At 72.7% G+C, this 57671-nt stretch carries 42 protein-coding genes (1 of these 42 cut by a window edge); 21 read left to right on the forward strand and 21 right to left on the reverse strand.

The genetic code is table 11. The features are described 5' to 3' along the window. Both IAG44_RS06480 and IAG44_RS06485 read left to right on the forward strand, forming a co-directional pair. Window positions 1-318: the 3' portion of a DMT family transporter gene (locus IAG44_RS06480; RefSeq protein WP_187746161.1), read on the forward strand. It extends 807 nt beyond the left edge of the window; only the last 318 of its 1125 coding nucleotides appear in the window; its start codon lies beyond the left edge, outside the window; it ends in the stop codon at window positions 316-318. A 169-nt stretch (window positions 319-487) separates the two neighbouring features. After that, window positions 488-2185 (forward strand): eCIS core domain-containing protein, encoded by a 1698-nt coding sequence (locus tag IAG44_RS06485; protein ID WP_425508425.1) that lies wholly within the window; start codon window positions 488-490, stop codon window positions 2183-2185. A 30-nt stretch (window positions 2186-2215) separates the two neighbouring features. Here IAG44_RS06485 and IAG44_RS06490 read toward each other — a convergent pair whose 3' ends face one another. From IAG44_RS06490 to IAG44_RS06535, 10 genes are all read right to left on the reverse strand, one after another. Beyond that, window positions 2216-4237 carry a phosphocholine-specific phospholipase C gene (locus tag IAG44_RS06490; protein ID WP_187746162.1) on the reverse strand — a complete coding sequence of 674 codons (2022 nt, stop codon included), beginning with the start codon at window positions 4235-4237 and terminating at the stop codon, window positions 2216-2218. A gap of 197 nt (window positions 4238-4434) precedes the next feature. Beyond that, entirely contained in the window at window positions 4435-6528 is a 2094-nt protein-coding gene (locus IAG44_RS44220; protein ID WP_187746163.1) for a hypothetical protein, read from the reverse strand. Beyond that, a complete protein-coding gene (locus tag IAG44_RS06500) occupies window positions 6512-7600 on the reverse strand; it encodes a hypothetical protein (RefSeq protein ID WP_187746164.1) in 1089 nt (362 codons plus the stop codon). The genes IAG44_RS44220 and IAG44_RS06500 overlap by 17 nt, the downstream gene beginning before the upstream one ends. Next, window positions 7600-8580, reverse strand: a complete 981-nt coding sequence (locus IAG44_RS06505) for a protein kinase family protein (RefSeq protein ID WP_187746165.1) — start codon at window positions 8578-8580, stop codon at window positions 7600-7602. The genes IAG44_RS06500 and IAG44_RS06505 overlap by 1 nt, the downstream gene beginning before the upstream one ends. Continuing rightward, a complete protein-coding gene (locus IAG44_RS06510; RefSeq protein WP_187746166.1) occupies window positions 8577-10808 on the reverse strand; it encodes a hypothetical protein in 2232 nt (743 codons plus the stop codon). Before IAG44_RS06510 ends, IAG44_RS06505 begins: the two co-directional genes overlap by 4 nt. Then, window positions 10805-14182: a tubulin-like doman-containing protein gene (locus IAG44_RS06515; RefSeq protein ID WP_187746167.1), complete on the reverse strand. Its 3378-nt coding sequence runs from the start codon at window positions 14180-14182 to the stop codon at window positions 10805-10807. Before IAG44_RS06515 ends, IAG44_RS06510 begins: the two co-directional genes overlap by 4 nt. Before the next feature lie 63 nt (window positions 14183-14245). Continuing rightward, a complete protein-coding gene (locus IAG44_RS06520) occupies window positions 14246-16438 on the reverse strand; it encodes a vWA domain-containing protein (protein WP_187746168.1) in 2193 nt (730 codons plus the stop codon). Window positions 16439-16646: 208 nt separating this feature from the next. Next, the gene (locus IAG44_RS06525) at window positions 16647-17744 is read right to left on the reverse strand and encodes a hypothetical protein (RefSeq protein ID WP_187746169.1); all 1098 of its coding nucleotides are present in this window, start codon (window positions 17742-17744) and stop codon (window positions 16647-16649) included. Continuing rightward, a complete protein-coding gene (locus tag IAG44_RS06530; RefSeq protein WP_187746170.1) occupies window positions 17741-20593 on the reverse strand; it encodes an AAA domain-containing protein in 2853 nt (950 codons plus the stop codon). The genes IAG44_RS06525 and IAG44_RS06530 overlap by 4 nt, the downstream gene beginning before the upstream one ends. After that, the gene (locus IAG44_RS06535) at window positions 20587-22242 is read right to left on the reverse strand and encodes a phosphorylase family protein (protein ID WP_187746171.1); all 1656 of its coding nucleotides are present in this window, start codon (window positions 22240-22242) and stop codon (window positions 20587-20589) included. The genes IAG44_RS06530 and IAG44_RS06535 overlap by 7 nt, the downstream gene beginning before the upstream one ends. A gap of 254 nt (window positions 22243-22496) precedes the next feature. Here IAG44_RS06535 and IAG44_RS06540 point away from each other — a divergent pair, with 254 nt between their 5' ends. Genes IAG44_RS06540 through IAG44_RS06550 form a run of 3 tightly spaced genes read left to right on the forward strand, consistent with a single transcriptional unit; the run spans window position 22497 to window position 24651 of the window. Further along, entirely contained in the window at window positions 22497-23561 is a 1065-nt protein-coding gene (locus IAG44_RS06540) for an aromatic ring-hydroxylating oxygenase subunit alpha (RefSeq protein ID WP_187746172.1), read from the forward strand. After that, a complete protein-coding gene (locus IAG44_RS06545; RefSeq protein WP_187746173.1) occupies window positions 23558-23716 on the forward strand; it encodes a hypothetical protein in 159 nt (52 codons plus the stop codon). Before IAG44_RS06540 ends, IAG44_RS06545 begins: the two co-directional genes overlap by 4 nt. Further along, window positions 23713-24651 (forward strand): PDR/VanB family oxidoreductase, encoded by a 939-nt coding sequence (locus tag IAG44_RS06550; protein WP_187746174.1) that lies wholly within the window; start codon window positions 23713-23715, stop codon window positions 24649-24651. Before IAG44_RS06545 ends, IAG44_RS06550 begins: the two co-directional genes overlap by 4 nt. Window positions 24652-24922: 271 nt before the next feature. Here the strand turns inward: IAG44_RS06550 and IAG44_RS06555 are convergent, their stop codons facing one another. After that, on the reverse strand, window positions 24923-25597 hold the full coding sequence (locus IAG44_RS06555; RefSeq protein WP_187746175.1) for an MmyB family transcriptional regulator: 675 nt from the start codon (window positions 25595-25597) through the stop codon (window positions 24923-24925). Between the two features lie 223 nt (window positions 25598-25820). On the opposite strand from IAG44_RS06555, the gene IAG44_RS06560 reads away from it, so the two are divergent. The 3 genes from IAG44_RS06560 to IAG44_RS06570 all read left to right on the forward strand — a co-directional run bounded on the left by IAG44_RS06560 (window position 25821) and on the right by IAG44_RS06570 (window position 27483). Further along, window positions 25821-26468, forward strand: a complete 648-nt coding sequence (locus IAG44_RS06560; RefSeq protein ID WP_187746176.1) for a helix-turn-helix domain-containing protein — start codon at window positions 25821-25823, stop codon at window positions 26466-26468. Window positions 26469-26500: 32 nt separating this feature from the next. Beyond that, on the forward strand, window positions 26501-27028 hold the full coding sequence (locus IAG44_RS06565) for a toxin-antitoxin system, toxin component (RefSeq protein WP_187752540.1): 528 nt from the start codon (window positions 26501-26503) through the stop codon (window positions 27026-27028). Between the two features lie 245 nt (window positions 27029-27273). Then, window positions 27274-27483 (forward strand): hypothetical protein, encoded by a 210-nt coding sequence (locus tag IAG44_RS06570; protein ID WP_187746177.1) that lies wholly within the window; start codon window positions 27274-27276, stop codon window positions 27481-27483. 25 nt (window positions 27484-27508) lie between these two features. On the opposite strand, the gene IAG44_RS06575 is transcribed toward IAG44_RS06570, so the two are convergent. Then, the gene (locus tag IAG44_RS06575) at window positions 27509-28195 is read right to left on the reverse strand and encodes a 4'-phosphopantetheinyl transferase family protein (RefSeq protein WP_187746178.1); all 687 of its coding nucleotides are present in this window, start codon (window positions 28193-28195) and stop codon (window positions 27509-27511) included. Then, entirely contained in the window at window positions 28192-29070 is an 879-nt protein-coding gene (locus tag IAG44_RS06580; RefSeq protein ID WP_187752541.1) for a metallophosphoesterase family protein, read from the reverse strand. Before IAG44_RS06580 ends, IAG44_RS06575 begins: the two co-directional genes overlap by 4 nt. 279 nt (window positions 29071-29349) lie before the next feature. Here IAG44_RS06580 and IAG44_RS06585 point away from each other — a divergent pair, with 279 nt between their 5' ends. Beyond that, complete coding sequence (locus IAG44_RS06585; protein WP_187746179.1) at window positions 29350-30492, forward strand: ATP-grasp domain-containing protein; 1143 nt, start codon at window positions 29350-29352, stop codon at window positions 30490-30492. Window positions 30493-30814: 322 nt separating this feature from the next. Here IAG44_RS06585 and IAG44_RS06590 read toward each other — a convergent pair whose 3' ends face one another. From IAG44_RS06590 to IAG44_RS06605, 4 genes are all read right to left on the reverse strand, one after another. Then, window positions 30815-32098 carry an alpha-L-fucosidase gene (locus IAG44_RS06590; protein ID WP_343075722.1) on the reverse strand — a complete coding sequence of 428 codons (1284 nt, stop codon included), beginning with the start codon at window positions 32096-32098 and terminating at the stop codon, window positions 30815-30817. A 46-nt stretch (window positions 32099-32144) separates the two neighbouring features. Further along, window positions 32145-35189, reverse strand: coding sequence for an alpha-mannosidase (locus IAG44_RS06595; protein WP_187746181.1), 3045 nt, complete (start codon window positions 35187-35189; stop codon window positions 32145-32147). 69 nt (window positions 35190-35258) lie between these two features. Further along, entirely contained in the window at window positions 35259-36596 is a 1338-nt protein-coding gene (locus IAG44_RS06600; protein WP_187746182.1) for a 6-phospho-beta-glucosidase, read from the reverse strand. Next, on the reverse strand, window positions 36593-37357 hold the full coding sequence (locus IAG44_RS06605) for a DeoR/GlpR family DNA-binding transcription regulator (RefSeq protein WP_187746183.1): 765 nt from the start codon (window positions 37355-37357) through the stop codon (window positions 36593-36595). Before IAG44_RS06605 ends, IAG44_RS06600 begins: the two co-directional genes overlap by 4 nt. 142 nt (window positions 37358-37499) lie before the next feature. Here IAG44_RS06605 and IAG44_RS06610 point away from each other — a divergent pair, with 142 nt between their 5' ends. From IAG44_RS06610 to IAG44_RS06645, 8 genes are all read left to right on the forward strand, one after another. Beyond that, a complete protein-coding gene (locus IAG44_RS06610) occupies window positions 37500-38543 on the forward strand; it encodes a carbohydrate kinase family protein (protein WP_187746184.1) in 1044 nt (347 codons plus the stop codon). Between the two features lie 72 nt (window positions 38544-38615). After that, a complete protein-coding gene (locus tag IAG44_RS06615) occupies window positions 38616-39902 on the forward strand; it encodes an ABC transporter substrate-binding protein (protein WP_187746185.1) in 1287 nt (428 codons plus the stop codon). Beyond that, complete coding sequence (locus IAG44_RS06620) at window positions 39902-40858, forward strand: carbohydrate ABC transporter permease (protein ID WP_187746186.1); 957 nt, start codon at window positions 39902-39904, stop codon at window positions 40856-40858. The genes IAG44_RS06615 and IAG44_RS06620 overlap by 1 nt, the downstream gene beginning before the upstream one ends. 12 nt (window positions 40859-40870) lie before the next feature. Then, the gene (locus IAG44_RS06625) at window positions 40871-41707 is read left to right on the forward strand and encodes a carbohydrate ABC transporter permease (RefSeq protein WP_187746187.1); all 837 of its coding nucleotides are present in this window, start codon (window positions 40871-40873) and stop codon (window positions 41705-41707) included. After that, entirely contained in the window at window positions 41707-44622 is a 2916-nt protein-coding gene (locus IAG44_RS06630) for a glycoside hydrolase family 2 TIM barrel-domain containing protein (protein WP_187746188.1), read from the forward strand. The genes IAG44_RS06625 and IAG44_RS06630 overlap by 1 nt, the downstream gene beginning before the upstream one ends. A 46-nt stretch (window positions 44623-44668) precedes the next feature. Next, entirely contained in the window at window positions 44669-46516 is a 1848-nt protein-coding gene (locus IAG44_RS06635; protein ID WP_187746189.1) for a LamG-like jellyroll fold domain-containing protein, read from the forward strand. Between the two features lie 31 nt (window positions 46517-46547). Then, window positions 46548-48221 carry a PHP domain-containing protein gene (locus IAG44_RS06640; protein WP_187746190.1) on the forward strand — a complete coding sequence of 558 codons (1674 nt, stop codon included), beginning with the start codon at window positions 46548-46550 and terminating at the stop codon, window positions 48219-48221. 49 nt (window positions 48222-48270) lie between these two features. After that, on the forward strand, window positions 48271-49092 hold the full coding sequence (locus IAG44_RS06645) for a PaaX family transcriptional regulator (protein ID WP_246561551.1): 822 nt from the start codon (window positions 48271-48273) through the stop codon (window positions 49090-49092). A gap of 27 nt (window positions 49093-49119) precedes the next feature. Here IAG44_RS06645 and IAG44_RS06650 read toward each other — a convergent pair whose 3' ends face one another. The 4 genes from IAG44_RS06650 to IAG44_RS06665 are packed head-to-tail and all read right to left on the reverse strand — an operon-like array spanning window position 49120 to window position 52893. Further along, window positions 49120-49572 carry a MaoC family dehydratase gene (locus IAG44_RS06650; RefSeq protein WP_187746191.1) on the reverse strand — a complete coding sequence of 151 codons (453 nt, stop codon included), beginning with the start codon at window positions 49570-49572 and terminating at the stop codon, window positions 49120-49122. Then, complete coding sequence (locus IAG44_RS06655; RefSeq protein WP_187746192.1) at window positions 49569-51083, reverse strand: acyl-CoA synthetase; 1515 nt, start codon at window positions 51081-51083, stop codon at window positions 49569-49571. The genes IAG44_RS06650 and IAG44_RS06655 overlap by 4 nt, the downstream gene beginning before the upstream one ends. Before the next feature lie 11 nt (window positions 51084-51094). Next, the gene (locus tag IAG44_RS06660) at window positions 51095-51961 is read right to left on the reverse strand and encodes an amidohydrolase family protein (RefSeq protein ID WP_187752543.1); all 867 of its coding nucleotides are present in this window, start codon (window positions 51959-51961) and stop codon (window positions 51095-51097) included. A gap of 14 nt (window positions 51962-51975) precedes the next feature. Further along, window positions 51976-52893 (reverse strand): SDR family NAD(P)-dependent oxidoreductase, encoded by a 918-nt coding sequence (locus tag IAG44_RS06665; protein ID WP_187746193.1) that lies wholly within the window; start codon window positions 52891-52893, stop codon window positions 51976-51978. Between the two features lie 241 nt (window positions 52894-53134). On the opposite strand from IAG44_RS06665, the gene IAG44_RS06670 reads away from it, so the two are divergent. From IAG44_RS06670 to IAG44_RS06685, 4 genes are all read left to right on the forward strand, one after another. Next, entirely contained in the window at window positions 53135-53560 is a 426-nt protein-coding gene (locus tag IAG44_RS06670; protein WP_187746194.1) for a MarR family winged helix-turn-helix transcriptional regulator, read from the forward strand. A gap of 101 nt (window positions 53561-53661) precedes the next feature. Further along, window positions 53662-55008 (forward strand): MFS transporter, encoded by a 1347-nt coding sequence (locus IAG44_RS06675; protein WP_187746195.1) that lies wholly within the window; start codon window positions 53662-53664, stop codon window positions 55006-55008. A gap of 16 nt (window positions 55009-55024) precedes the next feature. Then, window positions 55025-55786, forward strand: a complete 762-nt coding sequence (locus IAG44_RS06680; protein ID WP_187746196.1) for an IclR family transcriptional regulator — start codon at window positions 55025-55027, stop codon at window positions 55784-55786. A 481-nt stretch (window positions 55787-56267) separates the two neighbouring features. After that, window positions 56268-57656 carry a glycoside hydrolase family 16 protein gene (locus IAG44_RS06685; RefSeq protein ID WP_187746197.1) on the forward strand — a complete coding sequence of 463 codons (1389 nt, stop codon included), beginning with the start codon at window positions 56268-56270 and terminating at the stop codon, window positions 57654-57656. The last annotated feature ends 15 nt before the right edge of the window (window positions 57657-57671 follow it).

The following is a 57671-nucleotide window of genomic DNA, read 5'->3' on the forward strand; positions in this document are numbered from 1 at the left end:
CCGCAGCCGGCTCCGGTCGTAGTACCGGAGGACGACGCCGTGGCCCTCGTACCGGAGTCGTACGGGTATGACGACGACGGCGCCCGCGCCGGGGACAGGGCCGACGTCCCCGACGTCCCCGACGCCCCCGGCGTCCCTGGCGCCCCCGGCGACATCGTCGTCCCCGACCACATCGTGCTCCCGGAGCCCGCCGGTGTCCCCCACGCCGAGGAGCACCCCGTCGCGGCGGTCCTCGCGCTGCACCCGGACTCGGCCTCCCAGGAACCGGCCCTGCTGCCCCGCCCGACGACGGGCCCCGGACAGCTCACGGCGCTGTAGCCGGCACGGCGCCGTAGCCGACGCCTCGCCCGCCCCCGCGCCGCACTCCGACCGGACCGCCGGACAGTCGGCCGTGCCTCGGGACTGCCCCTTCGGACCTTCACGGGCGACGGGCTCTCCCGTACCAAGGTGAGGCAGCGAAGGCGGTCAGATCTGAGGTGGGGGCAGCGTGCGTGCGAAGAAGGAGCGGCCGGAGGAGTTCGCCGAGGGCCGGCGCGCGGCGGGCGCGGCCCGGGAGCCCGGCGTGGGCGCGCCCCTCGTGCCCGGGGCGCTCTCCCCGCGGGCGCTCGCGCCGATGCAGCGGGCCGTCGGCAACGCGGCCGTCGCGCGGATGATCCAGCGGCAGCGCGACGAGGGCGGACAGGACGAGCGGCCCGTGCAGCGGTCGTCGGTGCCCGACGTGCTGCGCTCGCCCGGCCGGCCGCTGGCGGAGCCGGTGCGGGCGGACATGGAGCGGCGGCTCGGGGCGGACTTCTCCGAGGTGCGGGTGCACGACGGCGCGGCCGCGCAGCGGTCGGCCACGGAGGTCGGGGCGCGGGCGTACACGTCCGGGAACCATGTGGTGATCGGGGCGGGCGGCGGGGACCGGCACACGCTCGCGCACGAGCTGGTGCACGTGGTGCAGCAGCGTTCGGGCCCTGTGTCGGGGACGGACAACGGGGCGGGGCTGAGCGTGTCCGACCCGTCGGACCGGTTCGAGCGGGAGGCGGAGTCGACCGCGCGCCGCGTGATGTCCGGGTCCGCCCCGGCACCGGCTCGGCCGGGCACGGTTCAGCGGGCGGCGGGAACGGCCGTCCAGCGCATGGTGAACGAGGAGGACGCCGCGCCCGCGCAGGCCGTCGACCCGCTGACGGACTTCGCCGCCGCCCGGTACGACCCCGGCGCCGAACAACCCATCACGCCCGGCGCCCGCGCGGACGTGCTCCGGCAGATCGCGTGGGAGGACCACTGGGCGCCCATCTCGGCGGTGTGCGCGAAGTACCACTACACGATCGCCGTGCGCGAGACCGGCGAGTACTCGATCAAGCGCATCGCGGAGGGCGCCAAGCCCAAGCCGCACACCATCCTGGAGAAGTCGATCAAGCCCGGCTCGGTGAAGAAGGAGTACGGCCCGGGGAGCAAGCGGCCGGACCAGGACCTCGGCCAGGTGCTGGCCTGGCTCGACCGGGAGGACCTGTCCGGATTCGTCGGGCACTGGGGAGCGGAAGGGCTGATGGGGGTGCGTATCGACCACCCGTCCCAGGAGGTCCTGGACCTGGGGATCGTGCGGACGGGGGCCCGTGGCGAGCAGTACGTGCCGATGACGGTGCTGGAGCCGGGCGGCGGCCAGGCGCTGACCGCCCTGAAGTCCCTCGGCAACTGGAAGACGTACCTCTACACCGGCGACTACGACCTGCACGAGGCGTACTCCACGATGGGTGCCATGGCCGGCGGCGGCCAGATCGCCGAGGCGTCGACCGAGAAGGTCAACCTGCTCAACCGGCTCAACGCCGGGGTCGCCGCCCACTCCGACACCCCGGTGCGGCGCGAGGGCACGGCCGTCATGGGCGAGCACGGGCTGCACATGGAGAACTCCGCGTACGCCATGTTCCAGCACGGCGACCAGGCCACGTACCGGATGAACCAGTACCTGGAGGCGCAGGCCGCCGAGCTGAAGCCGCTGGTCGCGCCGCTGGTGAAGGCGGTGGCCACGGAGAGCGACGAGCCCATGGGGTGGTGCCGGTGGGGTCAGTGGTACGTCACCCGCAACAAGGCCGAGCACAAGGCGCTACGGGAGAAGTGGGGACTGACCCCACCCAACACATGGAGCGACGACGCGGTGCGGCGCACGGAGCAGGGCGACTACCGGACGGCCAAGTACATCTGACCCGGCCGCCCCGTACCCGTCATACCCGTACTACTCCGTGACGATCGCCGGGTCGCTCACGCCCGGCCGCCCGTTCTCCACGTGTCCGGCGAACCGGCGCAGGAACGTGGACGAGGCGTGCGAGGTGACCGTCAGGTCGTACCAGCGGTGCCCCTTGCCGGTTCCGACCGTGCGCTTGAGGACGGCGTGCGGGCGGAGCTTCACCGTGGTCGTCCGGGAGCGGTAGGCGTCGGTGACGCGGAGTTCGACCGTCTGCCCGGACGTGTTGGTGAAGGTCAGTTCGACGTGGTCGCCGACGTGGCGGGCGACGACCTCAGGGCCGGCGTGCGCGGTCTCCCCCTTGAAGGCGCGCAGGAAACCGGCCGGTCCGTGGACCGTGAGGTCGTAGGAGGCGCCCGTGAAGGTGTCGGAGATCTTCTTGCCGGCCTCGGTCGTGTAGCTCCGGGGAGTGACGCCGGCCGTGGTGACGAGGAACGCGCCCCCGGCGTGCGCCCCTGAGGCGAACGTCAGGGCCAGCGCGCCAGAAGAGACCTTCGCGTCGACGCTGGGCGCGTACCTGAGCGGCCTGGTCGGACGGTGGCCGCGCTCCTGCCGGGGCAGCGCGGGATGGGCCGGCGGGACCGGGACGTAGTCGGGGTGCCGTTCGCGGTCGGCGGGCTCGTACGCGGCCGTCGGCGGCAGCTCGACCGCGCGGACGTCCTTGCGGGAGAAGTCGAACGCGGCCGTCAGGTCGCCGCAGACCGCGCGGCGCCACGGCGAGATGTTCGGCTCGTGGACGCCGAACCGGCGCTCCATGAAGCGGATCACCGAGGTGTGGTCGAAGGTCTCGGAGCAGACGTAACCGCCCTTGCTCCAGGGCGAGACGACGATCATCGGGACGCGCTGGCCGAGCCCGTAGGGGCCGGCGACGTGGCCCGCCGCGTCGCCGGTGAACAGGTCGGGGCCGGTCGGGGCCGTGGAGCGGCCCTGCTCGGGGAAGGGCGGCACGACGTGGTCGAAGAAGCCGTCGTTCTCGTCGTAGGTGATGAACAGGGCCGTCTTCGCCCACACCTCGGGGTTCGCGGTGAGCGCGTCGATGACCTGGGAGATGTACCAGGCGCCGTAGTTCGCGGGCCAGTTGGGGTGCTCGGTGAACGCCTCGGGGGCGGCGATCCAGGAGATCTGCGGCAGCTTGCCCGCCTTGACGTCGGCCTTGAGCTGCGCGAAGTAGCTCTCGCCGGCCTTCGCGTTCGTACCCGTACGGGCCTTCTCGTACAGGGCGTCGCCGGGCTTGGCGTTCTGGTACTGGGTGAAGTACAGGAGGGAGTTGTCGCCGTAGTTGCCCCGGTAGGCGTCCTGGATCCAGCCCCAGCCGCCCGCCTTGTCGAGGCCGTCGCCGGTGTCCTGGTAGATCTTCCAGGAGACGCCCGCCTTCTCCAGGCGCTCCGGGTACGTCGTCCAAGAGTAGCCCGCCTCGTCGTTGCCGAGGACCGGGCCGCCGCCCTTGCCGTCGTTTCCGGTGTAACCCGTCCACAGGTAGTACCGGTTGGGGTCGGTCGAGCCGATGAACGAGCAGTGGTAGGCGTCGCAGATGGTGAACGAGTCGGCGAGCGCGTAGTGGAACGGTATGTCGCCGCGCTCCAGGTACGCCATCGTCGTCGAGCCCTTCGAGGGCACCCACTTGTCGTACTTGCCGCCGTCGAACGCGGCGTGGCCGTCGTTCCAGCCGTGCGGGAGGTCCTGGACGAAGGCGAGGCCCAGGTCGTCGTGGTCGGGGCGGAAGGGCAGGACGTCCTTCTTGCCGTCCGACTGGTACCACACCGGCTTGCCGTCCTGGCGGGTGACGACCGGACGCGGGTCGCCGAAGCCGCGCACGCCGCGCATCCGCCCGAAGTAGTGGTCGAAGGAGCGGTTCTCCTGCATCAGGACGACGATGTGCTCGACGTCCTCGATCGACCCCGTCCGATGGTTCGCGGGCAGCGCCGCCGCCCGCTCGATGCTCCCGGACAGCGCGGTGAACGCCGTGGTGGCACCCGCGAGTTGGAGAAAGCGGCGCCGGTTGACCTCTGACATGGGTGACCTCTCGACCTCGGCTGTTTTCGTTCCGGCCGGTTCGTGTCGGAATGCGTGCGCCTGGAGTGTCGCGAGGGGCGTCGAACGGGCGGGGTGGGGCGGGTGGCGGTGGCGTGAAGGGGGCGGGTACGGGCGGGGACGGGGAGGTCAGGGGGAGGTAAGGGGCTTACTCCGCCAGGAGGCGGCCGGCCGGAGGGTCACCGGCCCAGGAGGAGGATCAGGACGACGAAGAGGGCGAGCAGGCCCAGGCCGAACGTGACGATCTTCGCGGTGTCGTCCGGCGGCGAGGGGGTGTGGCGGGCGGGGTCCGGGAGGGGCGGGCCGGGGTGCGGGAGCGGTGGGCCGGGGTGCGGGGGTGCGGTCGGGACGGCGGGCGGGGGCGCGAACTCGCCCACGGGGCAGGCCGGTTCGCCGTCCGCCTCGGGGAGGATCCCCTCCCACGGCCGGTGCCTCGCCAGGTCACGCCACAGTGGGGCGGGGAGGTCGGGCGCGGGGTCCTGTTCGAACAGGGCGCGGCGCCAGAACTCGCGGACGTCCGGGTGCTGCGGCCGTTCCAGCGTGTCGAGGATCCGGCCCACCGCTCCCGCCAGTTCGGGGCGGCGCAGGTAGGGCAGTACCGCCCAGCGGAACATCCGTACCGCGCCGGCGGCTCCCCCGTGCCGGTCGTTCTTCTCGGCGAGGGCCGTGCGCCAGGCGTGGCGCAGGTACACGCCGTGGCCGATCACCGTCGCCGCGAGGGTGAGGGCCTCGCCGAACGTCCGCCACCGCGTCCGCCGCTCCAGCGCCCACAGGATCGCGCGCGCGGCCTCGGGGGGCAGATCGGTGCGGGCGAGTTCGGCGCAGAGGGTGTGGTCGGGGAGGCGGTCGAGGTGCGTCAGGGCGGCGAGGAGGGGTTTCGGGTCCTGCCGGGTGACGTGCTGCCGCCACCACTCCGGGGAGGAGTACTTGGTGACACGGCCCAGCCTGCGGGTGCGGTAGGGGAGCTGGCGTTCGGGGAGGGAGGGGGGTGCGGAGGGCGCGGGCGGCGGGGCGCCGGTGTCCTCGGCGGGGGTACCGGAGTCGTACGGGTCGTAGGGGTCGTACGGGTCGTAGGACCTGGGGAGGGGAGGGAGGGGCGGCAGGAGAGGGAGGGGGGCGACGGGGTCGTACGCGGCGACGGGGGGCAGGGGGTCGGGCGGGGGTGACAGGGGTTGCACGGGGGCTACGGGTACTACGGGCTCGGCCTCGGGCAAGGACACCGGCTCAGGCACGGACACAGGCACCGGCTCAGGCACCACCGGCGCTACGGGTACTACGGGTACTACGGGTACTACGGGTACTACGGGATCGTCCTCCCCCACAGACACCCGCTCCGACGCCACCACCCCCGCACCCCCACCACCCCCCAACCCCAAAATCAACGCATCCAACCGCTCCCCCACCCCCACCCCCACCCCCGGCTCCCCCGGCCCCGGACACCCCCGCAGCACCTCACCCACCACCCCACCCCGCCCCGGCTCCGCGAGGAACAGCTCCACCAGCCGCGCGGCGACTTCGCGGGCCTCGTCACGGGGCGCGTCGCCGAAGGTGATCCGCTCCACGTCGGACCCTCCGACGGCCGACCGGGGCCACTCGGGCACGCACACGAGCCGCAGCCGCGCGTCGTCCTGGGTGTCGAAGGTGGCGTACGTGAGGAAGGCGTCCCCCAGCCACTCCCCCAACATCGCGCACACCCCCCAGATCAGCAGGGGCGCGTAGTTGACGTTCTCCAGGTCGTGGATGTCGCGCCGCAGGAACGTCAGCCGGCGCTGCGGCGTGCGGATGAGCTGGGCGACGGCCGCTTCGAGCGGCGTCCGGATCGCGGCCACGCCCTCCAGATAGACGGGCAGCGCCTCGTCGAACCGGCGCCGCACGGCGTCCGCGGGGAACGGGTCGAGCGTCCCGGACGCCGTGTCGGGCACGCCCAGCCACTCCCAGTGCCGCATGGCCAGCGTGACGGAGTCGCGCGCGCTGAGCAGCGCGGGGTCGCCGACGAGGGCGCGCGAGACGGTCGACTCCCGCCCGCGCGCGTCCAGCGAGGGCCTGCGGTGGACGACGACGGCGTCCCCGGTCGCGGGGTCGAAGCACCGCACGACGCTGGGCCGGCGGCTCTTCGCGCCCTCGACGCGCAGCAACGGCGCGAGCAGGGCCCGCAGTTCCTCGGCGCGCGCCTCGCCGCAGGAGTGCGCGGCGGCGGCGATGCCGGTGACGTACCGGTCGCGGTTGCCCTCCCAGCGGAACAGCAGCCGGTGGACCTCAGCGGAGTCCGCCACCGCTCACCCCTCCCGCGCCGCTCTCCTTGGTGAACATCCCGCACATGGCGAGGATCGAGACGAGCGGCCCCAGCACCCGCCGGGAGCGCACCCCTTGGGGGAAGTGGCTGTCGCGGGCGCTGCCCCCGGTCGCGGACGCGAAGTGCAGGGTGCAGCGCAGGGCGCTGTCGAAGGGCCGCAGCCAGCCGGGGTCGGCGTGGCGGCGCAGGAAGGCGTAGGCGTCGCGGCTCTCCTCGCGCAGCGCGCGCGGGTCGTGGGCGGAGTCCTGGGCGAGCCAGCGGTCGACGGGCGGTTCGAAGCGCAGCAGGTCGGCCTTGCCGACGACGAGGGCGCAGGGGATGTCGAGGTAGCCGTCGCGCAGCGGGAGCCGGTCGAGGACGGTCTCGAACGCCGGGTCGCTGCCGGTGAGTTCGAGTCCGGCGTCCTTGCGGGGTTCGTCGAGGTGGGGCAGGCGCAGGGCGAGCAGCGGGTCGACGACGAAGACGAGGGCGTCGACGCCGAGGAGGAAGCGCAGCAGGCTGTCGGTGCGGATCAGGTCCTCGCCGCCGAGGTCGAAGAAGGCGACGGGCCGTACCTGCCGGTCGGCGCCGGTGAGCAGCAGCGCTTCGACGAACTCGGCGAACGACGTCTGTCCGGTGCCCTCCAACTGCCGTCCCTGGCGCAGCCGGACGACGCGTTCACGGACGAACGCGGCGTGGTCGGCGGGGTTCACGGACTGCCAGCGCACGTCGTAGGGGTCGAGGCCGCCGCCGATGACCTCGGCGACCATCTGGGTGAGGAGGTGGCTCTTGCCGCTGCCGGAGGCGCCGATCATGGCGATGGTCAGGGGGCGGCCGTGGGTGAGGTAGGGGACGGGGATGAAGTGGGGTGCGCCCGACTCGCCGCCGGCGCACGCCTGGAACGCGGAGCGCAGGATGTCGGCGCGGCGCAGGGGGCTGACGAGGTCGGCGGGGTCGAGGCGTTCGTACTGCTGGGTCTCGGTGCGGCGGTGCAGGCGTGCCTCGTCGTAGTGGACGTGTTCGAGGCAGTAGGGGCACAGGATCCGTTCGTGGGTGCCGGCGGGCGCGGTCATCAGTACGCCCTCCCGCCGAACCAGCCCCGGCGGCGGGGCTGTTGGTCACCGGTCACCGACCCGGCGCCAGAGCCGGAGCCGTGGCCGTGGCCGCTGCCGGGGTCCTGGGGGACGACGCCGGCCGCCCTGCGTTTGCGTTCCATCGCGCGGTCGTACTCCTGCCGGTGGGGTTCGAGGGGGTCGGGGCGGGCCTCGGCGAGCGCGGCCGGGTCGGGTCCGGGCATCAACCGGGCGAGGACGCGGGCGGGTTCGGGGCGGGCCTCGGCGAACGGGGCGAAGGCGTCGCCGAGTTCGAGGGAGCGGTAGGCGGCGAGGTCGGCGGGCGGTCCGTCGGGGTCACCGGGGTGTCCGGCGGCGAGCTGGTAGACGATCTGGGCGGCGCTCCACAGCGCGTCGCGCGCGTCGGTGCGGCCGGTGCCGCGCCGCTGTTCGGGGGCGGCGTAGGGGGGTGTCCCGGTGGGCAGCCGGGGCCGGCCGAGGGGGACGGCGGAGGCGAGGTCCCACACCTGGACGTGTTTGCCGTCCCAGCGCACGGCCGCCGGCACGAGCCCCTGGTGGACGAGGCCGACGCTCTCCAGCAGCCGGACGGCGAGGACGAGGTCGCGTTCCACGGTGCGCTGTTCGGTGGTGGGGATGCCGTAGGAGAGGCGGGCGGCGCCTTCGCCGCGCGGGGCCTCGTAGAGGAGGAACGGCTCGTCGGCGTCCAGGTCGTGGCCGACGATCGCCGGGAACAGGCTGCGGTAGGGGGTGTCGCCGTAGGCGCGGTGGACGGCGAGGGCGGCGCGGGCCTCGGCTTCGAGGCGGGGCGGGCCGGTCTCGGGGTCGGCTGCGGTGAGGCGGACGGCGGGGCGGCCGTCGAGGGCGACGTCGTGGGCGGTGAGCGGGGGCGGGACGGTGCGGCGGCGGGGTCCGCCGAGGGTGGCGGCCTCGGTGCGGCGGGCGCCCTGCGGGGTGAGGAAGGACAGGCGGGTCTCGGTCACCAGGCGTCCTCGGGGTCGGCGGCGGTGCGGCGGACGGTGTGGACGACGCCGCGGCGCAGGGGCAGCAGGCGCAGGGTGCCGCTGTAGCGGCCGGGGAAGAGGACGGGCTGGTCGGCGGCCCAGGCGGGGCGGCGCGCGGTGTGCGGGGCGAAGGAGATCCGGGCGGTGTGGCCGGGGTCCTTGCTGAGGAGCGCGGACTGTTCGGGGGTGACGAGTTCGACGGGGACGGCGCCGTCGTCGTCGAGGTCGTGGGCGGGGATGCCGAGCAGGGCCTCGGTGGCGGGCCGGGGACTGCCCGGGCGGTGCGGGGAGGGGGCGACGATGCCGTGCCGGTTCAGGTGGCGGCGGGCGGCGTCGAAGAGGGCGCGGACGTCGGCGCGGCCGCGTCCGGGGGTCCAGCGCAGGGCGGTGCGGACGGCGGCGTCGAGGTCGTCGCGCAGGGTGTCGACCAGCTCCGGCCCGCCTTCGCCGGCTTCGCGGCCGAGCCAGCGGGGGACGTCCGTGTCGGCGGAGGCGTCGGCGGGTTCCGGGGGGACGAGGCGCAGGCCCTCGCCGAGGCTGTCGTAGGCGCCCTGGCGGGGGCGGGGGATGCCGGCGCACTCGCGGGCGGTGTCGGCGGCGGCGCGCAGGGTCCCGGCGGTGGCGCGGGCGAGGTCGGCGAGGTCGCGGCGCAGTCCGGCGGCCCACCAGCGGCGGTGGGCGCCCTCGGCGAGGAGCGTGTCGAGGGCGGTGAGGATGCGCGCGGCGTCGTCGGCGCCCGAGTCCCGCCACCACGCGTCCCGGGCCGCGCGCCGCGCCCTGCGCGCCAGGTGCCAGGCGGCGAGCAGGCCGCAGGCCAGGGCGGGGACGGGCGTCCAGGCGGGCGGGGTGAGCGCGCGGGCGGCGAGGAGGCCGGCGGCGGCGCCGGGCAGGAACGCGGCGCTCGCGAGGAGGCCGGCCCTGAGGTGGCGCAGGCCCGCCCAGAGCGCGGCGAGCACCAGCGCCGCCGCGAGCGGGACGAGTCCGGCGAAGGCGCCCGCGAGGACGGCGAGCGGGAGGTTCGGGCGGACGGTGAAGGGGTGGTGCGGGCCGAGCCGGTGGACGCGGTCGGGCGGGCACAGCCGGTCGGCGTCGGCGGCGACCTCGGTGCCCGTGGCGGGGACGACCTCCTCGCCGAGGACGACGAGGCGGGCGGCGACCGCGCGCAACGGGGCGCCCTGGTCGAGGAGTTGTTCGGTCGAGTCGCGCAGGGCGCGGCCGAGTTCGTCGAGGGTGACGGTGGCGGGCGCGACCTCCACCTCCCCGGCCGGCGGCTCCTCGTGCCGCAGCGTCTCGACGATCAGGGCCCGGTGGCGTTCCAGCGCCTCGGCGGCCTCGCCCAGCGCGCCGGCCGCCGCCCCGCCCCGGCGGGCCCGGTCGAGGGCGGCGAGGGCGCGGGCGCAGCTCGCGCGGGAGCCCTCCAGCCGGCCGCCGGGGACCATCCGGACGTCGGCCGCGCCCGCCGCGAGGAGGTCGCCGACGTCCAGCCTGCCGCCGGGGAAGGGGTGTTCGGCGTCCCCGGCGAGGCGGTGCAGGGCGTCGGTCCAGGCCCGGTCGCGGGCGGCCGGGGACAGGTCGTGCTCCAGGAAGCGGACGGCGGGGACGGCGGCGGAGTCGGCGAGTCCGGCGAGCTTGCCGAGGACGTCGTCGAAGAGGCCGCACAGGACGTCGACGAGGACGGACAGGGCGCGGGGGTCGTCCGGGGTGACGTCGGGGTCGCCCGCCGTGCGCGCCGCCCTGAGGTCGCCGGCCCACAGCAGGCCGCAGGACTCGCCCCGGAGGGCGGCGGGGCGGGTGAGGCGGGGTCCCTGGTGGGTGGGCCGGGACGGGGCATGGCCCTCGTCGGCGGGGGTTCCCCACGCGTCACCGTCCCCGGCGCCGGTCCCCCAGGTGTCCCACGTCTCCACCGGCCCGGCGAGCGGGTCCCACGTCTCTGCGCGGGCGGCGCGTTCCGCCGGCGGGGTCAGTTCCCCGACGGCCAGGGCGAGGACGGAGGTCCGCTTGCCGTAGGCGATGACGCGTTCGTAGACGGCGTGCCGCAGGTCGAGCCCGGCGGGGGTGTCGACGAGGAGGAACCGGTAGTGGCCGTCGGCGGGTTCGGGCCGGCCTGCCTCGCGCAGGCGTTCCTGGACGGCGGCCCGCAGTCCGTCGCGGCCGGCGAGTTCGGCGGTGCCCCGGCGCAGGTCCAGGACGATGACGGGGCTCGTCATTCGACGTCCTTCCAGGGGTCGCCGGCCTCGCCCGCGCCGGCCCTGCGGGCGGGGTGCTCGGCGCGGGCCGGGGTGGGGGCGGGGGCGGCGGGGGTGTCGGGTTCGTCGCCGGGCCAGCCGTCGGATCCGGCGGCGGGGCCGGCGAAGGGCGGCAGGGGGCGTTCGCGGGGACGCTCGCCGTCAGCCCGTTCGACCCAGGGAAACTCGCCCTGTGCGCGCGGTTCCTGACGGGGTGTCACATCGAGTTCGAGGAGGGCGGCGCGCAGGGAGCGCAGGGTGGGGGCCACGGCGTTCTTGTCGGAGAAGGGGGTGTCGAGGGCGGCGGGCAGGAGCTGGGTCCAGAACTCCAGGAGGGAGTGCGCCCATTCGGTGGAGGTGTGCACGGAGCGCGCCAACCGGTCCTGGATCAGGGCGATCTGACGGGGCGCCAGTTCCTCGACGAGGTGGACGTAGAGCGGGTGCGGGCCCTTGCCGGCGGCGGCGAGGCCGTTCGCGCTGTGTTCCATGAGGGCCTGGCAGTACGTCTCGACGACGGGGTCCTCGGTGAGCAGGGCGATCTGTTCGTAGGCGTGCAGGAGGCGGGCCCAGCCGGAGACGCCGCCCCGGCGGTGGTCGCCGAGGCGCAGTTCGATGCCGGGGAGGTCGGTGGTGACGTCGTCGGGAAGGGTGCTGTGCAGGCGGACGAGGACCTTGCCGGGTTCGTCGTCGGTGCCCTCGACGACCTCGACCTGACCCTTCCACAGGGCGCACAGCAGCCGGTGCAGGATCTCGCGGCGGTCCTCGGCGGTCGCGGCGAGCCATTCGCCGCCGCGGCCCAGGCGCTGGCGCCAGTCGAGGTAGTCGGCGTCGACCTCGGTCTCGCGGGCCGCCGCCCAGCGCTTGAGGACCTTGCGGACCTCGGGCACCTCGGTGAGGCTCATCTCGCGGCGGAACAGCACGACGGTGATCGAGTCCGTCTCGACGCCGTTGAACTCGGTGGAGCCGCGCGGCAGCGACAGGTGCTTGCGCAGGTAGTCCTCGACGGTGTCCTTGGCCGACGAACGCGGGTACACCACCAGGACCTTGAGCGGCCCGCCGCCCTCGGGCACGAAGCCGTGCGGGATCAGCCCGGCGATCTTGAACCGGAACTGGTCGAGGGCGGCCTTGCCGACGGTGTCGGCGGCGGTGGAGACCCCGGCCGCCGCCTCCAGCAGGACGGCCATGGACGGCAGGAGCGGCTTCTCGTCGTGCAACGTGCCGCTCTGCGCGAAGAGTTGCTTGATCCGCTGCTCGATCGCCGCCTTCACGGGCGCGATCGCCGCGTCCAGGTTGCGGCGGGCGATCGTGCGGGCCGCCTGCCACTGGTCGGCGCCGACCAGCGCGCGCACCAGCGCCGCCTCGTCGTCGCTGTCCCGCAGGTTCTCGCGTTTGGTGAGGCGTTCGCACAGGTCGGCGTAGAAATCGGTGAGGTTGTGCTGCGGGGGCAGCAGGTAGGAGACGCCGGTGCGGTCGTCGTACAGCTCCATCACCTGCGCCTTGTAGGCGCGCGGCTCCTCCTCGCGGTGCTTGTGGAACGCCTCGACGAGGGCGGCGATCTCGGCGGTGAGGGCGGTGGCCTTGGGGCGCCAGCGCTGCTCCTCCCTGCGCCACGCCTCGTGCCAGATCGCCTTGGTGCGGGCCACGTACCAGGTGTCCTGCTCGGCCTCGGTCCGCCGCCTCAGCTCCTCGTGCCGGGAGCGGGAGAGGCGGGCGGCGATGCCGTCCTTGAACTTCGGCACGGCCGGCGCCAGCAGGACCCGGTGCTCGCCGCCGCCGGGTTCGCGGCCCCGGTTCTCCAGCATGCCGAGCACACCCTGCCGGGTGACCGGGTCGGGGTCGCCGGGGACGCCCTTGACGACGCGTTCGACCTGGAAGGGGTCCATGGTGCGCAGGGCGCGCTCCAGGGCCGTCTGCGGCGAGAACTGCTCGGCGAGCACGGGGACGCGGCGCGCGACCCGGCGGCGCAGGTCCTCCAGCGTCGCCTGCATCTCCTTGAGCCGGGTGGCGAGGGCGTCCTCGATGCCGGCGCCGCCGCGCTGGGTGGGGCGCGCCTCGGGCGGCGGGAGGGGGTCGCGGTTCCACAGCTCTTCGAGCCCGGCGTCGGCGAACATGCGGCGCACCGTGCCGGCGTACTCGTGGCTGTGCTGCGCGGAGGCGTCCGCGAGCCGGCCCACGCCGTGCGCGAGCAGGCGCGCCGACACCAGGTCGGCGAGGGGTTCCAGGGGGACGGTCATGGCGGCGACGAGACTCGTGGAGACGCCCCGGTGCCCGATGCCGGACTTGGCGCGGATACGACGCTTGGCGTCGGAGTTGATGAAACTGGAGGCGAACGTCTGGTGCTCGTCGTCCCGTTGGGGTGCGTCACCCAGCTCCGCGCCGATCAGCGACATGATGAGCGACACCATCGAGCGGCGCAGGTCGTCCGGGCGGATCCCGGCGGTGCGGCTGAACAGGAACGCCGTCGGCATGACCCCGGTGTCCAGGCGCACCACACGGCCGTGCGGGTAGCGGATCGCGGTGCCGGAGGCGTGGTCGACGTCGCCGATGACGTCGTCCGCGACGGGCGCGTTCTGCTCGTCGACCAGCCGGAACAGGTCCACGACGGCCCGCGCGGCGTTGAGTTCGGCGTCCCGGCCGCCGCCCTTGGCGAGCGGGAACGCGGACGGCATGACGACGAGCGGGTAGATGCGGGCGCCGCTGAAGTTCTTCTCCTTGAACGCCTGCCCGATGAAGTGCAGGTAGTCGAGGAAGATCCCGGTGCCGGTGCCGCCCGCGACGGAGAACGCGACGAACACGTCGCACCCGGAGATCGGGCCGCCGTCGAGCCGGCTCAGCTCGCCACCGGAGCGGCCGATGATGTCGATGGCCTGCTGCAACGGGCCCATCACGGGCGTCAGGTCGTCGCGCAGGAGCGTCCCGAAGAGGGCGGCGCGGCCGACCGTCGGGAGCTGGCCCGCGCCGTTGCGCAGCGGGGTGATCCGGGGTTCGGTGGCCTGCGGGGGCAGCCAGTCGCGGACCTCGCGCGGGATCGCGGCGCGCAGTTCGCGCGTCACGCTCGGGGAGCTGTCGTAGCCCGGCAGCAGGTCGTGGGTGGCGCGGGCGGTGCGCGCGTACGCCGCCTGGAGCGCGGGCTCCACGCTCAGGTGCGGCAGCCGGCCGAGTTCGGCCTCGCTGTAGTCGGCGTACACGAACTGGAGGCATTCGGGCAGCTGGTAGCGCTGGGTGATGCCCACGGAGGCGAGGGCGGTGCCGTCGGGGCCGCACAGCGCGGCCCGCAGGCGGCGCTCCAGCTCGGCGCCGACGAGCCCTCCGGTGCCGCCGAGGCCGACGAAGAGCATCGGCTGGTTGATCTGCATGGGGTGCCTTCCAGCGGTCGGTTCACGGATCGGGGCGGCAAGTGCGCAGGCCGGGCGGCGGGTTCACAGGTCGGGGTGGCCGGCCTCGGACGCGTACGGCGACCAGGTGTCCGGCGGGGGCGTCGCGGCGACGGCGTCGACGACCTTCAGGACCAGGTCGTCGCCCGCGCTCAGCCCCTCGCCGGGCCGTACGGTCACCGGTTCGGCGGTGCCACGCCGCAGTTCGGCGTCCCCGGCGGGCGTGCGGCGCATGGCCCACTCCCCCTGGTCGGCGCGGCGCACGCGCGGACTGTCGCCCTCCTCCACGATGTCGAACCGGTACCAGCGGCCCCGCCCGTCGAGCACCGGGTGCACGGCCAGTTCACGGCCCCACGGGTCCTCCAGGACCAGCGTCCCGCGCGGCCTGACCGCCGCCCTGCGGCGCAGGAAGAGAAGGACGAGAACACCGCCGGCGGCGAGTACGAACACGGCGACTCCCGCGACGATCCAGGGCAGTCGGCTCTTCTCGACGCTGACGGCGACCGGGTCGAGGAGCTGGTCGACGAGGACCGCGCCGCTCTCGTCGGTGACGACGATCTTGCCGCCGAGGGAGGTGGGTTCAGCGCGGACGGGGAAGCCTAGGCGGTCGCCGACGCCGAGGGTGACGGTGAACTCCCGCGCCCCGGCTCCGGGTTGGACGGTGATGTGGCGCGGGGTGAGGGTCAGGCCGGTCGCCTCGGTGCCGGCGAACGCGAGGGTCAGGGTGTGGGGTCTGGTGTCCTTGTTGGAGACGGTCAGCTTCGCGTCGTGCGCCTGCCCCGGGTGCAGGCTCGCGCCGCCGAGCGCGAGGGCCGCCTCCAGGGACTTGCCGGGGGTGAAGACGGCGGCGGGCTGGCTGCGGACGTCCGGCCGCAGCCCGACGGCGGACACGCGGGACGTGAACATGAGGGCGCCGGACGCTTGTTGAGGGACCGTCACCTTGCCGGTGAACCGGCCTCGTCCGTCGCCGGTGAGGCGGATCGGCACCGGCGTGCCGATGCCCTTGCCGGTGAGGGTGCCCGTGACGGTGATGCCGCGCAGGTCGCGCGGGGCCGGCCGGGTCTCCTCGCGGGTCAGGATCGGCACCCGCATCTCGACCTCGCTGCCGGGGGCGGGCGCGTACTCGCTGAGCGAGATCGTGGAGCGCACCGCGCCGTGCCACAGGACGCTCACCGTGGCCGTCCGGTCCCGGTGCCCCTCGGGAGCGGCCAGCTCGACCCGCCAACTCCCGGGCAGCGGGCGGGTGATGCGCAGCGACTCGGTGGCCCGGCCCTGCCCGGTGAACGTGTACGTCGAGTCGTCGTCCCGCGCGCCGGGCTCGATCCGGCGCCCGCGCGGGTCGTAGTAGGCGGCGGTGACCGCCGGGTCGCCCTTCTCGACGACGATGGTGCCCTCGGTGGCCAGCGGCGAGATCCGGACGGCGAGTTCGCCCGGCGGACGCCGCGAGCCGCCCTCGTCGCGGTAGAGGCAGCGGGACGTGGCGAACGCGTCCTGGAGGGCGCCGCCGATCTTCTCGGGGCTGTCCGCCATGTGCGGCCTGGGGCGGGCGTCCGGCAGGTGCGCGTCGCAGCCCGCCTGGTAGCCGGCGCCCGCCATCCGCCCGAGCGCCTTCTCGTCGGCCTCGCCGAAGCCGAGCGGCCAGATCTGCACCTTCGCGGCGGCGGCGTCGGCGAGCACGTCCGCGAGGTCCTTGCGCGCCGCCTCCCGGGCCGAACGCTCGTCCAGGTTCCGGTACTTGAGGCTGCCCCGCACGTCCAGGACGCCGTCCGTCATCAGGAACAGGACGCGCGGGTCGGTGTCGGGGGCGGTGCTCAGGTCGGTGACCGCCTGCCGGATCACCTCGATGAAGTCCGTCCCGGCGCCCTCGTGCTGCTCGCGCCGGCGCAGGCGCTGCGCGCAGTCCGGGGTCTTCTCCCGGCCCAGCGCGTCGAGGGAGCGGGGCGGGCAGACCTTGTCGACGGCCGTCTGGCCCGGCTCGTCGGCGCTCGCGAAGCCCAGCACCTCCAGCGTGGAGCGGCTGGACGGCTCGCTCACCGCGATCGTGCCGACGGCTTCCCGCTCGCGCTCCACGTCACCGGCGCCGAGGCTGGCGGACTGGTCGACGGCGACGACGTAGTGGACGGGCCGGTCGGTGCTCTCGTCCGCTGCGGCCGTCGGTGTGAGGGCGGCCGTGCTCATCACCGCCGCCGTGGCGAACAGGGCCCCCAGCCGGGTGTACCGGCCCCTGGAACTGGTCAAGTCTCGGTGCTCCCCTGAACTCGTCACCTGAAATCGTCACCTCATGAGTCGCCCCTCTCCCCAGGGGCAACTCCGTGTGGTCGTTCACGCTATTCCCGTAGGACAGTCGGCGTGTCTGATTTCCATAAGAGCGTGGCGAATTAGTTGCGGGGGGTTCGATTCGAAATCGAGCAGCGATTAGTTGTGTTCTTTTCTCGATTTCCGGTGACTATTTCTGACCGGGTCGGACGTCCAGGAGCGAGGCGAGCCGGGATTCCTGCGCGCTCAGTGCCTCGGGGGTGCGGGGGCGGGCCGCGCGGAAGGCGTCCATGCGGCGCTCCAGTTCGCGGCGGCGGGCGCCGGGGTCCGCGCACCAGAGCTGGAAGAAGCCGCCGGAGCGCAGGACGACGACGGAGCCGAGGGCGGGGAGGTCGCCGGTGAGGCCGTCCCCGGCGGGGCCGGCGCCCGTGAAGTCGTCCTCCGCGAGGCGCACGCGGTGCATGCCGTCGGGGTCGCGGTGGGGCGGGTGGGCGGCGAGGCCGCGGCGGCTCAGCCAGCGCCCTGCCTCCTCCTCGAACGCCTTGCGGGCCCGGCGGCCCGCGTCGGCGAGGGCGCTCAGGCAGGCGGGCGAGCGGTCCAGGGCCCGGCTGAGGACGGGGTCGGGTTCGCCCCGGCGGGGGCGGGTGCAGACGAGGTGGCGGGCGTCCCCGGTGCGCACGACGTGGGCGAGCAGGTACTCGACGTCCCAGGTCAGGGCCTTCGGGTCGGCGACGCCGGGTTCCGCGAGGGCGTGCGCGGCCTCCGGGCGGAACGGGTCGGGGGCCAGCAGGGGCGGGGGCGACGTCCAGGTGTCGAGGGGCGCGGGTCCCGCCGGGCCCTTCTCGGCGTGGCCCTCGGCCAGCGGGGTGCCGGTCCAGGCGTCGAAGTACACGACGCGGCGGTCGCCGAGCTTCACCGTGTACATCTCGCCGTCCGCCAGGGAGCGCCGGCCCAGGTCGGTGAGGGTCAGCCGGCCCCGGTCCTCGGTGAGATGGCCGACGGCCCTGAGGTAGGCGAGGGCCTGGCGGGTCAGCGCCGGGTCCAGGGCGAGGAACGTGGCCAGCTCGTCGGGCGTGGTGAGGCCGGCCTCCTCGACGCCGCGGCTCAGGTAGCGGTCGACGAGCTGGTAGGGCTCGGCCGTGGTGACCCTCGCCTCGACCTCCACCCGCCATACGGGCAGCAGGAGTTGGTGCACCGACTCGGGGGCGGCGCGCAGCTGGAACGCCGCGTGCTCGACCGCGCGGGCGGGCGGGAAGCCGAGGGGGTTGCTGCGGGGACGGGGGATCATGCCGTGCGGGCTCCCAGACGTGCTTGCAGGTCGCGCGACGGCAGTGACTCGCCGACCGTCGCGGTGTGGTCGCGCAGGGCGCGGGCCAAGGCGCGGAACCCGTCGTCCGTGGCCCGGGTGAGGGTGTCGAAGTCCCCGACGAGGACCAGGCGGCGCCGGGCGCGGGTGAACGCGACGTTGGCGCGCCGCAGTTCGTCCAGGAAGCCGACCGTGCCGGCCGGGTTGCTGCGGGTGAACCCGTAGAGGACCACGTCGCGTTCGCCGCCCTGGAACGAGTCGACGGTCGCGATGTCGCCCCGGCCCGGCGGCAGGTCCCTCAAGTGGTTGCGGATCAGGGCGGCTTGGGCCCGGTAGGGCACGATGACCGCCCACTCCTCGTCGTCCGCCGTGCAGCGGCGGGCCAGCGCGGCGAGCAGCGCGGCCTCGGCCCGGTTGATCCGGCCCTGCGGGGTGCCGCCCTCGGCGCGTTCGGCCGGGGGGAGGTCGCAGGTGTCGACGAGGACGAGGGGGGTGCGGAACAGGGGGTGAGGGGTGGGGAGTTGGGTGACGCGCGGATCCGTGCTCCTGCGCGCGCCGGGGATCTCCGGACTGTCCGGGCCGTTCTCGGTGAGCAACTGCCCGTCGTAGAACGCCTTCGAGCAGAAGTCGGCGATCTCGCGGGGCATGCGGCGCTGGGTGCGCAGGTGGGCGACGGCCGTGTCCGGAAGGTGTTCCTGGAGGAGTTCGAGGACGCTGCGGACGGCCGACTCGGCGGCCTGCGGGCCGTGTTCGGCGCCGATCCGGGCCACCGTCTCCTCGTCGGCGTAGGGCGGGAGCTGGCGGTGGTCGCCGACGAGGACGGCGCGCCGGGCGCGGACCAGCGGGACGAGCGCGTCGGCGGTGGTGATCTGCCCGGCCTCGTCGAGGACGGCGAGGTCGAAGTCGACGCCGGTCAGCAGCGCGGGTCCGGCGGCGCCGCTGCTGGTGGCGCCCACGACATGGGCGTACCGCACGAGTTCGGCGTGCAGTCGGCTCCCGGCCGCGCGGACGTCGTCCCGCCACTCGGCGAGCAGGGCGCGGCGGGCGGCGAGGAGGGGGTGGGCGGTGCGGGCCCAGCGGGCGAAGGCGTACAGGTCGGCGGGGGCGTCGCCGACCGGCGCGAGGAGGGCGCGGCAGGGTGCCTCGACGTACTCGGCCTCCTTGCGGCACCGGGTCACCTCCCGGGCGGCGCGGTCGACGTCCGCGCGGCGTTCACGGACGGCGGGGTGGTCGCGGGTCGCCTCGTCGAGGGCGCCCTCGGCGGCACGCCGGTCCCGTTCGGCCTGCTCGACGGCCTCGCCGTACACCGCCAACGCCTTGTCCGCGCGCCGGAGTCGGCGGTCCCGCCACCAGCCGGGGGGCTGCTCGCTCAGCCGGGCCCGGCGCTCGGCCGTGCGGGCGCTGCGGTCGAGGGTGCGGCGCAGGCGTTCGGCGGTGCGGTCGAGGCGTGTCTGCGCGGGGCCCGCGACTCCGCGGCGGGCCTCCGCGAGGGCGGCCTCGGCGTCCCGGCGGCGCTCCTGGGCCGTCTCCAGGGCGCCGACGGCGTCGTACAGGGCCTTGGGCCGGTGTTCGGCGCCGGGGCCGCACGCGGTGTGGGCGGCGAGGCGGGCGCCGACCCGGTCCAGGACGCCCTGGCGCAGGTCGGCGGCGCGGTGGTCGAGGAGGAGGTGGCGGGCGGCCGGGTCGACGCGGTGCTCGGCGCCGACGCGCAGCACCACGAGGCCGGCGGGGAGGCGAGTGAGGACGTTGTCGACGGCCGTGTTGCTGTGCGCGGTGACCAGGACGCGCTCGCCCGACTTCGCGGCCTCCTGGGCGAGTTGGGTGATGACGGTGGTCTTTCCGGTGCCGGGCGGGCCGATGATCGCCGCGAGGTCGTCGGCGGCGAGGGCGGTGTGCAGGGCGGCGCTCTGCCACCGGTCGAGCGCGGGGGCGTCCGGCTGCCGTCTCGGTGACGTGCGGGGTGTCCGGGTGCCCGTGAGGATCGGCAGGAGGCGGGGGTTGCGGGCGTGGCCGTCGCGCAGGGCGGTGAGGGCGTCGGTGCGGCGGGCGTGCACGACCGTGTTCTCCACGCGCTCCAACTCGCCCTGTTTCGGCAGGCGTTGCCAGTCGACGGGCCGCTCCAGGGCCAGCGTCAGCCGTGCGGCGCGCTGGTCCACCGCCACGACCTGGCCGCGTACGGACGCCTCGCCCCGCACCCTCAGGACCTCGTCCTCGGCGGGCGTCGCGCGACCGTGCAGGACGAACGTGTACGTGGCGTGCCGGTCCGTCGGCTGGACGTCCCGGTAGGTGAACGGCCGTGCCGCCGCGGCCCGTTCGCGCTGCACCTCGTGCTCGGTGTCGACGGCCTTGGTCAGCAGGTCGAGCCGGCGGGCCTCCCGTCCGTCCGGGTCGCGGTGGCCCTTGGTGGCCGACTCCTTGCGCAGCAGCTCCCATTCGGCGCGCAACAGGTCCCAGTGGGTGTGCGTCGAGACGGCGGCGGTGTGGCGGATCGTCCACGCGGTGGGGCGCAGGAGGAGGCAGCCGCGGGCCAGGCGGTGGTGGTCGTCGAAGCGCAGGGCGGTGACCGTGCGGACCTGGTAGGCGCGGGCGTCCGGGGCGGGGACGAGGAGGGCGAGCCAGCCGCGTCCGTACAGGGCCAGCGCCTGCTGGCGGCGGCCGGGTGGGGGGAAGGTCGCGGGGACGGACTCCCGTGCGGACAGGTCGGTTTCGAGTTCTTCGACGCTGCTCGGGAGGTGGGGGTGGTCGCGGCGCAGGCGGGTGAGGACGCCGTCCAGGGAGCGGGCGGGGATCAGGGTGAGGGGGGTGGGCAGGTCGAGGGTGCGGGTCAGCATGGGGTGGGGTTCTCGGTGAGGGTGGCGGATCGGCGGAGGTGGGCGGCCAGGTCGAGGGCGGTGAAGCGGGCTGCGGGGATGGGGTTGAGGGCTGCGCGCAGGATGTCGTCCAGGGGGTCGGGGGCGTGCTGGAGGAAGGTGCGCAGGGGGAGGGGGTAGGGGCGGTCGGGAATTGCGCCGGTGAGCAACTGGTAGGTGAGGGAAGCGAGTTGATAGATGTCGGCGGGCGGGCCGATCAGGTCGGGGCGGTAGGAGGTGCACTCCTGTTCGGGGGCGCGGTGGGCGGGGTGGCCCTCGCCGGGGTGTGGGGCGTGGAAGGCGGATCCGAGGTCGCGCAGCCACAGCCAGGTCCCGTCGTGCAGGACGGTCTGCGGGGAGAGGCAGCGGTGTGCGTGGCCCTCCCGGTGCAGGACGTCGAGGGATTCGGCGAGGGACGCGCAGCCCAGCAGGGTCCGGCTCATCGCGCTGCCGGGCACGGGCCCCGTCCTGCGCACGTCGGCCAGAGCGACCGCCGGCCTCTGCGACGGCTTCGACGCGGGCCACCACAGGGCGAGCAGTGCGGTGTCCGCTCTCAGCTCGTAGGCGTGGCGATGCGGCAGACGCGGGCTCCCCATGGTTCCCGCCAGGAACTCGAACTCCCGCCGCAGCGCCTCCCGTCGTTCTCCCGGGGTGTCGACCCGCCGCACCCACACATGATCCGCCCTCCGCCGGCTCGCCGGAACCGCCAGCAGCGCCCTCCCCCAGTACTCGCCCTCCTCCCCCTGCCCCACCAGCCCGTCCTCCAACAGGAATTCCATGCCGCCGACCTCCACCACGGCCCCGGCCCGCCATCCGCGCGGCGCCTCGGCAGGCACTTCGACGACCTCGGGGGCGTCCGTCTCCTCCTCGTCGTCCCGCAGTTCCCGGACGACCTCCAGTGCGAACGCCGCCGCGTTGCGGGCCGCTGTCTCCCGGCCCCGGTCGGTCCGGTCGGTGATCCCCCGGACCGTCAGTGCGGGCCATCCCCGGTGCATGTGCGCGGCCTGGGCCATGCCCGCGCTCTCGGTCTCTAGGGCCACGGCGTCCTCGTACGTCCGGCGCAGCCGTTCCCGGTAGGCGGACTCCTGGTGGGCGGACCCTTGATGGGCGGCCCCCTCCCCCTCAAGTACCACCTCACCGGCGGCGACCGGCTTGAAGTGGACGGGCGGGGCGCCGGGGACGCGGCGCCAGCGGCGGTGCGCGGCGGCGGCCGTCTGCCGTACCTCGTGGGAGAGTTGCCAGGACTCGGGCCGGGCGTGGAAGCCGCCGCCGGTGTCCTTGCCGCCGTGCACCCCGTACACCTTGGTGGCTACGACGACGTCCCCGACCGCCACGCCTTCCTTGAGCCCGCCCGCGACGCCGACGAACATCACCAGGCGGGGTCTGAACCGTTCGACGGCGTGGGTGGCGACGACCGCCGCGCCCCCGTTGCCGGTGCCGATCTCCGCGAGCGCGATCCGCCAGGGCGTCCCGTCGAGCCAGCCGAGCCGGTACAGGGTGCCGATGCCGTCGCGGGCGCGGCTCGCCCGGTCCCCCGCCAACAGGCTTTCCACCGCGTCGAATTCGAGATCCGAAGCGGTGAGGACGACGGCCGTCGGACCGTCGTCCTCCTTTTCTCGCGCAGCGCTCACGCGTGCCACTTTAGCGACGGGGAACGGGCGGCCCGTGGGGAATTCGGCAATCCTCGGGGCGGGGTGGAATTCGAACGGATTTTTCGGCGCCGGCCGGGCCCCGACTTCGCGTCCCGCCCTTTTCGGCCGCCCGCCGTTTCCCGGCCCGCGGCCTTGGACGTGACAGAAGATCCTTCCGTCTCACGGAAGGACCGTTGCGGGAGAGCACACCGCTGACGACGATGGCGGCAGGACCGAGAGACGGGAAGCCCACGATGCCGCACATCACCGCCTTCGCCAGGAACCAGTGGTATGTCACGGCCTACAGTCACGAGGTCGGCCGCGAACTCCTCGGCCGCACGGTGCTCGGGGAGCCGATCGTGCTGTACCGGAGCGAGGAGGACGGGACGCCGGTCGCGCTGCACGACCGCTGCGTGCACCGCCGCTACCCGCTCTCCGCGAGCGGCCTCGACGGCGACCGGATCGTGTGCGGCTACCACGGCTTCACCTACGACCGGAGCGGGACGTGCGTGTACGTGCCGGGGCAGAAGCGGGTGCCGAGGACCGCGCGCGTCGCGTCGTACCCGGTGGTGGAGCAGGACTCGCTGGTGTGGGTGTGGATCGGGGACCCGGCGCTCGCCGACCCGGCGGTGATCCCGCGCGCCCGCCACCTCGACGCGCCGGGCTGGACGACCATCCGCGGCATGGAGCCGATCGACGCCGACTACGGCCTGCTCGTGGACAACCTCCTCGACCTGTCGCACGAGACGTATCTGCACGGCGGCTACATCGGCACGCCCGAGGTGGCGGAGACGCCGATCACCACGGAGGTCGACGAGGGGGCCGGGATCGTCCGGGTCAGCCGGCACATGGACGACGCCGCGTGCCCGCCGTTCTACTCCCGTTCGACAGGCATCGAGGGCCGCATCATGCGCTGGCAGGACATCGAGTACCACGCGCCGTGCCTCTACCTGCTGCACAGCCGCGTCGCCCCGGTCGGTGTGGTCCCGGAGGCGGACGGCAGCGATCCGCACGGCTTCCACACGGAGATCACGTACGCGATCACCCCGTCCGGGGACGGCAAGGTGTACGACTTCTGGATGGTGTCGCGGGACTGGGCGACGGACGACGAGGAGGTCACCGAGTTCCTGCGCGGCAACAACCACACGGTCGTCCTGCAGGACGTCGACGCCCTCAACCTCCTTCAGCGCACGCTGGGTTCGGAGCGCGACGGCTACCAGGAGCTGAGCATCAACATCGACACCGGGGGCCTGGCCGCGCGCCGGATCCTGGCCCGGCTGGTGGAGGAGGGCGACAAGCCGGTGGAGCGGGCGCTGTGACCGGCGAGGTCTACCGCGTGGACTGGCTCCCGGGCACGGACGTCCTGCACGGCACCTGCCACTGCGGGCGTGAGCACACGGCGCAGGATCCGGTCGAGATGTGGGAGTGGATGCTGTCGCATCCGCGCGGACACGAGAAGGAGAACGGCACGTGACGGTGTACGAGGCCGAGTTGATGGTCCATCAGCTCGACAGCCCCGCGGAGGACGTGCGTGTCCTCACCCTGCGCCATCCGCTCGGCGAGCCGCTGCCGGCCTGGGAGCCGGGCGCGCACGTCGACCTGGTCCTCGGGCCGGGTCTTGAGCGGCAGTACTCGCTGTGCGGCGATCCGGCGGACCGGTCCGAGTGGCGGATCGCCGTGCTGCGGGAGGTGGCAGGAAGGGGCGGATCGGCTTACGTGCACGGGGAGTTGGCGGCGGGCGACAAGGTGCGGGTACGCGGGCCGCGCAATCACTTCCCGCTGCTGCCGTCGCCGCGCTACCGGTTCGTCGCCGGGGGCATCGGCATCACACCGCTGCTGCCGATGCTGGCCGCCGCCGAGGCGTCCGGCGCCGAGTGGACACTGCTGTACGGCGGGCGTTCCCGGCGGTCGATGGCGTTCACCGGGGAGCTCGAGAAGTACGGGGAGCGGGTGACCGTCGCGCCGCAGGACGAGACCGGGTCGCTGCTCGAACTCGGGCCGGTGCTGGACGAGTTGCCCGGGGACACGCTCGTCTACTGCTGCGGTCCCGGGCCGTTGCTGGACGCGGTGGAGAGCCGGTGCCCGGCGGGTGCGCTGCACGTCGAGCGGTTCCAGCCCAAGGAGCAACCGGCGGGCGAGGGACGGGAGTTCGAGGTCGTCCTGGAGCGCAGCGGGCTCACCGTGACCGTCGGGGCGGACGTGTCCGTGCTCGACGCGGTGCGCGCGGCCGGCGTCGACGCGCTGTTCTCGTGCACCGAGGGCACGTGCGGGACCTGCGAGACCGACGTCCTCGAAGGCGACATCGACCACCGCGACTCGGTCCTCACCCAGGAGGAACAGGAGGCCGGCGAGTCGATGATGATCTGCGTCTCCCGCTGCAAGGGGAAGCGGTTGGTGCTGGACCTCTGAGCGGTCGGCGCCGGCCGCTGAGCAGTCGGCGCCGGGCCGCCGAGCGGTTGCTGCTGGGCCCCTTCGAGCCCCCGCAGGACCACCGCGGCCCCACGGGAACCCCGCACGGCGAGCAGCCCCGTAGGCGGACCCCGGCGCCGGCCTGCGCGGCGAGCAGCCCGCCACTGAGGCGAGCAGCCCCGCCGCTGACGGGTCGGCGTCCGGCCCCGCCGCGAGCAACCCCGGCGTCGGCGGGCCTCGGTTTCCGGCCCGCCCCCGCTCCCCCGCCCCGTCAGCCCTCCGGTGTCGGGACCACCGTCAGATGCCCCGTCGCGCGCCGCGTCCTGCCCCCCGCGCGGCGCGGCGCGTGGCGGACCCGGCGGGGCTCGCGCAGGACGAGGGTGAGGCGGGAGCAGCCCATGTCCTGGAGGGCGCGGGGCGCCTCGGTGACGATGCGGCAGTCGACGGCGCCCCAGCGCGGGTCGGGGTGCAGGAGGGGACGGACGGCGCCGTCGAGGGCGCTGGCCTCGGGGCCGACGGCGTGGATCCAGCGCGGCAGGCCGTGCCGGTAGGCGGCCTCCATGATCGGGTCCTGGGCGATCTCCCGCCGGATCGCCTGGAGTTCACGGTCGTCGGGGTCCTGTTCCAGGGCCGCCGCGAACTGTGCGAGCAGCGGCAGGCACCAGCGGGACTCGTGGTCGCCGAGGACCGTCGAGGCGTCCGGGTGGAAGAGGACGAAGCGCAGGAAGTTGTCGTCGGGCATGGCGGTCGGATGCGGACCGATCCCGGCGAAAAGTGTCCGGAAAGCGGTGTTCGCGATGACCGCGTCCCAGCGCCGGTCGAGCACGACGGACGGGAAGGAGACCGCGTCGAGGAGCGCGGCGTAGTCCTGGAGATAGGCGTGGGCCTCGGGCCCCTCGGGGAAGGGCCGCGATTCGGACCGCTGCCCACCTGCCCTGTATGTCATCGGGAGGTCACCCCTCTTGCCTGATGCGGCCGTCTCGCGGCGCCCTGATCCTGTGTCCGGAGCACTCACCGTGTCAACTATCGTGGCATTCCGCGTTGGTTGACGGCTGAAATTGGCCACAGTTGTGGCGAGACCTGGATGTGAGTTCGAAAAACCGGTTACCCTCCGGGCAGTTGACCGTGACTCCCGGTATGGAATGCGAGAGATGTAGGAGACCTGTTCGGTGACGGATGGCTACGAGGTCGCGGGCGGCCCGGCGACGGCTTCGCTGTCGGCCCTCGTCGCCCGTGTCACCGCGCTCGCCGACCGGCTCGGCGTACCGCACGGGCAGGTCTTCGACGTCCCCCGGCTGTCGGTGTCGTCCGGCGTGCCCGAGCCCGTCGTCAAGGCGCTGCTCGGCGGACGCCCGGCCGGTGAGCCCGACGTGCAGGCCCGGTTCCTCCAGCGGCTGGGGCTGCTGCGGCGCACCCGGCTCAAGCCGAACGGCCGCAAGTACACGCAGCAGGAGATCGCGGACGGCGCGGGGATGTCCCGCCAGCAGGCGGGCGCGCTGATCAACGGCGACCGGCGGCCAACGATGGAGCACTGCGACGCCATCCAGCGCTTCTTCCGCGTCCACGCGGGCTTCCTGACGGCGGAGGACCCCGAGGCGCTGGCGAGCGTCCTGCTCCACACCGAACAGGAGCTGCTGCAGCAGCTCGCCGCGCGGGAGGCGGCGTCGGCGGCGGACCCGCTGGAGCGGCTGCTCCAGGACCACGGGGTGCGCCAGATCGCCTGGCGCGCCGCCCAACTCCCCACGGACCAGCACCGGGACAAGGTCGCCGAGTGGCTGGACATGCTGTTGGAGAGCGTCAAGCGACCCGAGTCGTGAACCTGCGGAGGGCGGTGGGCATGAACCGGCGGATGCGGCGGCTGTGCGGCGAACTCGTCGCCGGCCTCACCCTCGACGCGCCCGCCGCGCCCGGGGACCTGTACGCGGCGCTGTGCGCCGGGATGAGCCGCCGGCGCGGCCGGCCCGTGCACTTCCGTACGGCCGCGTTCCCCGTGGACACCGCGAGCGGATTATGGCTGGACATGAACGATCAGGACCTCGTCGTGATCGAGGAACGGACAGCGCCCGATCACCAACTGGTCATCCTCGGACATGAGCTGTGGCACATGAGCGCCGGGCACCGGGGCCACCCCGTCGAGGGCGCGGTGGCCGCCGCGCGCCTGCTGTACGACGGCGCCGACCTCCAGGAGACGGTACGCCGCGTCGCCGCGCGCACGCGCTTCGACGAGGCGGACGAGCGCGAGGCGGAGACGTTCGGCCTGCTGCTCGCGAGCCGGTGCCGGGGGCTGCTCGCGGGCGCGCCGGAGAAGGGCCAGCGGGACCGGCTGGCGGGACGGATCGAGGCGTCGCTGGGGTATCTGGGGCAGGGCGACAAGTAAGTGCCGTGAGGTGACTGTGTGTCCGGAATCACTGCCCAAAAACAGGGCCCCGGGCCTCTTTTGACGCTGGTTCAGCCGCCCGCCCCCACACTCCTCCCCCACACTCCCCCCGCCATGCAGGTGAACCGAAGCGCATCGCAACGGGGTTGAGGGCGATTGTCAGTGGCGCGGGGCAAGCTGGAGAGTGCGCCGTCGCTCCCACGGCGGCGCCCGTGAGCCGACGCCGAGCAGGGGAGAGCCGTCCGATGCCCACCACCGCCGTCCCGACCGATCGTGAACGCGCCGCCGTCCAGGCGTACTTGCGCCTGCTGAACACCGTCGCCGCCGCATACGACGGCGAGGTGCCCGTCGTCCCCGCGTCGGTGCTCGCCGAGGCCGAGGAGGCGCTGAGCGAGGCGGGCCTCACGGGCAACGAGGCCGAGTTCTTCCGCCTCGTCCGGGGGTGGTGCCCCTGAGGCGCCCCCGAAAGCGCCCCTGAGATCACCCCGTGTGCGGCACCGTGATCGCCGTCGCCAGCAGCCCGTCCCGGACGATCCAGTGCCCCTCGAAGCGCGTGACCTCCCGCCCGTCGACCACCGGGCCCGGCACCAGCAGCGTCGCCGAGAGGGTGCCGAAGGCGCTCTCCACGGGGGTGAGGACGATGTCCGCCTCGGAGAAGTCGAGCCACTTGGCGGTGAGCGGGAACCACGCCTTGTAGACCGACTCCTTGGCGCTGAACAGCAGCCGGTCCCAGTGGATCCCGGGGCGCTCGGCGGTGAGCGCGGCCAGCCGCTCGGTCTCCGAGGGCAGCGCGATCGCCGCCTGCACCCCCTCGGGCAGCGTGTCGTGGGGCTCCGCGTCGATCCCGAGGGACGCGAGGTCCGCCGTCCGCACCAGGGCCGCCGCGCAGTAGCCCGCGCAGTGGGTCATGCTGCCGCGCAGCCCCTCGGGCCAGCCGGGCGCGCCGCGTTCGCCGGGCAGGATCGGCCGGGGGGCGACCCCCAGCTTCTCCATCGCCTGGCGCGCGCAGGCCCGGACGGTGGCGAACTCCCGGCGCCGCTTGGCGACCGCCTTGGTGATCACCGCCAGCTCCTCGGGGTACAGCCCCGCCTCGGTCGCCGGGTCCGCGGCGGCGGCGCCGATCGCCTCCACCGCCACCACGGACGCCGGCAGCAGCCGCTCGATCACCGGCCCGCCCCCTTCGCCGCGCCGGACACCGGAGCCGGCAGGATCACCCGGGGCCGGCCCGGCGGCCGGTCCCGTTTCTTCCACTCCCGCGGATAGCCCACCGAGACCTCCTCGAAGCGCACCCCCTCGTGCCAGGTCGTGCGCGGGATGTGCAGGTGCCCGTACACCATCGCGGCCACCGGGTACCGGCGGTGCCAGTCCGCGGTCAGCGTCGTGCCGCACCACATCGCGAACTCCGGGTACCAGAGCACGTCGGTGGGGTGCCGGTCCAGCGGGTAGTGGTTGACGAAGACGACGGGCAGATCCGGCGGCAGCTCGGCCAGCCGCCGCTCGGTCAGCTCGACGCGCGCCCGGCACCACGCCTCACGGGTCGGGTAGGGGTCGGGGTGCAGCAGGTACTCGTCGTTGCAGACGACGCCCGTACCGTGCGCGTACTCCAGCCCCGCCGCCTTCGTCGCGCAGCCGGCGGGCAGGAACGAGTAGTCGTACAGCAGGAACAGCGGCACGACCACCACCGGGCCGCCCGCCCCCTCCCACACGGGGTAGGGGTCCTCGGGGGTGACGACGCCCAGGTCGCGGCAGAGCGCGACCACGTGCTCGTACCGCTCGACGCCGCGCAGCGTCACCGGGTCGGAGGGGTGGGTCCACAGCTCGTGGTTGCCCGGCACCCACACGACCTTGGCGAACCGGCTCGCGAGGGTCTTGAGGGTCCACCGGATGTCCGCGACGTTCTCGGAGACGTCGCCGGCGACCAGCAGCCAGTCGTCCTCGTGCTCCGGGTGCAACTCCTCGACCAGGGCCCGGTTCTCCGGATAGCCGATGTGCAGGTCGCTGATCGCCAGCAGTCGTCCGGCGTCACCGGCCGTCGTCGTCACCTCACGCCCCCGCTTCCTCAAATCCGCCTGGGTCACCACGACAACACATTCGGGGCGGCGCGACAAGGCCGGGCCGGCCGGCGTTCCGGCACGTGGACCGCGTGGTCCGGGAATCCGTAACACGCGTGTTGCACGGGGGACCCTCCGCAGGCCGTATGATCGCCCCAACACCACCGCCATGAACTTCCCTTCGCGCAGGGCGGTTTGGTGTCCCTCCATCTACCTGCCCGGGCCGGGCCTGCTTCGCCCTGCCCGCGAGCCCTGAAAGGCGGCCCTCGCATGGTCTCTCGCGTACGCGTCTGGCTCAACCGCACGTACGCGGAGAACGTCTTCTTCATGGATCAGCTGCGGAGAAATCCCAGCGACCGTGCCGTGGAGATCCATGCGACGCACGGCGACGCCGACTCCCCCGTCCTGGCCGCCGCCGACACCGCCGACCTGGAGCCCGAGGGCCTGTCCCCCGCCGCCTACGTCGAGTTCGCGCTCGACCAGTGCGCGCGCCGCTCCATCGACGTGTTCGTGCCGCGCCTGCACCAGGCGGCGATCGTCGCCCACCGCGCCGAGTTCGAGGCGGCCGGCACCGCGCTGCTGGCGCCGACGCCGCAGGCCGTGGCCGTCTTCGAGGACAAGATCGTGGCGTACGAGGCCGTGCGCGCGATCGGTGTCGGGGTGCCGCCGTGGTTCCGGGTCCGTAACGCGGAACAACTCGTCGCCGCTGTCGACGAGTTGGAGGCCGATGGGTACAAGGCGTGCTTCAAGCCGGCGTCCGGGGCGGGCGGGGTGGGCTTCCGCGTCGTGACGCGCGCCCCCTTCTCGCTCGTGCACCTCAGCGGATTTCCCTCCCCCTACGTGCCGTTGAACATGGTGACGGCCGCGCTGGAGGAGTCCGAGGAGGAGGTCGACTGGATCGTCATGCCGCGCCTCGAACAGCCCGAGGTGTCGGTGGACTGCCTCACCGGGCCCGACAACATCGTCCGCATGGCCATCGGGCGGACGAAGAACGGGCGCCGGCGCGGGTTCACGCTGCACGAGCAGTGGCTGGAGCCGGCCCGGCTGATCGCCGAGGGCTTCGGGCTGCACTACCTCTCCAACATCCAGTTCCGCATGTTCGGCGACGAGCCCGTCCTCATGGACGTCAACACGCGGCCCGCCGGCGGGCTGCACCAGCTGTCGCTGTGTGGCGTCAACGCCCCTTGGGCGGCGGTGCAGTTGGCGCTCGGCGAGGACCCGGGCGAGATCGTGCCGCCGTTCCTCGGGCAGGACTACACGGTCGTCTCCGGGCCGCGTCCGCTGCGCCCGGTGACGCTGCCGCAGCAGCGGGTCGACGAGCCGGTGCTCCCGGCGGTGCAGGCTCCGGCGACGGCGGTGCGGAGCGAGTCCGTGGAGACCCCGGTGGGCTCCGAGGCGGGCGCGCCCGCCTAGTGGTTCAGCATCAGTGCAGGTCACGGGCGTAAATGGCCCGGAAAAGACCTCGTCTCCCCCAGTCGTCGCGGCAGCCGCGAAAACTGGGGGAGATTTTTTTGTCCGGGGGTGTATCAGGGGGCGGGGTGGGGGCTCTTACTCATGTGGGCGCATGGGGCTCCATGGGGGAAGCACCGGCGTTTCCTGGGGGGAAGCACCACAGTTCCGCGGACCTCGCGGGGGACCGAACGGGGTACGGGAGGTCCGCGGAACGATCGGGGGATCGGGTCGGTCGGCCGCTGTCACGGGGAGCGACCGACCGACCCGAACGACGTGCGCGGCCTCAGAACCGGCCCGCCCCCCGGTACAGCTCCAGCTCCCCTTCCAACTCCACGGCCAGGACAGTCGCGTACGGATCCAGATCCGCCTCCTGAGGCCGGTCGATCCACAGCACGCCGACCGCGTCGTGCAGCCCGCCGACCACCCGGTGCCCGAGTTCCCGGCCCGACCCCAGCACCCGCACGCTCCGCACCCCGGTCGCGAGTCCGCGTACGCCGATCTCGGCGCGCGGCGCGTCGAAGAGGACCAGGTACAGGGTGCGCCGGTCGGCGGAGAGGGTGCTGGGCCCGTAGTGGTGGCCGGCCGGCAGCCCGCGCACGGTCCCGTACACGGCCGCCTCGTGCTTGCGGATCCACTCCCCCAGCCCTTCGAGCCGCTCGACCTGCGGCGCGGGGATCGTGCCGTCCTCCATCGGGCCGACGTCAAGGAGGAGGTTGCCGCCCCCGCCGATCGTCTCCGTGAAGTAACGGATCAGCTGGGCGAGGGACTTGTGGTTGTGGTCGTGGTGCTGGTAGCCCCACGAGTCGTTGATCGTCAGGCACAGCTCCCACGGCCCGTCCGGCGGGACGATCGGGGCGCCCTGCTCGGGCGTCGCGTAGTCGCCCTCGCCGAGCATGCGCGCGTTGAAGACGACGTCGGGGACGTACGAGCGGATCAGCGCGGCGAGTTCGGGGATGCGCCACTGTTCCTCGCTGCGGTCCCACTCGCCGTCGAACCACATCAGGTCGGGGCGGTAGCGGGACGCCAGCTCCCTGATCTGGCCGTCCCGGTAGGCGAGGAAGCGGTCCCACGCGGCCAGGTCCTCGTCCTCGGCGGCGCACTCCGAGTAGCGGTTGTCCTCCTGCTCCGGCGGGCGGCCGGGCTTGCGGGTGGACGCGTAGTCGGGGTGGCTCCAGTCGGAGTGCGAGTAGTAGAAGCCGACCTTGAGGTCCTTCTCGCGCAGCGCCTCGGCGTACCCGGTGAGGAAGTCCCGGTCCAGGCCGAGGTGTTTGTGTTCCGTGTCCCACATCGCGACGCCGTCGTGGTGCCGGCTGGTCAGCACGGCGTACTTGGCGCCGGCGCGGGCGAAGAGGTCGGCCCAGGCGCGGGGGTCGTACTTCGAGGCGGTGAACCGGTCGAGCTGGGACAGGTATTGCTCGTAGGGGACGATGTCGTCGTAGAACGACCAGGACTCCTGGACGCCGTCCACGGCGTAGATGCCCCAGTGGATGAAGATCCCCAACTTGGCGTCGGTGAACCAGGGTTGCATGGGCACGTCTGAACTCCTCGACCGGGTTGGGGACTTCACGAGTCACCGGGGGCCGGGCACCGCAGGGTGCCCGGCCCCCGGGGGGTCATGCGCGCCGCAGGCGCAGCGTCAGGATCTGGAACGGCCGCAGCTCGACCGCCACCCCGCCGTCGGACGTCAACTCGACGTCCTCCAGGGGCCGTTCGAGCAGGTCGGTGATCTGCGCGCCGGCCAGGTCCACGGACGTCCGCAGCACGCCCTGGGCGCGGCCGCCGCTGGACTCGTAGAGCCGGACGACGAGGTCGCCGGTGGAGTCGTCCGCGAGCTTGACGGCCTCGACGGTCACGCCCTCGCCGTCCACGGAGACGACCGGTTCGGCGGCGCCCGCCGACTCCGCGAGGCGCAGCGGCAGGTTGAGGGAGTAGCCCTCGGCGACCGCGTCGGCGATGCTCGCGCCGGGCAGCAGGGAGTAGGTGAAGCGGTGGCGGCCCTGGTCGGCGCCGGGGTCGGGGATGCGGGGGGCGCGGACGAGGCTGAGGCGGACGGTGGTGGTCGTGCCGCCGTCCTCGCGGACCGTGCGGGAGACGTCGTGGCCGTACGTCGAGTCGTTCAGGACGGCGACGCCGTAGCCCGGTTCGGCGAGGTGGACCCAGCGGTGGCCGGAGACCTCGAAGCGGGCCGACTCCCACGAGGTGTTGGTATGGGTGGGGCGCTGGATGTGGCCGAAGGCGATCTCGGCGGAGGAGTGCGCCGCCCGGATGTCGATGGGGAACGCGGCCTTGAGGATCTTCTCGGCCTCGTGCCAGTCGATGTCCGTCTCGACGTCGATGCGGGAGCTGCCCGCGCGGACGGTGACCGTCTGGACGATCGTCGAGCCCTTGCCGAAGGACCGCTCGATCCGCACGGCGCCGATCAGCGGGTCCGCCTCGACGACCGTCACCGAGTCCGCGTCCAGCAGGTCGGTGTAGCGGTTCTTGTAGTGCTTGTCGATGTCCCAGGCGTCCCAGTAGTTGGGCAGGTCGGTGTGCAGGCGCAGCAGGTTGCCCGGTTCGGCGAGGACTTCGCGGCCGGCGCCGATGTCGTACACCGACTTCAGGGTGCCGTCGGGAGCGAACTCCACCCGTACCAGGCCGTTGTCGAGGGTCAGCCCGTCCACGGTCACCGGGTGCGGGGCCGCCTCATCACCCAACGCGGCGCTGCCGTTCGCGGGGACCTCGACGTAGGCGCGGGTGCCGTCGGGGGTGCGGACGACCTCGGCGCGGTCGTAGGGGCTGGTGTTGAAGACGCGCAGGCCGCCGTGGCCGAGGGCGTCGATCGCCTCGGCGGTCAGCTCCTCCAGCTCCTCGGCGACGCGGGCGTACTCGGCCTCGGCCTCGCGGTGCACCCAGGCGATGGAGGAGCCGGGCAGGATGTCGTGGAACTGGTGGAGCAGGACCGTCTTCCACAGGCGGTCCAGTTTCTCGGCCGGGTAGGTGTAGTCCGGGGCGTGCAGGGCGGCCGTCGTCGCCCACAGCTCGGCCTCGCGCAGCTTGTGCTCGCTGCGCCGGTTGCCCTGCTTGGTGCGGGCCTGCGAGGTGTAGGTGGCGCGGTGCAGCTCCAGGTAGAGCTCGCCGACCCAGACGGGGGCGTCGGGGTACTCGGCGCGGGCCTTGGCGAAGAACTCGTCGGGGTGCTCGATCTCGACCTTGGCCGAGCCCTCCAGATCGCGAAGGCGGCGGGCGCGTTCCATGATCTCGCGGGTGGGGCCGCCGCCGCCGTCGCCCCAGCCGAACGGCGCGAGCGAGCGGTTGGCCTGGCCCTTCTCGCGGTACTGGCGGACCGCGCGGGACATCTCCTCGCCGCTGAAGCGGGCGTTGTAGGTGTCGACGGGCGGGAAGTGGGTGAAGATGCGGGTGCCGTCGATGCCCTCCCACCAGAAGGTGTGGTGGGGGAAGGTGTTGGTCTGGTTCCAGGAGATCTTCTGGGTGAGGAACCACTCGTTGCCGGCGAGCTTGGCGAGCTGCGGGTAGGCGGCGGTGTAGCCGAAGGAGTCGGGGAGCCAGACGCCCTTGGTCTCGATGCCGAAGTGCTCGATGAAGAACCGCTTGCCGTGGATGAGCTGGCGGGCGACGGCCTCGCCGCCGGGCAGGTTGCCGTCCGCCTCGACCCACATGCCGCCGACGGGCGCCCACTGGCCCTTCTTCACGGACTCCTGGATGCGGGCCCACACCTTGGGGTAGTTGTCGCGCACCCACTCGTACTGCTGGGCCTGCGAGCAGGCGAAGACGAACTCCTCGTACTCGTCGGCCAGCGAGGTGACGTTGGAGAAGGTGCGGGACGTCTTGCGCTTCGTCTCGCGGATCGGCCACAGCCACGCGGAGTCGATGTGGGCGTGGCCGACGCCGGAGATGACGTGCGCGGAGGCGTTGGCGGGCTTGGCCAGCACCGGCTTCAGCACCGCGCGCACGGCGGCCGCCGACCCGGCGACGTCGTCCAGGTCGAGGGCGTCCATCGCGCGGTCGAGGGCGTGCATGATCTCGTGGCGGCGCGGGTCGTGCTCGCCGAGTTCGGCCATCAGCTCGCGCAGGACCTGGACGTCGAGGTCGAGGTGGAAGACCTCCTCGTCGAGGACGGCGAGGTGGGCGTGGCGGAAGGTGTAGAGGGGCTTGTCGCCGGCGGTGAGGATGTCGCCCATGGGCGTGATCTTCGAGAAGTTCTCGGCGAGGATGTCCGGGTTGGAGGCGGCCTCGACGAGGTAGTCGATCTCCTCGCCACCGACGGCGGGGTTCGCGACCGGCACGTACTGGTTGAGCGGGTTGACGGCCTTCAGCGGGGTGCCGTCCACGGTGTGGACCAGGGCCTCGGCCTGGTTGCCGGGCCAGTCGCCGACGAAGCCGAGGTCGATGACCGACTCGACGCGCCGGCCCGCCCACTCGGCGGGGACGGTGCCACGCATCCGGAACCAGGTCGTGCCCCACGGCGGGCCCCACGGGGTGTCCATCTCGAACGGCGTGTAGGTCGCGGCTGCGGCTTCCTCGAAGGAGACCGGCTCGCCGGGGGCCTGCCAGGCCTCCACCGCGAAGGGGACGGTCGCCGCGTAGATCGCGGACTTGATGCGCTGGGTGTGAAGGCGCTCGACGCGCTCCTCGATCCGCTGGCGTTCGTCGTGCATGAGAGGTCTCCAGAGAAGGATGCCGGACAAACCGCAGAAAGCGCTTTCTGGACGCTTCCCGCCGGGAGCTTACTTGAGGTAGCCGAGACCGGGATGGACGGCGGTGTAGCCCTCCACCAGCCGCCGCGCGACGTTGACCGAGTCCACCAGCGGATGCAGCGCGAACGCCTTCACCGCCGTCGTGCGCGAACCGGACTCGGCGGCGGCCAGCACCTCGCGCTCGACCGCCTTGACGGCGCTGACCAGGCCGACGGCGTGGCCGGGCAGCGGGGCGACCGCGACGGGGTGGGCGCCGTTGGCGTCGACCAGGCAGGGCACCTCGATCACCGCGTCCGTGTCGAGCACGGAGAGGGTGTGGCGGTTGCGGACGTTGAGGATGAGGGTCGTGCGCTCGTCGCGGGCGATGGCCCGCATCAGAGCGAGGGCGACCTTCTCGTAGCCGCCGGAGAGGTCGTCCTCGTCGCGCTCGCCGGCGCCGGCCGTCTCGCGGTTCTCGGCCATGTAGGTGGCCTCGCGCTCGGCGCGGGTGCGGTTCCAGGCGTCCAGGGCGTGGGCGCCGGGGGCGGCGACCTCGTCGTAGAACCGGGCCTGCTGGTCGCGCAGGAAGGCGCCGCGGGTCTTCTCGGCCTCCTGGTAGGAGCGGACGGCCTCGCGGTTGAAGTAGTAGTAGTGCAGGTACTCGTTGGGGATCGCGCCCAGCGACTTCAGCCAGTCGGTGCCGAAGAGCTTGCCCTCCTCGAAGGAGCCGAGCAGGTCGGGGTCGGCGAGCAGGCGGGGCAGCTCGTCGCGGCCGGCGATCTTCAAACCCCGTACCCAGCCGAGGTGGTTGAGGCCGACGTAGTCGATGTAGGCGTCGTTCGGGTTGGCGCCCAGGACGCGGGCGATGCGGCGGCCGAGGCCGACCGGGGAGTCACAGATGCCGATGACGCGGTCGCCGAGGTGGCGGGACATGGCCTCGGTGACCAGCCCCGCCGGGTTGGTGAAGTTGATGACCCAGGCGTCCGGCGCGAGCCGGGCCACGCGCCGCGCGATGTCGACGGCGACGGGGACCGTGCGCAGCCCGTAGGCGATGCCGCCCGCGCCGACCGTCTCCTGCCCCAGGACGCCCTGGTCGAGGGCGACCTTCTCGTCGTTGGCCCGCCCTTCGAGGCCGCCGACGCGGATCGCGGAGAAGACGAAGTCGGCGCCGGTCAGGGCGTCGTCGAGGTTCGTGGTGGCGGTCACTGACGGCGCGTCCGGCACGGTGGACGCCTGCTCGGTGAGAACACGGGTGACCGCTTTCAGCCGCCCCTCGTCCAGGTCGTGCAGGACGACCTCGGTCACCCGGCCCTCGCCGCGGTCGCCGAGGAGCGCCCCGTACACGAGCGGCACCCGGAACCCGCCGCCGCCCAGAATCGTCAGCTTCACGCTTCTACCTTTCCTGCCACGACGACCTCGGCGCCCGCCTCCGTGAGGGAGGAGCGGGTGACGGGGTCGACCGGGGCGTTGGTCACCACCACGTCCAGGTCCTCGGGACCACAGACCTTCGCCATGCCCGTGCCGGGGAACTTGGCCCGGTCGGCGAGCAGGACGACCTTGTCGCTCGCCTTGATCATCGCGCGTTTGACCGGCACCTCGACGACGGTCGTGTCCATCACCTGCCCGCCGGGGCGCACTCCGCTCGTGCCGAGGAAGAGCCAGTCGGCGTGGAGCTGGCGCAGGTTGTCCTCGGTGAGGAAGCCGACCAGGGAGCGGTAGTCGCGGCGGACCACGCCGCCGAGCAGGACCAGCTCGATGCCCTCGTCGTCGGCCAGTTCCTCGTAGACGACGAGGTTGCTGGTGATGACGGTGAGGCGGCGGCCGTGCAGCTGCCGGGCGAGGCGGTAGGCGGTGGTGCCGATGTCGAGCAGCACGGACTGGCCGTTGCCGATCATCGCCGCCGCGCGCGCGGCTATCGCGTCCTTCTCGGCGACGCGGACCTCGGCGACCTCGGCAAAGGGCTGGTCGCCCTCCTCGGCGACCGCGCCGCCGTGGACGCGGGTCAGCAGGCCGTCCTCCTCCAGCTTGACCAGGTCGCGCCGGATGGTGGCGGGGCTCACACCGAGCTGCTCGGAGAGGTCGGTGACGGCCGCCGGGCCGCCGGAGCGCAGGGCCCTCAGGATCAGTTGGTGTCGTCGTTCTGCCAGCACGACACGAACAGTACTCGTCATCTTCAATCAAATCCATGCTCATTTCTGCTCGACTATTGACCACGTCTGTAAGAGAGCGCACGATTCCGTGCACCGAATGTGAACAGTTCTGACGAACGTTCCGACGAGAGGCGCCACCCCCGTGGACGACACCCCCGAGACTCCCGCGGCCGACGACCGTCCCGACGTGCTGCTGACCGGGCTGCTCTTCTACGACCTCGTCCTCACCGGCCTGGGCAAGCCCCCCACGCCCGGCGAGGAGGTCTGGACGGCCGGCATGGGCTGCGGCCCCGGCGGCATCGCGAACCTCGCGGTCGCGGCTGCCCGCTTCGGCCTGCGCACCTCGCTCGCGACGGTCTTCGGCGACGACTACTACGGCGCGTACTGCCGGGAGGTCATCGCCGGCCAGGAGGGCGTCGACCTCACGCTCTCCCGCGTCGCCGAGAACTGGCCGACCCCGGTGACGGTGGCCCTCGCGCACGGTGACGACCGGGCCCTGGTCACCCACGGCCAGGAACCCCCGTACACGCAGGACGAGCTGATGGCAGCCCCGCCCGCCGCGCGCACCGCGCTGGTCCATCTGGAGGCGGAGCCCCGCGAGTGGATCGCGAAGGCCGCCGCGAGCGGCACGCGGGTGTACGCGGACGTCGGCTGGGACCCCACCCAGCGGTGGTCGAGCGACCTGCTCGACCAGCTCGCGCTGTGCCACGCGTTCCTGCCGAACGAGGCCGAGGCGATGGCGTACACCCGCACCGACGACGCGGTGGCGGCGCTCGGCACGCTGACCGAGCTGGTGCCGGTGGCGGTCGTCACGCGCGGCGGCGCCGGGGCGGTGGCGGTGGACCAGGAGACCGGCGAGTACGCCGAGGTCCCGGCCCTCCCGGTGGACGTCCTCGACGCGACGGGCGCGGGCGACGTGTTCGGCGCGAGCTTCGTCGCGGCCTCGCTCGGCGGGTGGCCGCTGGAGGAACGGCTCAGGTTCGCCGTCCTCGCGGCCGGGCTGTCCGTCCGCCACCACGGCGGCGGGCTCGCGGCGCCGGGCTGGTACGGCGTGGACCGGTGGTGGCGGTCGGTGACCGACCCCGAACTGCGGCGCGCGTACGGGTTCCTGACGGACCGTCTGCCCGCCGACCCGGGACGGCCGGTGCGGTACGCGCCGGTGACACCTCCGGCGCACCGCCCCTGAGAGAACACCGACTCCCCTTGCGAACACCCCACTTGAGACACCCCTGAACAGATCCGAAAGGCGGTGGGAGCGTTGCTGCTCTCACGAAGAGGTCTGCTGCGCGCGGGCCTGGCGACCGGTGCCGCCGGTGCGCTCGGCGGCCTGGCGTCCGGCTGCGCGGTACCGGCGGGCTCGACCGGCGACAACATGGTCCTGTGGTACTGGAACGGCGGTCTGAGCGACACCGTCGTGAAGAACGCCAAGAAGCGCTTCGGGTCCTCGGTCGACCTGAAGGCGATCCAGATCGGCGGCTACTACCGCTCGAAGCTGATCACCACGATGGCCGGCCGCGCCCACATCCCCGACATCGCGGGCCTCAAGGGCGAGGACATGGCGTCCTACCTGCCGAACGCGGACCAGTTCGTGGACCTGCGCACGCTCGGCGCCGACCAGCTGAGGAGCCAGTACCTGTCGTGGAAGTGGGACCAGGGCGTCGCCGACGACGGGACGATGGTCGGTTTCCCCATCGACTGCGGTCCGGTCGCGCACTACTACCAGCCGGCCGTGTTCGCGAAGGCGGGCCTGCCCTCGGAGCCTGCGGACGTGTCACGGGAGATCGCGACGTGGGAGCAGTTCTTCGCGGCCGGTGAGCAGCTGAAGAAGCGGCTGCCGGGCACCTATCTGCTGACCGACATCACCAGCGTCTTCACGATGTCGATGAACCAGGGCACCAAGCAGTACGTCGACAAGGACCGCCACTTCATCGGCGACGGGGACCACGTCCGCACGGCGTGGGCGCGGGCCGTCGAGGCGAAGAAGCGCGGGATCGTCTCCAGCATCGTCAGCGGCACCCCGGACGCCCTGTCGGCGCAGGAGGACGGCAAGCTCCCGTCGAACCTGAACGCCTCCTGGGCGACGAGCGACCTGAAGCAGGGCGTGCCGAAGACCGCCGGGAAGTGGCGGGTGGCCGACTGTCCGGGCGGGCCCTCCAACATCGGCGGCTCGTTCCTGGCGATCACCAAGGAGTGCCGGGAGCCGGAGAAGGCGTTCGAGATCATCACCTGGCTGCTGAACGCCGACAACCAGGCGCAGGGGTTCGTGGACGCGGGGCTGTTCCCCTCGACGCCGGCCTCGTACGCGATGAAGAAGCTGACCGAGCCCGACCCGTTCTTCGGCGGGCAGGTGACCATGGACGTCTTCGGGCCGGCCGCGCGGAAGATCCCGGTCGCCTACAACAGCCCGTTCGACATCGCGCTGGGCCAGCCCCTGAAGGACGAGATCAAGAACGTCGGCGTCCTCGGCAAGAACCCCGAGCAGGCATGGAAGGACGCCATGAGCAAGTGCCGTCGCATCGCGAAGCACCTGGGGGTGAGCTACTGATGGCCACCGCCCTGGACAAGCCCCCGGCGAGAGTCGCGGACGATCCCCGTAACCGGCCGAGGACGGGCTGGCGCAAGTACTGGCACCTGTATGCCGCGATCTCCCCGTTCTACCTGCTGTTCCTCGGGTTCGGGCTGATCCCCGTCGGGTTCTCGCTGTATGTCTCGTTCCACCGGTGGGACGGGCTCGGGTCGATGGAGTGGGCCGGGCTCGCGCAGTACCGGTACCTGCTGACCGACACGGACTTCTGGCACTCCATCGGCAACACGGTGATCATCTGGGCGCTCGCGACGTTCCCGATGGTCTTCCTGGCGATGGTGACGGCCGTGATGCTGAACTCGGCCGTGCGGTTCAAGAACGTGTACCGGTTCGCCTACTTCCTGCCGAACGTCACCTCGGTGGTCGCGGTCGCGATCATCTTCGGGTCGGTGTTCTCCACCAACTTCGGCCTGATGAACGCCCTGCTCCAGGCGGTGGGGCTGGACCAGGTGGCGTGGCTGAACACGCCGTGGGGCATCAAGGTCGCGATCGCGACGCTGATGACCTGGCAGTGGACGGGCTACAACGCGATCATCTTCCTCGCCGGGCTCCAGACGATCCCCAGTGAGCTGTACGAGGCGGCGAAGGTCGACGGGGCGAACCCGTTCCAGACGTTCTTCCGGATCACGCTGCCGATGATGCGGCCGGTGCTGCTGTTCGTGCTGGTCGTCTCGACGGTCACCGGGCTCCAGTCGTTCTCGGAACCGCAGGTGCTGCTCCAGTCGACGGCCAACGACTCGACGTACGCGGGCGGCCCCGGGCACTCGGGCCAGACGATGGTCCTCTACTTCTTCCAGCAGACCTTCGACAACAACGACTTCGGCTACGGCGCCGCCGTGGCGTGGGGGATCTTCCTCGTCGTCATCCTCTTCTCCATCGTCAACTGGCGCCTGGTGCAGCGCCGGGGCGAAGACTAGGAGCCGCGCGCCATGTCTTCCATCAAGGGCTCCCGCAGGCGCGGGATCGCGCTGCACGCCGTACTGGTCGTCGGGCTGCTGCTGTCGGCGTTCCCGTTCTACTGGGCCGTCATCATGTCGACCCACACCTCGTCGGAGATCTTCTCCTACCCGCCGAAGCTGCTGCCGGGCTCGCACTTCGGGGAGAACGTCCGCAACCTCCTCGACTCGATCGACTTCTTCGGGTCGATGTGGAATTCACTGCTGGTCGCGACCAGCGTGACCGTGCTGGTGCTGTTCTTCGACTCACTGGCCGCGTTCGTGTTCGCGAAGTTCCACTTCCCGGGCCGCCGGCTGCTGTTCGCGCTGCTGATGGTCATCTTCATGGTGCCGGCGCAGCTCGCGGCGATCCCGCAGTTCGTGATCATGGCGAAGCTGGGCTGGATCGGCTCGATGACGTCGCTGATCGTGCCGGCCGCCGCGAACGCGTTCGGGATCTTCTGGATGCGCCAGTACATGCAAGGAGCGATCCACGACGAACTGCTCGACGCCTCGCGCATCGACGGCGCGAACTTCATGCGCCAGTACTGGCACGTCGCCCTGCCGGTGGTGCGTCCGGGGCTCGCGTTCCTCGGGATCTTCACGTTCATGGGCCAGTGGAACGACTACGCGTGGCCGCTGATCGCGCTGACCAACCCGGACAACGTGACCCTCCAGGTCGCCCTCTCCCAGCTCAACGGCACCCACGGCACGACCGACTACGGGATGGTCATGACCGGCGCGCTGCTGGCGCTGGTCCCGCTGCTGATCGTGTTCGCGATCGGCGCCCGGCAGATCATCGGCGACCTCGCGAAGGGGGCCATCAAGTAATGGACCCGCTGCTCCAGCTCCGCCCCTGGGAGTCACCCGAGGTGACCTCCTGGGGGCGGATGCCCATGTCCGCCGTCGACCGCCGCGCGCACGCCGTCCCGCTGGACGGGGAGTGGCGCTTCCAGCTCCTGCCGACGCCGGACGCGGCGCCCGGCGACGCCTGGTCCTCGCAGACCCTGCCGGGCGCCTGGACGATGCAGAACACCGGCGACCTGCCGGCCTATCTCAACGTCCGGATGCCCTTCGACGACGTCCCGCCGGCCGTGCCCGCCGCGAACCCGACGGGCGTGTACGAGCGGGTCGTGGACGTCCCGGCCGACTGGACCGGCAAGCGGATCGTCCTCCAGGTCGGCGCCGCCGAGAGCGTGCTCCTCGTCCACGTGGACGGCCGCCCGGTCGGCGTCTCGAAGGACTCGCACCTCGCGGCCGACTTCGACATCACGCGGTTCGCGCGGCCCGGCGAGCGTGTGCTGGTGCGGCTCACGGTCGTCAAGTGGTCGGACGCCTCGCACATCGAGGACCAGGACCAGTGGTGGCACGCGGGCATCACGCGCTCCGTCCTGCTGTACGCGACCGACCCGCTGCACCTCGCCGACGTCGCCGTGCGCGCCTCGGCCGGCGGGGCGCTGCGCGTCGACTGCGCGGTGCGCGACACGCGCGGGGCGCTGCCCGGGGGCTGGTACGTCACCGGCGAGCTGAACGGCGCGCTGCTCACCCAGGACGCCGAACTCGACCGGTTCAACGAGGAGGACGGCCGGGTCTCCGCGTTCCTCGGCGAGGTCCGGCTGAACCACCAGGTCACGGACGTGCGGCCGTGGAGCGCGGAGACGCCGGTGCTGTACGACCTGGCGGTGCGGCTGCACCGGGCCGACGGTTCGGTGGCCGACGTGTCCCGGCACCGGGTGGGCTTCCGGGACGTCGAGATCGTGGGCCGGGATCTGCTGGTCAACGGGGAGCGGGTGTTCCTGCGCGGGGTGAACCGGCACGACTTCCACCCGCTGACCGGGCGGACGGTGACCCGCGAGGACATGCGCGCCGACCTCGCCCTGCTGAAGCGGTTCAACTTCAACGCGGTGCGCACCTCCCACTACCCGAACGACCCCGCGTTCTACGACCTGGCGGACGAGCTGGGGCTGTACGTCGTCGACGAGGCGAACGTCGAGTCGCACGACCACGCGCACGAGATCGCCGACGACCCGCGCTACCTGAACGCCTTCGTGGACCGGGTCTCGCGGATGGTCCTGCGCGACAAGAACCATCCGTCGGTGATCGTGTGGTCGCTGGGCAACGAGTCGGACTACGGGGCGAACCACGACGCGGCGGCGGGCTGGGTACGCCGGCACGACCCGACTCGACCGGTTCAGTACGAGGGGGCGGCCAAGCTCGACTGGGCGGCCGCCTCCAGTGCCTCGGACATCGCCTGCCCGATGTACGCGCCGCTGGAGGACGTCGTCGCGCACGCCCGCTCGGGGAAGCAGACGAAGCCGCTGATCTGGTGCGAGTACTCGCACGCGATGGGCAACAGCAACGGCACGCTGGCCGAGCACTGGGCGGCCGTCGAGTCGACCCCTGGACTTCAGGGCGGGTTCATCTGGGAGTTCTGGGACCACGGAATCCTCCAGCGTGTGAACGACGGACGACCGGCCGGGCGTGGGGGCGCCGGGCTCTACGAGAGCGGCGTCGCCGGACCCGGCCACCGCTGGGCGTACGGCGGTGACTTCGGCGAACCCGAGCACGACGGGGCGTTCATCGCGGACGGCGTGGTGTTCCCGGACCGGACCCCGAAGCCGGTCATGTACGAGCACCGCGAGATCGCGGCCCCGGTGCGGCTGGCGTACGACGGTCGAGGCACCGTCGTCGTCTCCAACCACCAGCACTTCCGGGGTCTGGACTGGCTCACCGGCGAGTGGCGGCTCGCGCTCGCCGACGGCGGCACGCTGACGGCGTCCGCCGAGCTGCCCGAGCTGGCGCCGGGCGCCTCCGTCGCCGTCCCGCTGCCGTTCGAGCTGCCCGAGGACGGCGGCGAGGCGTGGCTGACCCTGCGGGTGACGACGGCCGAGGAGTTGCCGTGGGCGCCGGCGGGGACGGAGATCTGCGTGCCGCAGGTGCGGCTGCGGGCGGCGAAGGCGGCCGGGGAACCGGTGGTGAGCGGTGCGGTGACGGTCGACGGCGACGGGCTGCTCGTCCACCCGCTGCTCACCTCGCCCCCGGTGCTGTCGCTGTGGCGGGCGCCCACCGACAACGACGAGCTGGGCGGGATCGCGGCGCGCTGGCGGGCGTGGGGGCTCGACCGGCTCGTGCGCAGGCTGGTGTCGGTGCAGCGGGACGGTGAGACGGTCATCGTGGACGCCGAGTACGCGGGCGCCTCGGGGGTCGTGCGGCACCGGCAGCTCCTGACGCCGGTCGAGGGCGGCATCCACGTCGACGAGTCGGCGCAGGTGCCCGAGGCGTTCCACGACGTGGCACGGGTCGGGTCGGTCTTCGAGACGGTGGCGGGCCTGGACCTGCTGGAGTGGTTCGGGCAGGGCCCCTGGGAGTCGTACCCGGACCGGGCGCACGGCGCCCCGGTGGGCCATCACGCGCGGCCCGTCGCCGGACTGTTCACGCCGTACCTGCGCCCGCAGGAGAGCGGCGGCCTGCACGGTGTGCGGCGCTTCACCCTGTCCGCGCCGGACGCCACGGGCCTCGCCGTCACCCTCGACGAGCCGCGTCAGGTGTCCGTCACGCGCCACCGCGCCGACGATCTGACGGCCGCCGCGCACCACGACGAACTCGTGGCGCGCGCGGGGTGCGTGGTGCACGTCGACGCGGTGCACCGGGGGCTCGGCACGGCGTCGTGCGGGCCCGACACCTTCCCTTCCTACCTGGTCGCGACGGGCTGCCATCACTGGAGCTGGACCCTGCGCGTGCTGTGACCCCGCCCCCTTCCTCCCTTTCTTCTTCTGCACGACCGGAGCACCCGTGTGTACTTCGCATGCCCATGACTCTGCCGGCGAGGAGCCCTGCGAGGCGCCTCAGGCCGGTGCCGGACGGCGCGGCTTCCTGCGGGCGACCGCGCTGCTCGGCGCCGCCGCGACGGCGGGGGTGACCCTGCCGGCCGGTTCCGCCGAGGCCGCCTCTCGCGCTTCTTGGCGGCCCGACGCGAAGAGCCGTCGGTTCACGCTCGCCGTGATGCCCGACACGCAGTACCTCTTCGACGGCCCCAGCATCGACGCGAAGCCGGTCGAGGCGTCCCTCAAGTACCTGCTGGAGCACGGGAAGGACGAGAACATCGTCTTCCTGTCGCACCTCGGCGACCTCACCCAGAACGGCGCCGTCCCCGAGTTCGCGGCGATCGGCGACGCGTTCAAGCTGCTCGACCGCAGGGGCGTCGGCTACAGCGTGCTGGCCGGCAACCACGACGTGAAGTCCTCGACGACCGACCAGCGCGGCGCGACGCCCTACCTGGACACGTTCGGGCCGAAGCGGTTCGCGGGCAGGCGGACGTTCGGCGGGGCCTCTTCGGACGGCTACAACACCTACCACCTGTTCGAGGCGGGCGGCCGGCAGTGGATGGTCCTCGCGCTGGACTGGCGGCTGTCCGACCAGGGGTACGCGTGGGCGAAGTCCGTCCTCGCGAAGCACCCGAAGACGCCGGTGATCCTCACGACCCACGAACTCGTCGTCGAGGACGACCAGTTGTCGGACTACGGGCAGCAGCTGTGGGACCGGCTGGTCAAGGACCACGACCAGATCTTCCTCACGCTGAACGGCCACTACTGGCCGGCGGGGCGGGCGACGCGCAAGAACAGCGCGGGAAATGACGTCCACCTGCACCTGACGAACTATCAGAACCGGTACTTCGGCGGCGCGGCGATGATCCGGCTGTACCGCTTCGACCTCGACCGGAACGTCATCGACGTCGAGACGGTGTCGCCGTGGATCCTCGGGCGGGCGAAGAAGGGGCTCAACGAGTTCGAGCGGCAGGAGATCGAACTCAGCGGCGACGCCGACCGGTTCAGCGTCGACATCGACTTCGCGGCCCGCTTCGAGGGGTTCGACCCCGTGCCGGTCAGGGCGGCGCGGCCGGTGTCGAAGATGCTCGTGCCGGGGACGGTCGCGTACTGGCGGTTCGACAAGCCGGTGTCCGGCGGCACGGTCCGTGACCTGTCGGGCAGGGGCAACGACCTGACGCTGGTGAGCGTGGGCGGCGGCTCGCTCGGCTGGTCGGCCGACCACCACCCCGACCAGCCCGGCCACGGCAGCCTGGAGTTCCAGGGCTTCAAGTCGCCGCTGAAGGGCGCCTACCTGAAGACCGTCGACTCGGCGCCGCTCAACAAGGCCGTGTTCAGGAACGGTTACACCATCGAGGCGTTCTACCGGCTGCCGGCCGACTGGGACCCGGCGCACCACGCGTGGTCGGGCATCGTCAGCCGGACCGGCACGGGCGGGGCCGCTCACAAGACCGGTGACGACCCGGACGAGCCGCTGGCCACGCTGTCGCTGTCCAACGACCGCGAGCCGCAGTGGGCGATGCGCCCGCTGAACCAGCAGGGCATCGCCACCAACTGGGGCCAGCAGACGCCGCTGGAGACCTGGTGGCACGTCGCCGTCGTCAACAACGGCAAGCACACCACGCTGTACGTCGACGGCTGCCCGGTCGTGCGCAACCCCAAGGCGGTCTCGACCGGCATCACGTCGGTCGGGCTGCCGTGGCTGCTCGGCGGCTACGAGTACGCCGGGAAGATCGACCAGATCCTGCACGCCCGCCTCGGCGACGTCCGGATCACCGAACGGGCGCTGCCCGTCACGGCGTTCATGAACCACTGAGCCCTCCCCGACCCGTTCAGAGAGACCCGTCATGACCGAGCAGCAGCTCCCCTCCTGGGCCGACCCCGCCGTCGCGCCCGCCGACCTCGATCCGCAGGGCGTCTCCAGACGCGGACTACTGCGCAGCGCGGGCCTGTTCGGGGCGGCGTTCGCGCTCCCCGCGGCCCTGTCCTCGCCCGCGTCCGCCGCGGGCCGGGGGCACGGCTTCGGCGGCGAGGACCCGCGCCTGGCCTACCTCGTCGGCGACCACCACATCCACTCCGTCTACAGCCACGACGCGAAGTACACCTTCTCCCAACTCGCCGCCAAGGCGGCCGAGTTCGGGCTCGACTGGATGGTGTTCACCGAGCACTCCAACTTCGGGCACGCCCAGTACGGGGCCCCGCTGGAGCACGCGGAGATCTTGAAGGCCCGCAAGGAGAACCCGCGCCAGCTCATCTTCCAGGGCCTGGAGTGGTACATCCCGGCCGCCGAGCACTGCACGGTGTTCACCCCGCCGGGCCCCAACGAGGTCGAGGTCCTGACCCGGTTCGAGAGCGCCTTCGACGGCAAGCTCCTGAACTACACCGACGGCGCCCCGGACAACCCGAACACGGCCCGCAACGAGGCCCACGCCGTCAAGGCGATCAAGTGGCTGGCGGAGCAGCGCCGTCGCGGCTACGTGGACGACGTCCTCGTCCTCGCCAACCACCCGATGCGCCTCGGCATCGACTCCCCGCACGAGCTGCGGGCCTGGCGCGACGCCGCCCCGGAGATCATGATCGGCATGGAGGGGGCGCCGGGTGCTCAGGGCGCGGCGATCCCCGGCTGGCGCGGGGCGAACTCGATCAGGGGCGAGTACGAGAACGCGCCGTCGGCGAACTCCTTCGCGGGGTACCCGAAGGAGGCGTACCTGACGTACGGCGGTTTCGACTGGGCGACCGCGACGGTCGGCGGGCTCTGGGACTCGATGCTGGCAGAAGGCGGCCTGTTCTCGATCACCAGCAACTCCGACGCGCACCGCGTCGTGTTCGACACGTGGAAGAACGGCGACTGGCCGGCCGGGCGGAACTTCGACAACACCGGCAAGCTGCCCGACCCCGTCGACACGACGTCCCCGCAGCCGGGCAGCGACTTCTGGCCGGGGCAGTTCAGCCGTACGCACGTCGGTGTGACCCGCTACGGGTACCGGGCGGTCATGGCGGGCCTGCGCGCGGGCCGCGTGTGGGCGGACCACGGCCACCTCCTCGACGGTCTTGAGGTCCGCCTCAAGCGGCAGCACAGCCACGGGCGCGGGGTCACCCTCGGCGGGCGGCTGCGCGTGCGCAGGGGCGAGAAGCTGACCCTGGAGGTCACGGTCACCACGGCGTCCCGCGTGAACCCCCATGGCATCCTCCCGAAGCTGGCCCACGTCGACGTCATCCGCGGCACGGTCACCGGGCCGGTCACCGACGCCGACAGCTGGAAGGCGCCGGACACGAAGGTCGTGCGCACCAAGGACGTCTCGGGCCTCAAGGGGACGTACACGCTGCGGATCCCGGTCCAGGTCGAGGACGACTCCTTCTACCTGCGGCTGCGCGGCAGCGACGGCAAACGGAACGGGACGGGGTACCTGGGCGCGTCGGTCGACCCGCACGGGCCGATCGCCCACGCGCCGGGCGACGGGGACCCGTGGGCGGACACCTGGTTCTACGCGAACCCCATCTTCGTGGACGTCGTGGGCTGATCCTCACCTGCCGTCACATATGCGCCGGTCAGGGCGTACCGTGGGCGAGGTGACCACGGAAGAATCGGTACGGCCCCAGTCCCTGATGCTCACGTTCCTGGGCGATCAGGTACTGGGGCGTTCCGTCTGTGTGTACTCCGGCAGCGTCATCGACGTGTTCGCGCGGGCCGGGGTCGGGGAACAGGCGACGCGCTCCACGCTGACCCGCATGGTCAACCGGGGGCTGCTGCGCCGCCAGCGCGAGGGCCGGCGCATGTACTTCGGGCTCACCGAGCACTCCGAGGCCGTCCTGCGGGACGGGGAGCGGCGGGTGTGGCACACGGGCGCGGTGAACCGGCAGTGGGACGGCACCTGGACCCTGCTCGGCTTCTCGCTCCCGGAGTCCTGGCAGCGCCAGCGGCACGACCTGCGCTCCAAGCTGGCCTGGCACGGCTTCGGCCCGCTCTTCAGCGGCCTGTGGATCGCGCCGGGCCAGGTCGACGTCGCCGAGCTGGTGACCGAACTCGGCCTGGCCTCCCACGTGAAGGTGTTCCGGGCGCACGCGGACGACGGCACCGACATCACCGCGATGATCGAGGAGACGTGGGAGCTGACGGAACTCGCCGCCCGCTACACGGCGTTCCGTGAGCGCTGGCAGCGCTGGGAGTCCGAACTCCCCTCCTGCGACGACGCCCTGGCCCACCGCCTCCTCCTCCAGACGGACTGGCTGCGCATCATCCGCCGCGATCCGCGCCTGCCCGTCCGCCATCTGCCGTCCGACTGGCCGGCGGACGGCGCGGAGAAGACGTTCCGGCGCGTCCACGAACGTCTGACGCCGCTGGCGGACGAGGCGGCGGAGCGGGTCATCGACCTGGTGGAGAGCCGGAGTTGACGGGGCGTCACCCCGCCTGTGCCGGTCTCACATGAAGCGGAGCACCGCCTGGAGCACCACCGCCGGCTTCGCCCCTGACTCGATCTCGATCGTCCCGTCCACCGTGATCTGGACCCCGCCCTTCACGTCCTCGACGGAGGCGAGCCGGGCGGCGAGCCGGATGCGGGAGCCCGCGCGGACCGGCGAGGGGAAACGCACCTTGTTCAGGCCGTAGTTGACCTTGGTGGTGACTCCTCCGACCTCCAGGAGGTCGGAGAAGAGGGGGATGAAGAGGGAGAGGGTGAGGTAGCCGTGCGCGATGGTGGCGCCGAACGGCCCCTCGGCGGCCCGTTCCACGTCGACGTGGATCCACTGGTGGTCGCCGGTCGCGTCGGCGAACGTGTCGATGTGGCGCTGCGTCACCTCGATCCAGTCGCTCACCCCGAGGTCGCTGCCCGCGAGCTTCCTGAGTGCGTCGAGGCCGTTGACGGTGATGGTCATGCCGTTCCTTCGCTGTTGCCGTAGCGCTTGCGCACCCGGGACTTGAGGAGTTTTCCGGAGGCGGTGCGCGGGAGCTGGTCCGCGAGCACCACCGACTTGGGGATCTTGTACTTGGCGAGCCGCCCGGCGAGCCCCGCGAGGATGGCCTCGGGGTCGGGGCGGGCGCCCTCGCGGGGGACGACGACCGCGCGGGGCACCTCGCCCCACTTCGCGTCGGCGACCCCGATGACCGCACACTCGGCGACGCCGGGGTGCGCGAGGATCAGGTCCTCTATCTCGGCGGGGTAGATGTTCTCCCCGCCGGAGATGATCATGTCCTTGATGCGGTCGACGATGCGGACGTACCCGTCGGCGTCGACCGTCGCGGCGTCGCCGCTGCGGAACCAGCCGTCGGTGAAGGAGGCCGCGGTCTCCTCGGGCAGCCCCCAGTAGCCGGGCATGACGTGCGGCCCGCGCACCACGACCTCGCCCGTCTCCCCCGCCTCGACCGGCACCAGGTCGGGCCGGACCACGCGGACGTCGCTGAAGAAGTGCGGCACCCCGGCCGAACCGGCCTTGCTGACCGCGTGTTCGGCGTCCAGGAAGAGCGTCCCGGGCGACGCCTCGGTCATGCCGTACCCCTGGAGGAAGGTCAGCCCGCGTTCCTGGTAGGCCGCGATCAGCGGGGTCGGCACCGGGGAGCCGCCGCAGGTGAGCAGCCGCAGCGACGTCAGGTCGGCCTCGGCCCAGCCGGGGTGACGGGCCATCAGGTCGAACATGGTGGGCACGCCGAACATGAACGTGATCCGGTGCCGGGCGACGAGCCCGAACGTCGCGTCGGGGTCGAACGCCTCGACGAGGACACAGGTCCCGCCCTTGAGGAGCACCGGCAGCGTCAGCATGTTCAGGCCCGCCGTGTGGAACAACGGGGCGGAGACCAGGGCGCGTTCGTCGGCGATGAGGTCGGTGTCGACGAGGACGTTGACGGCGTTCCAGGTGAGGTTGCCGTGGGTGAGCATGGCCCCCTTGGGCCGCCCGGTCGTGCCGGACGTATACATGATGACGCAGGTGTCGTCGGGCGTGACGGGTTCGTCGACCGGTTCGGACGGCGCCTGCTGAAGGGCCTGTTCGTACTCCGCGCCGACTTCGAGGTAGGTGCGGACGTCGGTGTCGGCGGGCAGCCCGGCGACGAGTCCGGCGTGGACGCGGGCGTAGATCAGCGCCTTCGCGCCGGAGTCGGCGAGCTGGTAGGCGATCTCGGGCCCGGCGAGGCGGGTGTTGAGCGGGACGAAGACCGCGCCGAGCGTGCCGGCCGCGAACAGGGCCTCCAGGTAGGAGGGGTGGTTCGGGCCGAGGTAGGCGACGCGGTCGCCGCGTCTGACGCCCCGGGCGCGCAGGGCGTGCGCGAGGCGGGTGGTGCGCTCGTGCAGCGCGGCGTACGAGTACGCGGTGTCGCCGTGGATCAGGGCGGTGCGGTGCGGGGTCTTCCGGGCCCGGCGGGCGGGCCAGGAGCCCAGTCCCTCGTTGCGCATCTGCGGCCCCTCTAGGTCGTCAGCAGGCGGGCGGCGTTCTCTTTGAGGATCTTCGGCCGGACCTCGTCCTTGACCGGGAGCTTCGCGAAGTCGGCGAGCCAGCGATCGGGGGTGAGGACGGGGAAGTCGGAGCCGAAGAGGACCTTGTCCTTCAGCAGGGTGTTGGCGTACTGCACGAGCTGGGGCGGGAAGTACTTCGGCGACCAGCCCGACAGGTCGATGTGGACGCCGGGTTTGTGGGTGGCGACGGCCAGCGCCTCGTCCTGCCAGGGGAACGAGGGGTGCGCGAGGATGATCTTCAGGTCCGGGAAGTCCGCCGAGACGTCGTCCACGTGCAGGGGGTTGGAGTACTTCAGACGTATCCCGCCCCCGCCGGGGACGCCCGCGCCAATGCCGGTCTGGCCGGTGTGGAAGAGGGCGATGCAGCCGGCGTCCTCGATCACCTCGTACAACTCGTAGGCGACGGCACGGTCGTTGGGGAAGAAGCCCTGGATGCTGGGGTGGAACTTGAAGCCCCGCACGCCGTACTCCTCGATGAGCCGCCGCGCCTGGCGCACCCCGGCCTTCCCCCGGAACGGGTCGATGGAGGCGAAGGGGATCAGGACGTCGGCGTTGGCGGCGGCGGCCTCGGCGACCTCCTCGTTGGGGACGGGCGCGGTGCCGGTCGCGGACTCGGCGTCCACGGTGAAGATGACGGCGGCCATGTTCCGCTCGCGGTAGTAGGCCGCCGTCTCCTCGATGGTCGGCTTGCGCTTGCCCTCGACCTTGAAGTAGGCGGAGGAGGCGTCGTGCAGGTCGTCGTCCAGGGAGGAGTGGCCCTTGGAGGAGACCTCGGCGTGGGTGTGGACGTCGATGGCGGTGAGGGCGTCGAAGTCCATCGCGGGGCGCGCGGTCACGCCTCCTCCAGCTTGGGTGCCGGGATGCCCACCGTCTCCGGCTGGGCGCCGACCGACGTCCCCCACGCCTCGGCCAGCGTCTCGGGGGTCCAGCCGCCGTCCGCGTACGCCGCGCGGATCTCCTGCGGGTGGGACCAGAGGGCGACCTTGTCGCCGCCGATGCCGATGGCCTGCCCGGTGATGCCGCGTGCCGCCGCGGACGCGAGGAAGGGGACGAGGGCCGCGCAGTCCTCGGGGGTGCCGAAGCCCTCGCCCTTGCGGAGGATCCCGGGCAGCGGCCGGCCCTGCTTGAGGGCTTCGACGTAGGGGGCGAACGCGGGGATCGTCTCGGTCATCGCGGTCGCGGCGACGGGCACGATCGCGTTGACCGTGATGCCCGCGCGGGCCAGCTCCATCGACCAGGTGCGGGCGAACGCGGCGATCCCGGCCTTGGCCGCCGCGTAGTTGGTCTGCCCGAAGTTGCCGCGCTGGCCCGCGGGCGAGCCGACGAGGATCAGCGTGCCGCCCTCGCCGCGCTCGCGCATGTGGACGGCGGCGGCGCGGGCACAGGTGAAGGTGCCGCGCAGGTGGGTGGAGATCACGGCGTCGAAGTCGTCGTCCGTCATCTTCCACAGCACCTTGTCGCGCAGGATCCCGGCGTTGGTGACGAGCGTGTCGAGCCGTCCGAACGCCTCGACGGCCCGTCCGACGATCCGGTCGGCGGCCTCGGCGGTGCCGACCGGGACGACCTCGGCGACGGCGGTGCCGCCCGCCTCCGTGATCGCCTTCACCGCCTGTCCGGCGGCCTCCTCGTCGACGTCGTTGACCACCACGGACGCGCCGTGCGCGGCCAGGGCGCGGGCGTAGGCGAGGCCGAGGCCGCGGCCGGCGCCGGTGACGGCGGCGGCTGTGCCGGTGAGATCGATGCGGGGCACGGGTGAGTCCCTTCGACAGGAGCGGTGTGGAAATCGAAGGTAAGAGCAATGATTGTTGTCGTCAATAGTTGTTGCCGACCCACTAATGGTTCATGCTGGAATCTGTCACGACACATCCCCCCGACCAGGACCGAGACCCGACCAGGGCCGAGAGTCGACCGGGGCCGAGACCAGGGAGTCCGCCATCGCCAGCCGGCACGACACCGCACGCACCGCCCCGATCGACGCGAACGAGCCCTGGATGCGTGGGCTGCACGCCGACACGGGCTACCTCCTGTACCGGCTCGGCCTGCGCTCGGGGCAGTTGTTCAACACGTTCCTCCAGGAGTCGGGCCTGCGCCTGCGCCACTACGCGGTGCTGCGCTACCTCGCGGGCTGCGAGGGCGCCCCGCAACGGGAGTTGAGCACCCGCCTCGGCTACGACCCGTCCGCGATCGTCGGCCTGGTGGACGACCTGGAGCGGATCGCCTTCGCCGAGCGCCGCCCCTCCCCCGACGACCGGCGCAGCCGCATCGTCGTGCTCACCGAGCCGGGGCGCGCGTTCCTGCGGGACACGGACGAGGCGGGGCTGCGCGTCACCAACGAGCTGACGGGGCCGCTGACCGAGGCCGAGCGGGAGGTGCTGCACGGGCTGCTGCTGCGGGTGGCCGGGGACGACGTCGCCTGAAGGATCTTCAGGGCGGTCGAATGTTGTGCATCTTCTTGACGGCAGCTCATCCAGTGCATAACTTCACGGACCATTCCAGGCACCGGCCCAGGGAGCTCCCCGTGCAGTCGTCCCCCACGTCCGCCCGCCAACCGTCCCCCGACACCGCTCAGTTGCGCCGCGTCGCCCTCTCCGGGCTGCTCGGCACCGCCGTCGAGTTCTACGACTTCCTCGTGTACGGCACCGTCGCCGCGCTCGTCTTCGGCGAGCTGTTCTTCCCCGGCGCCGACCCCGCGGTCGGCACCATCGCCGCGTTCGGCACCTTCGCCGCCGGCTATGTCGCCCGCCCGCTCGGCGGGCTGGTCTTCGGTCACTTCGGCGACCGGATCGGCCGCAAGTCGATGATGCTGCTGACGATGGTCCTGATGGGCACCGGCAGCTTCCTCATCGGGCTGCTGCCCACCTACGACACGATCGGCGTGTGGGCGCCGGTCCTGCTGGTCGCGCTGCGCGTCGTGCAGGGCATCGCGATCGGCGGCGAGTGGGGCGGCGCGACCCTCATGGTCGTCGAGCACGCCGAACACGCGCGCGGCGACCGGCGCGGCCTGTGGTCGAGCTTCACCCAGCTCGGGGCCCCGCTCGGCTCCGTGCTCTCCGCCGGGGTGGTCACGCTCGTCTCCACGCTGCCCGACGACGACTTCCGCGCGTGGGGATGGCGGGTGCCGTTCCTGCTGAGCGTCGTCCTGCTCGCGGTCGGGCTCTTCGTGCGGCTGCGCGTCGCGGAGAGTCCGCTGTTCGACGCGGCCCGACGGCCCGAGAAGCCGCCCGTCCTCGAACTGCTGAGCCGGCCCCGGCCGGTGCTGGTCGCGGCGTGCGCCGGGATCGGGGCGTTCACCGCGCAGTCGCTGCTGACCGGGTTCATGATCTCGTACGCCGTCGACGAGGGGTACACCCGGCCACAGGTCCTGACGGCCGTGACGGTCGCGTCCTGCGTGGCGCTGGTCGTGCTGCCGGCGGCGTCCGCGCTGTCCGACCGGGTCGGGCGGCGTCCCGTCGTCCTCGCCGGTGCGCTCGCCTCGGCCGCGCTCGCCTTCCCCGTCCTCGCGCTCGTCGACTCCGGCTCGCCCGGTCTGCTGGTCCTCGCGCTGGTCCTCGGGCACGGGGTCGCGCAGTCCACGATGTACGGGCCACTGGGCGCGCTGCTCAGCGAGATGTTCCCGACGAACGTCCGCTACACCGGGGCCTCCCTCGGCTACCAGGGGGCCACGCTGATCGGCGCGGGCTTCTCACCCCTGATCGCGAGCAGCCTCCTGGCGTCGGGCGGCGGTTCCAGCACGCCGGTCTCCCTGCTGCTGTGCGCCGGGGCCGCGATCACCGCGGTCACCGTGTGGCGGATGCGCGAGACGTCGTCCGACACGCTGCGGCCCGCCGCCGAGCGGGCGCCGGAGCGGGAGACCGCCTCGGGGTGACACAGGATCCGACGTCATGAATCCGCGTTCCGCGCCCGAGCGGCTGCTGTCCGTCCTCGCCGCGTTCGACCACGAACACACGGCGCTCACGCTCACGGACATCAGCCGCCGGGCCGGGCTGACCCTCACGACGGCGCACCGGCTGGTCGGCGCGCTCACTCTCTGGGGCGCCCTGGAGCGCGATCCCTCCGGGACGTACCACGTGGGTCTGCGCCTGTGGGAGATCGCCGCGCTCTCACCGCGCGGCCTCGCCCTGCGCCAGATCGCCCTCCCCTATCTGGAAGACCTCTACGAAGCCACCCACGAGAACGTCCAGTTGGCCGTCCGTGACGGATGCGACGTCGTCTACACGGAATGGCTGAGCGGGCATTCCTCCGTCGGCGTCCACATCCGCGTCGGCGCCCGCTGGCCCCTCCACGCGACGGGAGTCGGCCTGGTCCTCCTCGCCCACGCCGCCCCGGCCTTCCAGGACACCTACTGCACCGGCCCCTTGACCTCCTTCACCCCCCACACCCTCACCGACCCCTCCTCCCTCCGCCGCCTCCTCGCCGACATCCGCCACACCGGCATCGCCGTCAGCGACCGCCAGATCACCGACGACGCCCTCTCCGTCGCGGCCCCCGTCCGGGGTCCGGGCGGCGAGGTCGTCGCGGCCGTGTCGGTCGTCGTGCCCCAACAGGGGGCCCAGGTGGGGGTGTTGACACCTGCGGTGCGGGTGGCGGCGCGGGGGATATCGCGGGCACTGGGATGGCGGCCGGCGGGGAGGGGGGAGGCGTAGGGGTGGGGGTGGGTGGGCGGTGAAGGGGGTTCGAGGCGGCAGGCGGGAAGAGGGCGCGCACAGGTTTGGGACGGTGGGCCGGGCGGTCCGTGAGGTTGGTTCAGCTCGGTCCGGGGGCCTCATCGGCTCAGCACGGCGCACGTGGCGAAGCACTCCGCGCCGGGCGGCCGGAGCCGGCCCACACGCCGGGCTCCGGGGGAGGCGTTGCGGACTGCGGGCCGCGCCACCGCTCGACGGCACGTCGTCCGGCCTCGACACCCCGCCGGCTCGACGCGACCGGCGGCGCGTGTTCCCGGGCGGGACCCCGAGCTGCGCATACCCGGCTTCATCGGGTGAACTCGCCTGCGCGGTACGGCATTTCCCCGCTTCAACTCTTGACGGCCCCTGGGGCAGGGTGGACATTGACGGCACCTTGAGAGCGCTCTCAACGGCTCCCCGGGCACCCGCTCTCCCCACATCCCGTACCCGAGAGGTCCCCCCCATGACCGCATCCTCCGGTATCCCCAGAAGACGCCGCGCCCTGCTCGCCGTCCTGTCCACCCTCGGCCTCGCCGCCGCCCTCGCGACAGCGGCGACGCTCCCCGCAGACGCCTCCGCGCCGACGCCGCCGGCCGGCTGGACACAGGTCTTCGTGGACGACTTCAACGGCGCCGCCGGCACCGGCGTCAACACCAGCAACTGGCAGTACTCGACCGGCACTTCGTACCCCGGCGGCCCCGCGAACTGGGGCACGGGCGAGGTCGAGACGATGACGAACTCGACCGCCAACGTCTCCCTGGACGGCAACGGCAACCTCCGCATCACGCCGCTGCGCGACGCCGCCGGCCGGTGGACATCGGGCCGCATCGAGACGAACCGCACGGACTTCCAGCCCCCGGCCGGCGGCAAGCTGCGCGTCGAGGCGCGGCTACAGATGCCCAATGTGACCGGCACGGCGGCGGAGGGGTACTGGCCCGCCTTCTGGATGCTGGGCGCGCCCTACCGGGGCAACTACCAGAACTGGCCCGCCGTGGGCGAGTTGGACATCATGGAGAACGTCCAGGGCCTCAACCGGGTCTGGGCGACGATGCACTGCGGCACCAACCCCGGCGGGCCCTGCAACGAGACGACGGGCATCGGCGGCAACACGGTCTGCCCCGGCGCGACATGCCAGTCCGGGTTCCACAACTACACGATGGAATGGGACCGTTCGGTCACGCCCGAGGCCATCCGCTTCTACGTCGACGGCGTCAACTACCACACGGTCACCGCGAACCAGGTCGACGCCACCACCTGGGCCAACGCGACGAACCACGGCTTCTTCATCATCCTCAACGTCGCGATGGGCGGCGCCTTCCCCGACGCGTACGGCGGCGGTCTCGACGGCGCGACCGAGCCGGGCCACCCGATGGTCGTCGACTACGTCCAGGTCCTGCGGTCCTCCGGCGGCGGTACCACCACTCCCCCGCCCTCGGGCTCGCGTGACGCCTACGCCCCGATCCAGGCCGAGTCCTACGACGCCCAGTCCGGCGCCACGACGGAGACCACCTCGGACACCGGCGGCGGCCAGAACATCGGCTCCCTCGCGAACGGCGACTGGGCCCAGTACAAGAACGTCAATTTCGGCTCCACCCCCGCGACCCAGTTCCGTGCCCGTGTCGCCAGCGGCGCGTCCGGCGGGGTCAGCGGCCTCGTCGAGGTCCGCCTCGACAGCCGCACCGCCACCCCGGTCGGCAGCTTCTCCCTCGCCGGCACCGGCGGCTGGCAGTCCTGGCGCACCGTCCCCGCCAACATCACCGCCGTCACCGGCACCCACGACGTCTACCTCACCTTCACCAGCGGCCAGCCCAACGACTTCGTGAACGTCAACTGGTTCGAATTCGGCCGCTGACGGCCAAAATCCCCG

It is taken from the genome of Streptomyces roseirectus, from assembly GCF_014489635.1.
GTDB lineage: Bacteria > Actinomycetota > Actinomycetes > Streptomycetales > Streptomycetaceae > Streptomyces > Streptomyces roseirectus.

Bases quoted from the DNA above. Each gene is read 5' to 3' on its own strand.
- IAG44_RS06655 (WP_187746192.1), bottom strand. From the start codon at position 51,083: ATGCGCAACGAGGGACTGGGCTCCTGGCCCGCCCGCCGGGCCCGGAAG.
- IAG44_RS06625 (WP_187746187.1), top strand. From the start codon at position 40,871: ATGTCTTCCATCAAGGGCTCCCGCAGGCGCGGGATCGCGCTGCACGCC.
- IAG44_RS06685 (WP_187746197.1), top strand. From the start codon at position 56,268: ATGACCGCATCCTCCGGTATCCCCAGAAGACGCCGCGCCCTGCTCGCC.
- IAG44_RS06490 (WP_187746162.1), bottom strand. From the start codon at position 4,237: ATGTCAGAGGTCAACCGGCGCCGCTTTCTCCAACTCGCGGGTGCCACC.
- IAG44_RS06660 (WP_187752543.1), bottom strand. From the start codon at position 51,961: ATGGACTTCGACGCCCTCACCGCCATCGACGTCCACACCCACGCCGAG.
- IAG44_RS06630 (WP_187746188.1), top strand. From the start codon at position 41,707: ATGGACCCGCTGCTCCAGCTCCGCCCCTGGGAGTCACCCGAGGTGACC.
- IAG44_RS06595 (WP_187746181.1), bottom strand. From the start codon at position 35,189: ATGCACGACGAACGCCAGCGGATCGAGGAGCGCGTCGAGCGCCTTCAC.
- IAG44_RS06515 (WP_187746167.1), bottom strand. From the start codon at position 14,182: ATGCAGATCAACCAGCCGATGCTCTTCGTCGGCCTCGGCGGCACCGGA.
- IAG44_RS06530 (WP_187746170.1), bottom strand. From the start codon at position 20,593: ATGCTGACCCGCACCCTCGACCTGCCCACCCCCCTCACCCTGATCCCC.
- IAG44_RS06570 (WP_187746177.1), top strand. From the start codon at position 27,274: ATGCCCACCACCGCCGTCCCGACCGATCGTGAACGCGCCGCCGTCCAG.
- IAG44_RS06525 (WP_187746169.1), bottom strand. From the start codon at position 17,744: ATGATCCCCCGTCCCCGCAGCAACCCCCTCGGCTTCCCGCCCGCCCGC.
- IAG44_RS06565 (WP_187752540.1), top strand. From the start codon at position 26,501: ATGCGGCGGCTGTGCGGCGAACTCGTCGCCGGCCTCACCCTCGACGCG.
- IAG44_RS06640 (WP_187746190.1), top strand. From the start codon at position 46,548: ATGACCGAGCAGCAGCTCCCCTCCTGGGCCGACCCCGCCGTCGCGCCC.
- IAG44_RS06680 (WP_187746196.1), top strand. From the start codon at position 55,025: ATGAATCCGCGTTCCGCGCCCGAGCGGCTGCTGTCCGTCCTCGCCGCG.
- IAG44_RS06650 (WP_187746191.1), bottom strand. From the start codon at position 49,572: ATGACCATCACCGTCAACGGCCTCGACGCACTCAGGAAGCTCGCGGGC.
- IAG44_RS06555 (WP_187746175.1), bottom strand. From the start codon at position 25,597: ATGACATACAGGGCAGGTGGGCAGCGGTCCGAATCGCGGCCCTTCCCC.
- IAG44_RS06670 (WP_187746194.1), top strand. From the start codon at position 53,135: ATGCGTGGGCTGCACGCCGACACGGGCTACCTCCTGTACCGGCTCGGC.
- IAG44_RS06585 (WP_187746179.1), top strand. From the start codon at position 29,350: ATGGTCTCTCGCGTACGCGTCTGGCTCAACCGCACGTACGCGGAGAAC.
- IAG44_RS06500 (WP_187746164.1), bottom strand. From the start codon at position 7,600: ATGACCGCGCCCGCCGGCACCCACGAACGGATCCTGTGCCCCTACTGC.
- IAG44_RS06620 (WP_187746186.1), top strand. From the start codon at position 39,902: ATGGCCACCGCCCTGGACAAGCCCCCGGCGAGAGTCGCGGACGATCCC.
- IAG44_RS06510 (WP_187746166.1), bottom strand. From the start codon at position 10,808: ATGACGAGCCCCGTCATCGTCCTGGACCTGCGCCGGGGCACCGCCGAA.
- IAG44_RS06540 (WP_187746172.1), top strand. From the start codon at position 22,497: ATGCCGCACATCACCGCCTTCGCCAGGAACCAGTGGTATGTCACGGCC.